The following is a 57,671-nucleotide window of genomic DNA, read 5'->3' as shown; positions in this document are numbered from 1 at the left end:
CCGCCCAAGAGTTCATATCGACGGCGGTGTTTGGCACCTCGATGTCGGCTCATCACATCCTGGGGCTGAAGCCGGTCCCAAGGGTATGGCTGTTCGCCATTTAAAGTGGTACGCGAGCTGGGTTTAGAACGTCGTGAGACAGTTCGGTCCCTATCTGCCGTGGACGTTTGAGATTTGAGAGGGGCTGCTCCTAGTACGAGAGGACCGGAGTGGACGAACCTCTGGTGTTCCGGTTGTCACGCCAGTGGCATTGCCGGGTAGCTATGTTCGGAATAGATAACCGCTGAAAGCATCTAAGCGGGAAACTAGCCTCAAGATGAGATCTCACTGGAACCTTGAGTTCCCTGAAGGGCCGTCGAAGACTACGACGTTGATAGGTTGGGTGTGTAAGCGCTGTGAGGCGTTGAGCTAACCAATACTAATTGCCCGTGAGGCTTGACCATATAACACCCAAGCAATTTGTATGCTCCAAGCTGAAAGGCGAAAGAGACCAGATTGCGGTGTGTGAAGACGAAACGAACCGAAAGTTCGAAAGACTCACAAAACACCGAAGCTATCACATACCCAATTTGCTGAAGCGAGGCCAACTGGCCACGACTCAGTACCCGAATTTCTTGACGACCATAGAGCATTGGAACCACCTGATCCCATCCCGAACTCAGCAGTGAAACGATGCATCGCCGATGGTAGTGTGGGGTTTCCCCATGTGAGAGTAGGTCATCGTCAAGATTAAATTCCGAAACCCCTGATTGCTAACGCAATCAGGGGTTTTGTTTATGTAGAAGTCCATGATTTTCACCGGCACGTTGCTAGCGCAACGGTCTGGTACACAGAATTTCTTGACGACCATAGAGCATTGGAACCACCTGATCCCATCCCGAACTCAGCAGTGAAACGATGCATCGCCGATGGTAGTGTGGGGTTTCCCCATGTGAGAGTAGGTCATCGTCAAGATTGAATTCCGAAACCCCTGTCTGCTAACGCAGACAGGGGTTTTGTCGTTTAGGGGCCAAGTAAACTACAAACCATACCTGCTCACCCCTTACGTGCCTTACCGCTTCGTCTGGCCAATAGCTTGCGCCACCAGATGTAGATCCCGGTAGCAGACAACATCGCGATCACAACCCCCAGTAGCGCAATCAACACCTGCCCCGTCAGCCCGATGATCCTGCCCCCATGGATCGGTAGTTGCAGCCTATAAAAGCGCTCTCCCAACGTGCCTTGCCCTGCTATTTCCTTTCCTAATAAATGCCCATCCGTCCCATGGAAAAACAGCCAGGATTTCCCATGGGCCTCCGTATCATGTCGCCCAAAACCAGCCCCATAAAAGTTGTACTCAAAGCTGTAATACAGCTCTCCAATCGTCGCCGTCAGCCCCAGCCGCTTGCCTTCCTCCAGCGCCCGCTCATAGGCCTGTTGATAACTCAGTTGGGTCACGCCCAATTGTTCGGCCGGTAACCTGCCACGGGCCTCATAGACGCTGGCCTCGACCGGTGAGAACAGCGACACCGCAGGCTTGAACACCTGACTCGGCAAATTCATCGCCACGCTGCTGACTGCAATCGGAAACAACAACAGCCAAAGCCACAACCCACCTGCCCGATGCAGATCGAAGTTCAACCGGTAAGCATGACCGCCCTTGATCTTCCAAGCCGTGGACCACTTCTTCCAGAAAGGTTTGCCTCTCGGCAGGGTCAACCAAAGCGCGATAAAACAATCGAACACCCACGCAATCGCCACCAACCCCATCAGCCACAAACCCCAATTACCCGGCAGTGTCAGGTTGTAGTGAAACTCCAGAATGAACGGGATGAGATTTTCACGCTGAAAGCAGCACGCGCCCCAAAAGCGCCGCCCCATTTCTTCCCCACTGACCGGATCGAGATAGAAAACCTGGTTAGGTTCATCAAAGGGTTTGCCCGTCGCCGGATCGTTTCTGGCAACTGCCGCCAACATAGCCGTATGGCCGCTCTCTTGCGGATACTCCATGTACCAGACTTGCAGCTTGGGATGCTGCCCCTGCAACGTATCCACCAGTTCACCTGGCGGCAATGCACGGCCCTTGGCCGTTGCTGCATAGAACCCTGGATTGAGCCATTCATCCAGCTCGTGGTTGAACGCCAGCAGGCTTCCCGTAATCCCCGCCATCATCAGAAACAACGCCGTCGCCAACCCGATGTAGCGATGAAATAAAACCAGCAATGCACGCATAAAGTTTTCCTGCAAAGACGACAAAGCCAGCGCCTGGAATCAGGAACTGGCTTTGGATGAATCGAGAGAAATTAGAACTGGTAGCTCACCGTCGCACTGACGTTGCGCTCTTCACCCAAGTAGCAGAAGTTCAGGCTGGCACACGACGCTACGTAAGACTCGTTCGTCAGGTTGTTGGCATTCAGGCGCACATCCACACCCTTCAAGCCCACCTTGCCAAGGTCATAACCCATCGAGGCATCAAACAGCGTGTAGGCAGGTACCTTCATGGTGTTCTCCGCATCCGCCCAGCTGTAGCCGACATACCGAACGCCACCGCCGAGTCGCAGGCCATCCAGCGCGCCGCTGTCGAATTTGTAGTCGGCCCACACCGAGGCCATATGACGCGGCGCCTGGGTCGGCGAATTTCCCTTGTTCTCGATCACGTTGTCCGCCGTACTCAACGTGCTGACCATGGACTTTGAATATTCGATGTCAGTGAAGGTATAGCTGCCCAGCAACTTAAGATTGTCAGTCAGCTGCATATGCGCCTCCAACTCCAAGCCCTGGGAGCGCACAGCTCCTACCGCGCGATAGAAGTTTTCCTGTGGCAGTTTGGTCGCCAGGTTTTCCTGATCGATACGGAACAGCGAAGCGGTGAACAGGTTGTCGGTACCCGGCGGCTGATATTTCAAGCCGATTTCCCATTGAGTTCCGTCGGTTGGCGCCAGGGGATTGCCGGCACTGTCCGAATAGGAATTCGGATTGAAGGACTCGGAATAGCTGACGTAGGGCGCGAGACCGTTATCAAACAGGTAAAGCGCTCCTGCACGCCCAGTCAGCTTGGTACGTTTATCACTGATCTCCGTGCCCAGCGGCCGTCCCGCTTCAGCAATGCGGTTTTCATCGGAGGTCTCAACCCAGTCCTGACGCAGCCCAAGGGAGAACCGCCACTTGTCCATCTCAATCAGGTCCTGCAGGTAAACACCAGTCTGCTCAAGCCGACGCAGATAACTGGTTGGACTGTAATAGCTGATCTCGGAGTTGCCATACACTGGATTAAACGCGTTGATCGGCGCAAGAGAGCCGCTGCTCCAGTCCACAACGGTTTTGCGCCGTTGATAGTCTGCTCCCATCAACACCGTGTGCTTCGTCGCACCGGTAAAAAATTCAGCCTGCAGCATGTTGTCGATGATGAACGCATGCAGCTTTTCGTCACCGCCTGAATAGTAGCGATTCAGCTCATTACTGGTGGGCGTGGTCCAGCCATAGGCATACACCTGGTCCAGCCGGACCTTGGAATCCAGATACCGAAAGTTCTGCCGCGCGGTGAAAACATCATTGAAGCGATGCTCAAATTGGTAGCCGAACGACTGTTGATCCCGCTTGTACCCATCAATGTCCGGCTCGCCCTCGAAGAAGTGATTGGAGATCCGCTGGCCATTGCGCTGATGCAACGCGCCATCTGCCGGCATACCGCCGTGGTAGCCACCGTCGGGATCATGCTGCAGATAAGCCTGAAGTGTGAGGGACGTGTCATCGGTAAAGTCGATGCTCAAGGTGGGTGCCAGTGCGTAGCGTTTTTCCTTGGCATGATCGAATTGTGTGTCGGACTTGTCCGCAAGCCCGGTCAGTCGATAGGCAATACGCTTGTCGTCATCCACCGGGCCGCTGAAGTCGAACCCCATGCCTCGCTGGCCTTGGGAACCCACCGTGGCCTGTACCTGATGGTAGGGCTCAAACAACGGCTTCTTGCTGGTCAATGCCACCAGCCCACCCGGCGAGCTGCGTCCGTAGAGTACCGATGACGGGCCTTTGAGAATGTCCACGCGCTCAAGGAAATACGGATCCACCTGCATGGTGCTGTAGGTGCCGCTGTCACCCATGGATTTCAAACCGTCGAGGTAGATGTTATCCACCGAACCGTCGTTGAAGCCACGCATCGCCACATAGTCATAGCGGTGAGTCGCGCCATATGGGTTGGTCAGCACGCCAGGGGTGTAACGCATGGCCTGGGCAACAGTTTGCGAGCCTTGGTCGTCCATCTGCTCGCGGGTCACTACTGAGACCGTCTGGGACGTTTCCAGCAACGCGGTACTGGTCTTGGTGGCGATCTGGCTGTGAGTTGCGTTGTAGCCCTCCATGCTGCCCAAGGCATTACCCAGAGCGAAGCCTTTGACGTCAGTGGTCGGCAAAGTCAGCGCCTCGCTCTCGGGCCGGGCCTGCAACACGAAGCTCACGTCGTCCTGGGCCTGCGCCTGTAATCCTGACCCGTTGAGCAACTGGTTCAAACCCTGTTCGGCAGAGTACTCCCCGTGCAGTCCGGGAGACTGGCGGCCCTGAGTCTGCACAGGCGTGCTGGAAAGGGTGATGCCTGCCTGACGGGCAAACTGATTGAGGACATCGCTCAGCGCGCCTGCAGGGATGTCATAGCGCTGGCTGATACGCTCGACTCCGCTATTAGCCGCGACACCGGCAACCGGCAACAAGCCGATGCCTATCGTGGTCGACAGCAACGCTGCACGTACGGCTTTACCGAGCAAAGGGTAGGAAGAGGGTGAGTTACTGAAAAAACGCACAGTCATTATCGAGATCCGTAGAGGTCGCTGAAGGCAGATTGAATTGCTTACTGTCTAAGCCGGACTCACGGAAAAAAGCCGCCAAAAATAAATCAGGCGCGACAAAAATAATCAGGCCTGACGTTCCAGGCTCACCCACCAGCGTGTGCGATAGCGCAGACGCACGGGCAGCGTCTGCGGAAGGATTGCCAACAGCTTCTTAGTGTCTTCCAGGCGAAAAACACCCGACAAGCGCAAGTCTGCGATATCACTTGAACAGCCCAGATAACCTTGGCGATAGCGCGCCACCTCCGCCAGGAAATCGGCAAGACGCATGTTGCGGGTGACGATCAAACCATCCGCCCAAGCCCCGGCATCCATATCCGAAGGCGGTGCGAGAACGGCCTCGTTCTGACGCACCAGGTAGCTTTCTCCTGCATGCACTTGAGTGAATAGGCCGTCGGCGGTATGTGGTGAATGAATCGCCACGTTGCCTGACGCGACGCTCAAGCGTGTGCAATTGCTGTCCTGGCGCACCACAAACCGCCCGTCTATGCCTTCGAACAAGCCATGGCGGGTGCGAACCAGCAGCGGTGTGGTCGCCGCAGCGCCACAGGTCACCAGGATTTCCCCGCGTACCAACGTGATCAGGCGCTGCTGCGGGTTGAAGTCCAGGTCCACTGCGCTGTCGGTATTGAGCTGCAGACGTGTGCCATCCGGTAGTTGCACGCTACGACGCTCGCCGGTGGTGGTAGCCAGGTCCGAGGTCCAGCGCTGCCAGCCGGTGAGGTCTCGACTGAGCCAGGCCGCCGAACCCATCAACAGAACACCGGACAACACCTTCAACGCTTGCCGACGACCAAGGCGCTGGGCACTGCTCTCCAGCGCCACATGGGCTCCGGGGATCGCCGCCAATTGGCTGCTCAATTCATGCTGCAGCGCCTGCACGCGTTGCCAGGCCAGCTCGTGTTCATGATGAGCTTCACGCCAGTGCTCGCACTGCGCCTTCAACCGGACATTCGCGCGATTGTTACGCAAGCGCAGCATCCAGCTGATGGCCTGCTTGACCACCTGCGGGTCGGGCCCGGAGCGCGCCGTGTTATCCATCGAGGTCATGCCTCATACCGCAGCACATAACAGTGATACAGGGCCTCGGCGACATACCGCTCCACCGAGCGCAACGACACGCCCATCTGCTGCGCAATCTGCTTGTATGTCAGCCCGTCGCACTGAGCCAGTAGAAACGCCTTGCGCACCTTGGGCTTGAGTCCGTCCAGAAGCCGGGCGACGGACTCCAGCAATTCCAGAATCAGCGCACGCTCTTCAGCACTCGGTGCCAAGGCGTCGGGCAAATGCGCGATGGACTCCAGATAGGCGCGCTCGATTTCTTCGCGACGCCAATGATCGATCACCAGGCCTCGGGCGATGGTGCGCAGGAAGGCCCGAGGAGCCTTGAGTTCGAAGCGTTCGGTTTTTTGCAGCAGGCGCACGAACGTGTCCTGCGCCAAGTCCGCCGCATCTGCTGCATTACCCAGGCGACTGCGCAGCCACGTGTTCAGCCAGCCATGATGGTTGCTGTAAAGCGTCTGTACTGCGTACTCGGAAGAGGGCATTCACGCGGCCTGGCAAAGCGTCACAAATGATAATTAGTCGCATTGTCGACAAGGCTGAAAAATTTTGCAACTCTCACGTCAGGGGCCTACCGCTGGTCGGCTTCTGACGCTAAAAGCAGATGCCTCTCACAAATTCCTAAGATTTATCCTGACTTGGCCGACAGCCTGACGAGCCATGCGTGCACCGAAATAGAGCAGTCGCAGAGTCTGCCTATCCCGTTACATGGAATGTTGCATCCGGCACGCTCACCCCCTTTTGGCAAAAAGAAGTCAATGAAATGAATCTCAAGTTCAGTCATAAAATTCTGTTGGCCGCGTCAGGCGTAGTGGTTCTGGCCTTCGCGTTATTCACGTTCTACAACGACTACCTGCAGCGCAACACCATCCGGCAAAACCTGGAATCGTCCATCCAGCAATCCGGTGAGCTGACCGCCAGCAGTGTGCAGAACTGGCTCAGCGGCCGGGTACTGGTGTTGGAAAGCCTGGCGCAAAACGTGGCCCACCAGGGCAGCGCTGCCGATCTTCCGGGGTTGGTCGACCAGTCGGCATTTACCTCCAACTTCCAGTTCACCTACGTCGGTTCAACCAACGGCGTGTTCACCCAACGGCCCGACGCCAAAATGCCGGATGACTACGACCCGCGTCAGCGTCCCTGGTACAAACAAGCGGTGGCCGCCGACAAGACGATGCTCACGCCGCCCTATATGGCTGCGGTAGGTGGGCTGATCGTGACCATCGCGATGCCGGTGAAAAAGAATGGCGAACTGCTAGGCGTGGTTGGCGGTGACCTGAGCCTGCAAACTCTGGTGAAGATCATCAACTCGGTGGATTTCGGCGGCATCGGCCATGCCTTCCTGGTCAGCGGTGACGGCCAGGTGATCGTCAGCCCGGACCAAGACCAGGTGATGAAGAACCTCAAGGACATCTACCCGGGCACCAACGTACGCATCGAGAAGGTCAGCCAGGAAGTGGTCCTCAATGGCCAGGAACGGATTTTGTCCTTCACCCCCATCAGCGGGTTGCCGAATGCCGACTGGTACATCGGCCTGTCGATCGACAAAGACAAAGCCTACGCACCGCTGGGCAAGTTCCGCACCTCGGCATTGATCGCCATGTTCATTGCAGTGGCTGCTATCGCGGTGTTCCTGAGCCTGCTGATTCAGGTCTTGATGCGCCCGCTGACCACCATGGGTCGCGCCATGCAGGACATTGCCCAGGGCGAGGGTGACTTGACCCGTCGCCTGACCGTGGAAAGCAAGGACGAGTTCGGTGACTTAGGCAGTGCCTTCAACCAATTCGTCGAGCGTATTCACGCGTCAATCTCCGAAGTTTCCTCGGCCACCCGTCAGGTACACGACCTGTCCCAGCGCGTAATGGCCTCGTCCAACGCATCGATCGTCGGCTCCGACGAGCAAAGCGCCCGCACCAACAGCGTGGCCGCGGCAATCAACGAACTGGGGGCTGCCACTCAGGAAATCGCGCGCAACGCCGCTGATGCTTCGCAACATGCCAGCGGTGCCAGCGAGCAGGCTGATGACGGGCGCAAGGTCGTGGAGAAAACCATCCTGGCGATGTCGGAGCTTTCGCAAAAAATCAGTCTGTCCTGCACTCAGATTGAAACCCTGAACGCCAGCACCGACAACATCGGCCACATCCTGGATGTGATCAAAGGCATCTCCCAGCAAACCAACTTGCTGGCCCTCAACGCTGCGATTGAGGCTGCGCGCGCCGGTGAAGCTGGGCGTGGGTTTGCCGTGGTGGCAGATGAAGTCCGCAACCTGGCGCACCGCACCCAGGAGTCGGCGGAGGAGATCCACAAAATGATCACCTCGCTGCAGATTGGCTCGCGTGAGGCCGTGACCACGATGAACGCCAGCCAGACCTCCAGCGAAGAAAGCGTCGAGGTCGCCAACCAGGCCGGTGAGCGCCTGGTCAGCGTGACTCAGCGGATCGTCGAGATCGACGGAATGAACCAGTCGGTAGCAGCCGCCACCGAGGAGCAGACCGCCGTGGTGGAAACTCTCAATGTCGATATCAACCAGATCAACCTGCTGAATCAGCAAGGCGTGGCCAACCTCAACGAAACCTTGAAGGATTGCGACGCGTTGTCTCAACAGGCCAACCGGCTGAAGCAGTTGGTCGACAGTTTCAAAATCTGATGATTAACCTGTAGGAGCGAGCTTGCTCGCGAAGAACGTCAACGCTAACGCAGCGCTACCAGATAGCCCGTTTCGCCTATTCGTTTTTCGCGAGCAAGCTCGCTTCTACAGGTTTAGCCAAACATCGCTCGCACATTCTCCAGCGCGCTGTCGGCGAATGCCTGTACAAACGGCGCAAACCCTTCCACACCCGGTTCAACCGGCTCGGCGATGATCGTCCAGGTCACCCGTGAACAGCCCGCTTCCAGTGGTTCGACGTCCATGGCTGCCCACAGCCGTGCCACGCCCAAAGTGTTGTAAATCGTTGTCCAGGTCATCTGCATGGCCTGCTCATCACGGCTGTTGAGTTGTTCCACCACCAGATTTCCATCGTGGAAGCATTTCTTGCGCAGCGATCCCGTGCCTGCACCGGTCATTTCGATGTGGGACAAGGCCGGGATAAATCTATCAAAGCCAGCAAAGTCACCGACTACCGCCCACGCACGGGCGGCATCACAGGCAACCGTCACTGAAGACACCACAGGCTTGCCGCAAGGGTTGCGAATCAACGTATCGGGTTTCATAGGGTTTCCTCCAGTTGAGAGCTTGATGGCAGGAAGCCGATGCGCTTGAGGTACTCGCAGCCCATGCGTAACAGCGCCGGATTTTTTTCGGGGTAGTGCGTGCCCATCTGCTCGACGCCACGTCGTGCGTTGTCATGCCGGATCATTGATGTATCGCCGATATCCTCGCCCATACCATTGAGGTAGAAACCCAGTACGCCGAACAGCGCATTGCGACTGTCCACCGTGTGCAGGTGACGTTGCCAGTGGGCGACGCTCACCAGTTCGAATGCATGGCCTGCCTGGCGAAAGGCGTCGACGTAGGATTCCCAGCTCAAGGGCTGCGGGTTGTGCAGGTTGAACACGGTCCCTCCATCACCACAGCGGCCACTGTGGAACGCAACAAACCGGGCAAGAAAATCTACGGGCATCAGGTCAAAATTCAGCTTGAGGCGAGGCATCAGGCCCAGTTGGAGTGAGCCTTTGAGCATCAACATCAGGCGATTTTTCTGTGGCTCGCAGACACCGCTGCGGCTGTTGAAACTGATGTTCCCGGGGCGATGGATATTGACCCAGGCACCTTGCTCGGCAGCGCGCCCCAGCAAGCGTTCCGCGACCCATTTGGACAGGTTGTAGCCATTCTGTATGTAGAGCGGCGGGGTGCTGGCGGCGAGCGTCTCGAGCACCTGGCCTTGGGCGTCGATGCTACTGGCCGCCGACAACGTCGAGATAAAATTGAAGACCTTCTTGCACCGGGTTTCACACAGGCGCAGGCATTCCAGCACCGGTTCGACGTTGTCCTTGGCCAGCGTGGCGTAGTCCATCACGTGATTGACGTGGGCGGCGTTGTGCACCAACACGCCGAACGCCCCGGCGAGGTACTCATACGCCTCGCTGGCCAAGCCAAGGCGCGGCTGACTGATGTCGGCGGCATACACCCGCACCCGGCTCAGGTCCAGGTGTTCCAGGCGGTACTCGCGCAGCGCCTCGGCAAACCTCTCGGTCGCTGAATGTCCGGGGTGCTCGCGCACCAGGCACGCCACTTCAAGTGCGCCCTCGGCCAGTAACGCCTCGACGATATGCACCCCGAGAAAACTGTTGGCCCCGGTCACGATCACTTTACGACGTTCGCCCGCCCGGTCCGCTGGCAGTGTCTGCCAATGCAGCTCACGCAGCGCATCCCGGGTTGCCTGGCCGGTCGGTGCTTCGGGTGGTGCATCGTCACCCATCAGCGTGGCGAGGGTGCGGACGGTGGGAGTCTCAAAAAAACGGCTAAGGGAGAGGCTGCGCCCGAATTGCTCGCGGATACGCAGCAGCATCGTCGACAGGAGGATGGAATGGCCGCCAAGATTGAAGAAGCTGTCGTCCGTCGACAGCTGCGTGACTGGCACGCCGAGCAACTCGCTCCACAGGTTGAGCAACTGCACTTGCATCGGAGTGTACGATTCGCTGTGATTGATGGCCGGCAGCGGTTGCGTCGTTAGCGCAAGCAATGCCTGGCGGTCGACCTTTCCATTGTGGGTGCATGGCATGCGCGCAAGCTCCGTGCACAGGGTCGGCCGCAGATAGTCCGGCAGTGTTTGTCGGGCATGCTGCTTCAGTGCATCCAGGGCGTCTGGTGTTTCGGGCTGAGCGACAAAGGCCAGGATTCGCCGGTCACGATCAATCACCACCGCCACTTGGCGAAACAGCTGACTGCTGCGCAGGTAATGTTCGATCTCTTGCGGTTCGACCCGGAAGCCTCGGATCTTCACTTGCTGATCTCGGCGCCCGCCCAGTTCGATGCCGCTTTCCGTCCATTTCGCCAGATCGCCGCTGCGGTAGGCCCTTAAGGTCTGGCCGTCGGGCAATTCCAGCTCTACGAAATGTTCCGCGGTCTGCGCCGGCTGGTTGAGGTAACCCAAGCTGACGCCAGGGCCGACGATGTACAGCTCGCCCATCACCTGTTCATCCACCGGTTGCAGTAGCCCATCGAGGATCAGTACCTGGCTGTTGGCGATGGGGGTGCCGAGGTTGCGGTTACTGTCGCCTGGCAGCAACGTGCGGTGGGTCGCCAGCACGGTGGCTTCGGTGGGCCCGTAGAAGTTGTGCAGGCGACACTGCCCGGACAACTGCTCGATGACATAGGGTTCGCATACGTCCCCGCCGGTGATCACATGGGCCAGACCCAAGGGTTGATCCAGCGGCAGAATGCTCAGCAGCGCCGGCGGCAGGAAGGCGTGGGTGATGCGCTCTTGGCGGAGCAACTCCACCAGTTGCAGCGGGTCGCGTCGCTGGTCCTCACTGGGCACGATCAACTCGGCGCCCGCGATCAGGCTCGGGAAAATATCAATCAGCGAAGAGTCAAAACTCAAGGGCGAGAACTGCAAAACCCGGCTGTGTTCGCTCAGTTGTACATGGCCACCGAACCACGCGGTGAAATGCGCCAGATTGTGCTGGCTGAGCAGCACGCCCTTGGGCTGGCCGGTGGTGCCCGAGGTGTAGAGCACCATGCAGGGGGCGTCCATGGATGGGCGCTGGCGCATTAGCGGCGGGTTGTCGGGGGTGTCGAGAGTACTCACATCCAATGCAGAAAAAACGTCCCGCAGTGGAGACTTGCCGTCATCCAGCAGCATCGCGACGCCGGCGGCTTCCAGCATGACTTGCTGGCGTTGCAGCGGGTGGCCTGGCTCCAGGGGCAAGTACACCGCGCCACAGGCCAGCACCGCGAGGATGCTGGCATACAGCTCTGGAGACTTGCCCAGGCAGACACCGATCACCGGAGGTGTGTCGTGGCGTCCAAGCAGAGGCCAAAGACGTTGCTGGATAGCCAGGCTCTTGCGATGCAACTGTCGATAACTCAGCACGTTGCCTGCAATATTCAGCGCCGGCCGCTCGGAGAAGGTTTGAAGACTGTTTTCCAGTCGCTCGATCATTGGCACCTGGGCGTGTTGCCGCAGCGCCACATCAGCTGTCAGATTAAAGCGATGCAGGTACGCCAGCGATGCGAGCGCTTGCAGACCGTGTTCCGGATCATCCGAGGCGACGGCCGTCTGCGAGAAATGGTCCGGGTCCCGGGAGAACCCACTCACTTGCTGGGCCACCCATTCCACCAGGTCGCTGACCGCCTGTTGACGCAATCGTTGACCATTCCCATAGGCTTCGCCGGCAACGTCCAGGGTTGCCACAAGTCGCCGTGAGCGGCCGTAACACCTGAACTGCAGGATCGGCAGCCCGTAGTCGGTCAACGCTCCCATACCCAGGCGCAGGCTCATCAAGGCTGTGCAAGTCAGGTCTGGCGGAACCTCCTCGCTACCGTCATCAATCAACAGGTCGACGTGGGTTACATCCTGTGGTCGCACCCACCCATGACCGTATTGCTCCAGAGTCTTGCTGATTTCATTCAACGCCGCACTGGAGCCCGTCAGCCCAATCTTCAGGTGCCTCATGGGTGCCCTCCTGATACCGGAAGAAAGGCATCCAACGCCTGAACCACGCTCGGCGTTTGCAGCAGGCCGCTGTGATTCAGGAACCCCATGATATTGCCCATCAGTGGGTGCTGGCGGGTAATGGGGAAGCCCATCGCCTGCACTTCAGCGCGTAGCGCGGAGCGCGTGCCGTCGCTGACATCCAGGTGCTCGATCAATTGCAGGTCGAAGATTTTCTGTAGGTCGTGGGTCAAGTAATGCTGGAGAAACACGGGCAGGATCTGGGCGATGCAGTCGCGGTCCAAAGCGTTTGCAGATTGCCAATAAATACGCACCAGACGCGTCCAGAAAACCGCATGACGGCCCTCGTCACACAAGTGATCGGCCATCAATCCACGGATGGATTGCTTGACACTGTCGTCCTTGGAAAACGCCGCCACCTCATGAGTCACCGTGTTCTCGGCGATGGCCACCGCGATCAGTTCCACGGCATCCCGCAGGTGCTCGGGAGCCAGCGCCAGCGCGGCAGGCAAGGCGCGGCTCAGCTCGATTTGCCCAGGCAGATCCAGGGCCGGGATGCCGGTCATCTCGACGGTCTGTTGCATGAAATCGAGGGCGACGAGGGCGTGGTAATCCTCATCCACCACTACGGTCATGGCGTCGTAGCGACAGGCGAGCGGGAAGGGCACTGAAAAGCGATTCTTGGCAATGCTGCGTGCGGTCTTGTCGACGATCTCGGTTTCAAAGATCACCACGTCGTTGATGAATTTGTAGAACGTCTGCAACAAGACAAAATCCCGGTGCTGTGGGCAGTGATCGACAAAGGTCGCGCTCAGCACCAAGGGTTGGCGGCTCAAGGGATAGATCAGCTTGTGGTCATTTTCCAGCAAGCGGCGCGGGCGCGTGCGGATAGTCGCGCGACGCTCCCAGTCGTCGGCAAATGAGCGGTAGTCGGCAGGGTTCATGCGCTCACCTCCAACAGAAGCAGGTACAACCCGTCCCAAAAGGCCAGGCGGCTTTCCACAGCGCCGAGCGCGCTACTGTTGGCTTGCTGCTCGCGACTCGGGTCGGCGAGGATAAGGCGTTGCAGTAATTGCGCCGCCGCCGGGCCGTGCTCTTCGGCGTCGATTTCCATGTGGCGTTTGAGGTAGTAGCAGAAGGTCGGTGCCTGGCGGTGAGCTATCTCGCAGCTCTCCAGGATGCGTTTGAACATGGTCGGGATGACGCTCTCGCGGCCGTGCAGAAAGGCTGCCGCTACGCAGTGAGTCGGCGCGTTCAGGGCAACCTGCAGCGTGCTTCTGACGAACCGGGTCACGACAGGATGAATATCGATTTTTTGCAGGGCCGTTTCTGCGTCGTTGCCGTCACGTTGCAGGCTGACGAACCGCTCTATGGTCGCCGTATTCGCGCCGACTTCACGCATGGCCTCCAGGTACAGCTCGAAGTGGCTGCCATGTCCGTGGCCGGGGTACGCGTCCGACTCTTCGCCCAGTACGATTTCATTGATCAGGCGAGCCGCTTGTGGGTCCGTTGGCGGTAACCAGGGCAGGCGCATACCCGTGAGGTCATGTTGCAGGCGCTTGGTCAGTGTCATGAAGTCCCAAACGGCGAACACGTGGTTTTCCATAAAGAACTGCAACTTTTGGAGCGTATTTATTTGTACGAATAATGGATGGCTTTGCAACTGCTGCTGCTTTCGTTTAAGCAGCTGTGAGTGTTGGAACATGGTCGATGCCTATAAGTCGTTATCTTTTCCCTGATAAAAGCGTTTTGCTTCAGCGACAAATAAACATTGGTTTTCACTCGCGCGGATGCCTTGATAGCGGACTAACCATGCTTGAGGCTGGCGCCGTTATTCAAAAAGTCGCACGCGGTGACAAAACACAAGGCTTTATTTAAAGGAACGCCACTCACAGTGACGCCCGAGCACGAGTTCACGCTATTGGTTTGGGAGATTTGGAGTTTGGGTAATAAAAAAAATAATCTGATTGAGTGTTCAGCGGTTTTTAGTTTTATAAGAGTTTGCAAGTAAATGTGTTGCTGTAGTTAGTATATTCTATGGGGTGTGGGAAGTTTCCTTGGGTATTAAATATTAAGCTGGAGTAGTTATGTTTAACTGATGTTTCGCCGGGCAAGAACTTCTCCGCCGTGATGCACTGAGCCCCCCCGACCCAAGTGACTTCGCAGCGCTATGTGGTCGAAGGGGGAGGTTCAGTTCCCTGAGGTATTCACAGCGAGGTTTTATCGTCGCTCTGCTCAAGACTCCTGAGGTAACCCGTAATCACCTCCATGCCGCGGGTGAGGTGGTTACGCAACGTCAGGATGCTTTCCTCGATCTTCTTTTTCGCCACCAAATCCAGCAGTTCCCGGTGGTCTTCCTGGGACGTCTTGCCCAGGCCCATGGCTTCGAGGTTGAAGCGCAGGAAACGCTCCTCTTCATTCAAGCCGTGCTCAACCAGCTTGAGCAGCCGCTGATTGCCTGCCTTGCTATATAGCGCCATGTGAAACAGGCGATTGAGGCGGCCGATTTCGGTGTAGTCACTTTCTCGTTCCAGCGCATCAATGAAGGCGCCAGCCTGAGCAATGTCATCGGGCGTGAGCAGGGGAATCGACAAGCGCAGCGCTTCGGACTCCAGGAGGATGCGCAGCGCATAGGTTTCTGCCGAATGGTCCTCAATCAGCGGCGCCACCACCGCACCTTTGTGGGTGACCACATGCAGCAGTGACTGGGCTTCCAGTTGACGCAGTGCCTCGCGCACCGGCATCCGGCTAACGCCGAACAAACTGGCCAGTTCCTGTTGGCGCATGGCGGTGCCGCAGGGCAAGCGGCCATCCAGGATGGCGTTGCGCAATGTTTCTTCAATCACGGAGCGAGCGAGATGGGCGGGGATGGGCCCGCTGATCTGGATGCTGCTCAAAGGGTTCGGCTTCTGCGTCACGACTACGCTATCCTCCTTTTCAGGGTAAGGTGGCTAATTGGATCCAATGCACACTAGAGTTTGTCCACAAGCTTGTCAAACAGGCAAGGTTTCGGCTTGTAAGCGACTCAACAATGCTGCTTTTTGACCCACATTTCTTGCTTGCTGCGTCTTACGATCGCGATGGAAAAGTGGGTGCTGTTGCGGTGATTGCACCGTGCCATTGTTTTTTACCATTCGAACCTTCACCATCCAACGCTACTCCGTCTTCTTCTACGGATTGAACGCTTTGGCGGTACGTTTTATTCCCCCTTGGGTCCTGCGCTGGCTTTTTTCGGTGCTGCTGCTGGCTGGCTTATTGCCTGGCGGGTTGCATGCCGATTGGGATTTCTCCCAGATCAGTCGCAAAGCGACGGCACTGTACGGCCCGTTGGGAGAAGGGCAACAGCGCATTGACGCCTGGCAACGGTTGTTGGCGACGCAGAAGCAAGTCAGCGAGCAGGAGCAGCTTAAGGTAGTCAACCTGTTCTTCAACAAGCAAATGCATTATGTGGAAGACATCGACCTGTGGCATCAGGTGGACTATTGGGAAACCCCCATCGAAGCCCTGTGGAAGGGCGCCGGGGATTGCGAAGACTATGCAATCGCCAAGTATTTCAGCTTGCGTCATCTGGGCGTCGCCAGCGACAAATTGCGCATTACCTACGTCAAGGCGTTGCGTCAGAATCGCGCCCACATGGTCTTGACCTATTACTCGACGCCGGACGCGATGCCGCTGGTGCTCGACAGCCTGACCGATGAAATCCAGCCCGCAAGCCAGCGTACCGACTTGCTGCCTGTCTATTCCTTCAATGCTGAAGGCTTATGGTTGCCGGGCGCCAAGGGCGACAAAAAAGTCGGTGACACCAAACGCTTGTCACGCTGGCAGGATGTGTTGAAAAAAATGCGTGCGGAAGGCTTTCCAGCCGAGCCTGCCAACTAGGAGTACCTGTACAGATGTCTCTGTTCAAACAGCTTTTGATCGCTATCTGTCTGTTTTTGGTGGTCGCCTTCAGCGGCAGCTTCATGGTGAGCCTGGAAAGCTCGCGCACCCAATATGTCAACCAGTTGCGCTCCCATGCGCAGGACGCCGCGACCGCATTGGCGCTGTCGCTGACCCCCAACATTGATGACCCGGCGATGGTGGAGTTGCTGGTCAGCTCGATCTTCGACAGCGGCTACTACGCCAGCATCCGCGTGGTGGACCTGAAGAATGACCAGGTCATTGTCGAACGCAACGGTACTCCCGACAGCGATGGGGTGCCCAAATGGTTCGTCAACCTGATCGGCCTGGAGCCGGCGGGTGGCGACGCCCTGGTCAACCGTGGCTGGGAGCAGGCGGCACGGGTCGAGGTGGTCAGCCATCCGATGTTCGCCCTGGCCAAGCTCTGGCGAAGCGCGCTTGGCAGCCTTGGCTGGCTGTTGCTGTGTGGCGCTGTCAGCGCTGTGCTGGGAGCCCTGTTACTGCGCCGACAATTGAAGCCCTTGGACTACATGGTCAAACAGTCCCATGCGATTGCCCGCCGGGAATTCTTGAGCTTGCCTGAACTGCCGCGCACCCCGGAGTTACGTCGTGTGGTGCAGGCGATGAACCAGATGGTGGAGAAACTCAAGGCCCTGTTTCAGGAGCAAGCCGAGCGCAGTGAAAGGCTGCGAGTCGAGTCATACCAGGACAACCTCACCGGCCTGGCTAACCGGCGCTATTTCGAGATGCAACTCAACGCCCGGGTGAGTAATCCGGAGGAGACCAACTCCGGTTATTTGCTGCTTCTGCGGGTCAAGGACCTGGCCGGGCTCAACCAGCGCCTGGGCGGCCAGCGCACCGACCAATTGCTGCAGGCGGTGGGCGAGCAATTGTTGCGTCAGTGCGAGCCGTACCCGGAAACCCACAACCTGGTCACCCGGATCCGCGGCGGTGAGTTTGCCGTGCTGGCGCCGGGGCTGGTTCGCGAAGAGGCGTTGCAGCTGGCGCAAAACCTGGAAAACGTCCTGCTTAGCCTGCAAGCCACGGGTGCCAGCGATGTCACGCCGGTCGCTTACATCGGCCTGGCACCGTTCAACCATGGCGACGCACCGCAAGCTGTGCTGACACTGGCCGACCAGGCCCTGGCCCAGGCGGAGACCCAGGGGGACACCGGTTGGGTGTGCCTGGACCATAGCGCGACGGTCAGTGTTGGCGATGACCATCATGCCTGGCATACCTTGCTCGACCGTGCGTTGACCGAGCAACGTTTTCAGCTGTATTTCCAGCCGGTGGTTGCCAGCCACGACCCGCAGATGGTGCTGCACTACAAAGTGCTGTCACGCCTGCAGGACGACCAAGGGCAGACGATTGCGGCGGGGCGCTTCCTGCCATGGCTTGAGCGCTTCGGCTGGTCGGCGCGCCTTGACCGCATGATGCTGGAGCTGGTGTTCAAGCAGATGGCCGGCCACACCGAATCCCTCGCGCTGAACCTGTCGGCCGCGACCTTTGCCGACCCTCAAGCCCTGAATCGAGTGTTCGAGTTATTGCGCCAACACTCCAATCTTGGCCCACGGCTGACCCTGGAAATCGGCGAAGAGCAACTGCCGGAACAAGCGGTGCTTGAGCAATTGACCCACCGCCTGCGCGAGCTCAATTTCTCCTTGAGCCTGCAGCGTTTCGGCGGGCGCTTCAGCATGATCGGCAACCTGGCGCGCCTGGGCCTGGCCTACCTGAAGATTGACGGCAGCTACATTCGCGACATCGACAAAGAGAGCGACAAACGCCTGTTTATCGAAGCCATCCAGCGTGCCGCACACAGCATTGACCTGCCACTGATCGCTGAGCGTGTGGAGACTGAGGGTGAGTTGGCGGTGATCAGCGCGATGGGTATTTTCGGCGTGCAGGGGCAGTTGTTTGGCGAGCCGGCGCCCTGGAAGTAATGCGAGTCGCCGCTGCTGAGGCAGCGGCTACTGTATGGGGCCTCAGATCAGCCCGGTTTCTTCATCGTTGATCAAGCTGTTCAGCCCGCCGAGTGCTTCCCGCGCCTGGTTGCGATCCAACAGTTTGGCCTGGGCCGCCGGCGGCAGGTCGGTGACGCGAATCACGCCCTTGCTGGTCAACACCTGGATCAAGTCATCCAGAACCCGAATCATCTCCAGGTCGCTTTGCTTGAGCTGATTCAGGCTGGTCTCTACGAGCGTGTTGGCATACCACGCCTGAATCTCATGGTGATCGGCCGGCAGCGTTTCCGTTGACTCGGCGAAGGCCGCGGCCTCTACGCGAATCAGCCCGCCGTGGGCATCACGTTGCACATAAAACATAACAATCCCTCAGCAATGAAGCCCGCAGCCATCAACGCAGGCTAACGGTGGGTAATGGGCGCGAGTATGCGGTGCAACCGTCCCACAGAGCCAGTGACGAGCCGTTAATGTACATCGGCCGCCGCTTGGGCGGCCGATGAACGCAGGCTTAGGCGGTGTGATCGATCTTGATGGTCGGGTCGGCACCGCTGATCAGCGAGTTGATGCTGGTGTGGGACCAGTCGTTGCCTTCCAGCTTGATGGTGACATCCGCGTTGGCCAGGCCGCCGGCCTTGTTCAGGTTACCTTCGGTACTGACTTGCAGCGTCGAGACGCCTTCCACTGTGGTGATCTTGAGGTAGTTGTCGATGGTGCTGTCGCTCTCACCTTTCAACAGATCCCGCAGGTCAATCCGGTCACCGTCCGCGGCCTTGAAGTCCTTGATCACGTCGTTGCCCAAGTCGCCAGCCTTCCACACGAACAAATCAGCACCGGCACCACCCACAAGGATGTCGTTGCCCGGACCGCCGATCAACGTGTCGTTGCCGGTGCCGCCCAGCAGGATGTCATTGCCCTTGCCACCATCGAGGTAATCGTTGCCGCCCTGACCGAACAGGATGTCGTCGCCAGCGCCGCCCAGCAGCGTGTCGTTCCCGTCCTTGGCGCCGGACACATCAAAGTCGGCGTAGTGTTCGGTCACGTACTGATGCACGTTCGACGTGGTGACGGCCGTGACGGCCATTCCGGTTTTCTGTGCGACGAAGGCCTGCAGCGCGTTGTAGCCCTCGCCGGTGATCCCGCTGAAGCTCACCAGGTCACCGAAGATGATGTCATTGCCATCGCCACCGTTGATGGTGTCAGAGCCCGGCAAGGTCGCCTCGGTGTGGCCCAGGATAGCGTTGGCCAAGTCCTTCGGATCGATGTTGCTCTGTGGCTTGCCGTCCGAGTCGTATGGCTTGAGGTCATTCAGGCTGACCCCGCTGTTGATGCCAATGGCCTCCACGCTGGACAAGCCGCTGAGCAATGCAAACCCGCTGCCGGCATTGCTGGTCGTCGCAGAGCTGGTGCTGCTACCGCTGCCGTCCAGGTACGAGACCTCATAGGTGCCGTCGCCTTGGGCATGCACGGTGCCGATGACGCCGCTGTCGTACCAGCTGCCGTTCCAGTTCTGCATCCACTTGTGAACCTGACCGGCGCTGTCGATCAGTTGCAGCTTGCTGCTGCCGACGGTGATCGAGAACGCGTTGCCCAACTGATAGTTGTTGGTGTTGATGTAGTCATCCAGCCGGCCATCGGTGGTGTTGTAGTTGTAGAAGTCGGTGACCACCGGATTGGTTTGTTCGCCGTTCTGGAAGTACGTCGGCTGGCCGTCAGTGATGAAGTAAGTCAGGTTGGTCGCGCCGGTATTGCCGGTCGCCAGGTTGCTCTGGAAGAAGTTGGCGGTGGCCTTGAACACATCTTCATAGTTGGTGCCGCCACCGGAGACCATCGAATCCAGCACGCCCTTGAGTATCGCCAGCGCGTTTGGATCGTTCAGGTTAATCGCCACCGATTTATTGACCTGGGTATCGAAGTCCGCCACGAAGATATTCACGGTGCCCGATGTGTTGGCGCCGAGGCTGTTTTTCAGTGAGCTGAACACCGAGGTCAGCGACGCCTTGGCAGCGTTGACCGAATCGGTGCTCATGCTGCCGGAGCTGTCGACCATGAACGCGATGTTGTAGTTCTTGCCTTGCACCACGTTCAGGCCACCGATGTCCGCGACCACGATGTCATTGCCATCGGTGCCGGTGATGTTGTCGCTGCCCGACGTTGCGGTGATCGAGTTGTAGTTCGCCGGGTAAATCGTGACCGGCAACTGCGCGGTGGTAACGGCCGAGCCGCCCAGGCTTTCAGTCGAGGTCGAGGTCACCGTCAGGTTGAACTGGCCGCTGTAGTAGGTCGGTGGCTTGATGGTCAGGGTGCTCAAGTCCCAGCCCGTTACGTTCACTTCACCTGTGCTCGCGCCGGCGCTATAGGTATGCCCGGCACCATCGGTGAGTACCGAGCCCGCCGGAATCCCGCTGATCTTCACGCTCAGGCTTTCCGAACCGTCGGTATCGGTCAGGCTGGTAGTGACCTTGGACAGGTGCACCGAGCCGTTCTCCAGGCCTTCGTTGAGCTTGTAGCCGGTGTAGTAACCGTCGCCGTTGCTGCCGTGCAGGTCGGACAGCGTTACGCCGGCATTGATCAGGTCGCTGACGCCGGTGTAGAGCGGTATGCCGCTGGTGTTCAGGGGCTGGACCGCACCGTTGCCGATTTGCACGTTGACGTTATAGCTGCCAGGTCCGGACTGGTTGGCGTGGTAGATCTCGATGCTGTAGTAGCCGCTGACGGTCGGGGTGATCGAGCCGCTGAACTTGCCGCTGTTGGTGCCCCACAGCGCGCTCGCTACGTCTTTGCCGCCAACGTTGACCACCAGGCTGTCATCGCCGGTGCCGCTGAAGGTGTAGCTCTTCCCGGCTTCCATGTAGATCAGGCCGGAAGTCTTGGAGCCAGAGCCCCCCGCAACGTTCGCTTCAGACACGACAGTGGTCACGGTGGTGCTGGTGTTCGGCGTGCCGGCGTTATCAATCGCGTTTTTCAGGTCTGCCGGTGCAGCGCCGTTGCCGCTGGTGCCCAGGTTCGCAATGCTGTTCCAGCTTTGCTTGGTCAGGCCCACGGAGTTCACGGCGTTGTCTGCCACCGTCAGGTTCGGTGCATCGGCCACAGGGGTGATATCGACTTTCACTGTCGCGGCAGTGCCCAGATCCTTGCCATCGGTTGGCTGGAATTTGAACTGCGCATAGTCAGCCTGTTTATTGCCGATGCCAGTACCGCCGTAACCATCGGTCCCGGACTCGTTGGCATTGGGCGTAAAGCGCAATTGGCCGGCGTCGATCTGGGCCTTGGTAAAGGTCTGGCCGCTGGTGACGTTGGACCAGGTCACCCCGTCCGCTGCCAGGAACTGCAATTTGCCAGCGACCGGCAGCTCGGTGATTTTCACCCCGAGGCTCGCTTGTGGCGAGTCGACGTCAGTCACGCCGAAGTTCGACCAGGCCAGGGCCAGCGGCGTGTCTTCGGTACCCGTGACGGCGCTGCCGGTAGCGACCGGCGCATCGTTGACGGCCACCACGTTGACAGTGGCGGTGGCAACGTTGGAGTAGTTACCGCCATCGGTCACCGTCACGGTAATGATCCGCGGCGTGGTGCTCGGGTCATGGCTGTTGTTGGTGAACGTGATGTTCTGGATCCGCGTCATGTAATCGGCCAGCGTCGCGGTGCCCGACAGCGTCAGGGTGATGGTGCCCGTCTGGTTGTTGGAGTTGATCGTGATGCCGTTGACGCTATTGCCCAGGTTCAGCGCGTCGCCCACTTGCGCGTTGGTCAGGGTGACGGTGGCGCCGGTCAGCATCGTGCTGTCCGGGTCGGTGATCTTGATGTCGGTGTCAGCAATCGACACACCCGGCCCGGTGGTGCCCTCGGTGAACGTCACCTTGTAATCCGCACCGGTGGCGCCGCTGGAATTGTTGGCGTCCAGGTCGATGACCGGCGGGGCGTCGTTATCGATGATATTGGTGCTGATGCTGCCATTGGTGCCGCTGATCGCCAGCTTCTCGAAGTTGCCACCGGAAGTCTTGTCGATGGTGATCACCAGCGTTTCGGTAGGCTCGGTCAGCTTGTCGTCAAGGGTGTTCACGTTAAAGGTTGCACTGCTGGCGCCAGCCGGGATCTTCACGGTGTAGATGCCGTTGAAGTCCGAACCGTCGGTGGCCGTGCCGCTGTATTTCAGCGTGACGGTCACGTCAGTGGCCGCCGGGTTGCTCAGCGTGAGGGTGTAGTGGGCTGTCTGGCCCTCGTTCACCGAAGCATCGCCAGTGATGCTGATCGTGGTGGTGTCGATCGAGTCAGTGATGGTGGTGACAGCGGGATGGCTGTTATCCGGAACCAGTTTCTCGAAGTTGCCGCCAGTGGCCGTGGTGATGGTCGTGCTAACGGTTGAGCCGTTGTTGTAGACGTCGTTGGGTGGGGTCTGGAAGACCACAGTGCCGGTGGTTTTGCCGGAATCAATGGTGATCACTTGGCCGTTGGACAGGGTCACGGTCACCGGGGCGTGAGCGACGTTGCTCAAGGTCGCGGTGTAAGTGATCTGGCCGCCTTCGGTAATGGCAGTGTTGGCCGTCGACAGCGCAACCGTCGTGGTGTCGATCGAATCGGTAATCGTGGTGGTCGGCGGATTGGTGTTGTCCGGGACCAGTTTCTCGAAGTTGCCGCCAGTGGCTGTGGTGATAGTCGTGCTGACGGTGGAACCGTTGTTGTAGACGTCGTTAGCCGGAGTCTGGAAGACCACGGTGCCGGTGGTTTTACCGGAATCGATAGTGATCACCTGGCCGTTGGACAAGGTCACGGTCACCGGGGCGTGAGCGACGTTGCTCAAGGTCGCGGTGTAGGTGATCTGGCCGCCTTCAGTAATGGCGGTGTCAGTGGTGCTCAACTTAACGGTCGTGGTGTCGATCGAGTCGGTGATGGTGGTGACAGCTGGGTGGCTGTTATCCGGGACTAGCTTCTCGAAGTTGCCACCAGTGGCTGTGCTGATGGTGGTGCTGACGGTTGAGCCGTTGTTGTAGACGTCGTTGGGGGGCGTCTGGAAGACCACGGTACCGGTAGTTTTACCGGAGTCGATAGTGATCACCTGGCCGTTGGACAAGGTCACGGTGACCGGGGCGTGAGCGACGTTGCTCAAGGTCGCGGTGTAGGTGATCTGGCCGCCTTCAGTGATCGCGGTGTTGGCCGTCGACAGGGTAACGGTGGTGGTGTCGATCGAATCCGAAATGACAGTGGTCGGCGGGTTGGTGTTATCCGGAACCAGTTTCTCGAAGTTGCCGCCAGTGGCTGTGGTGATAGTCGTGCTGACGGTGGAACCGTTGTTGTAGACGTCGTTAGCCGGAGTCTGGAAGACCACGGTACCGGTGGTTTTACCGGAATCGATAGTGATCACCTGGCCGTTGGACAAGGTCACGGTCACCGGGGCGTGAGCGACGTTGCTCAAAGTCGCGGTGTAGGTGATCTGGCCGCCTTCAGTAATGGCGGTGTCAGTGGTGCTCAACTTAACGGTCGTGGTGTCGATCGAGTCGGTGATGGTGGTGACAGCTGGGTGGCTGTTATCCGGAACCAGCTTCTCGAAGTTGCCGCCAGTGGCTGTGGTGATGGTTGTGCTGACGGTGGAACCGTTGTTGTAAACGTCGTTGGCTGGCGTTTGGAAAACCACAGTGCCGGTGGTTTTACCGGCATCAATGGTAATCACCTGGCCGTTGGACAAGGTCACGGTGACCGGCGCATGCGCTTCATTCGAAAGCGTGGCGGTGTAGGTGATCTGGCCGCCTTCGGTGATGGCTGTATCGGTGGTGCTCAACTTAACGGTCGTGGTGTCGATCGAGTCGGTGATGGTGGTCACCGCTGGATGGCTGTTATCCGGAACCAATTTTTCGAAGTTGCCGCCAGTGGCCGTCGTAATGGTGGTGCTGACGGTGGAACCGTTGTTGTAAACGTCGTTGGCTGGCGTTTGGAAAACCACAGTGCCGGTGGTTTTGCCGGAATCAATGGTAATCACCTGGCCGTTGGACAGGGTCACGGTAACCGGCGCATGCGCTTCATTCGAAAGCGTGGCGGTGTAGGTGATCTGGCCGCCTTCGGTGATGGCTGTATCGGTGGTGCTCAACTTAACGGTCGTGGTGTCGATCGAGTCGGTGATGGTGGTCACCGCTGGATGGCTGTTATCCGGAACCAGTTTCTCGAAGTTGCCGCCAGTGGCCGTCGTAATGGTGGTGCTGACGGTGGAACCGTTGTTGTAAACGTCGTTGGCTGGCGTCTGGAAAACCACAGTGCCGGTGGTTTTTCCGGAATCAATGGTGATCACCTGGCCGTTGGACAGGGTCACGGTGACCGGGGCGTGAGCGACGTTGGTCAACGTCGCGGTGTACGTGATCTGCCCACCTTCGGTGATCGCAGTGTCGTTTGTCGACAGCGTCACGGTGGTGGTATCGATCGAGTCGGTAATCGTGGTGGTCGGCGGATTAGTATTATCCGGGACCAGCTTCTCGAAGTTGCCACCCGTTGCGGTGGTGATGGTCGTGCTGACCGTCGAACCGTTGTTGTAAACGTCGTTGGCGGGCGTTTGGAAGACCACGGTACCGGTGGTTTTGCCCGTGTCGATGGTAATGACCTGGCCGTTGGACAGCGTCACGGTCACTGGCGCATGAGCTTCGTTGCTCAAGGTCGCGGTGTAGGTGATCTGACCGCCTTCGGTAATGGCGGTGTCGGTGGTGCTCAACTTAACGGTCGTGGTGTCGATCGAGTCGGTGATGGTGGTAACCGCTGGATGGCTGTTGTCCGGAACCAGCTTCTCGAAGTTGCCGCCAGTGGCCGTGCTGATGGTGGTGCTAACGGTGGAACCGTTGTTGTAGACGTCATTGACCGGCGTTTGGAAAACCACGGTGCCCGTGGTTTTACCTGCGTCGATGGTGATGACCTGGCCGTTGGACAGGGTCACGGTCACCGGCGCATGCGCTTCATTCGAAAGCGTTGCCGTGTAGGTGATCTGGCCGCCTTCAGTGATCGCAGTGTCGTTAGTCGACAAGGTCACAGTGGTGGTGTCGATCGAGTCCGAAATGACGGTAGTCGGCGGATTGGTGTTATCCGGAACCAACTTCTCGAAGTTGCCGCCAGTAGCGGTGGTGATCGTGGTGCTGACGGTGGAACCGTTGTTGTAAACGTCATTGACCGGCGTTTGGAAAACCACGGTGCCCGTGGTTTTACCGGCATCAATGGTAATGACCTGGCCGTTAGACAGCGTCACGGTGACCGGGGCGTGAGCTTCGTTGCTCAAGGTCGCGGTGTAAGTGATCTGACCGCCTTCGGTGATTGCGGTATCGGTGGTCGACAGCGTTACCGTGGTGGTGTCGATCGAATCCGAAATGACGGTGGTTGGCGGATTGGTGTTGTCCGGAACCAGCTTCTCGAAGTTGCCGCCAGTGGCCGTGCTGATGGTGGTGCTAACGGTGGAACCGTTGTTGTAGACGTCATTGACCGGAGTCTGGAAAACCACAGTGCCGGTGGTTTTACCGGCATCAATGGTAATGACCTGGCCGTTAGACAGCGTCACGGTGACCGGGGCGTGAGCTTCGTTGCTCAAGGTCGCGGTGTAAGTGATCTGACCGCCTTCGGTGATTGCGGTATCGGTGGTCGACAGCGTTACCGTGGTGGTGTCGATCGAATCCGAAATGACGGTGGTTGGCGGATTGGTGTTGTCCGGAACCAGCTTCTCGAAGTTGCCGCCAGTGGCCGTGCTGATGGTGGTGCTAACGGTGGAACCGTTGTTGTAGACGTCATTGACCGGAGTCTGGAAAACCACAGTGCCGGTGGTTTTACCGGCATCAATGGTAATGACCTGGCCGTTAGACAGCGTCACGGTGACCGGGGCGTGAGCTTCGTTGCTCAAGGTCGCGGTGTAAGTGATCTGACCGCCTTCGGTGATCGCAGTGTCGGTGGTCGACAGCGTCACAGTGGTGGTGTCGATCGAATCCGAAATGACGGTGGTTGGCGGATTGGTGTTATCCGGAACCAGCTTCTCGAAGTTGCCACCAGTCGCGGCTGTGATCGTGGTGCTAACGGTGGAACCGTTGTTGTAGACGTCATTGACCGGCGTTTGGAAAACCACAGTGCCGGTAGTTTTGCCGGCATCAATGGTGATGACCTGGCCGTTGGACAGGGTCACGGTGACCGGCGCGTGAGCCTCGTTGCTCAAGGTCGCGGTGTAGGTGATCTGACCGCCTTCGGTAATGGCGGTGTCGGTGGTGCTCAACTTAACGGTCGTGGTATCGATCGAGTCGGTGATGGTGGTAACCGCTGGATGGCTGTTATCCGGAACCAGTTTCTCGAAGTTGCCGCCAGTAGCGGTGCTGATGGTGGTGCTGACCGTCGACCCGTTGTTGTAAACATCGTTGGCTGGCGTTTGGAAAACCACGGTGCCCGTGGTTTTGCCTGCGTCAATGGTAATAACTTGGCCGTTGGACAGCGTCACGGTCACTGGCGCATGCGCTTCATTCGAAAGCGTGGCGGTGTAGGTGATCTGGCCGCCTTCGGTGATGGCAGTGTCGGTGGTCGACAGCGTCACAGTGGTGGTGTCGATCGAATCCGAAATGACGGTGGTTGGCGGATTGGTGTTGTCCGGAACCAGCTTCTCGAAGTTGCCGCCAGTGGCCGTGCTGATGGTGGTGCTAACGGTGGAACCGTTGTTGTAGACGTCATTGACCGGAGTCTGGAAAACCACAGTGCCAGTGGTTTTTCCCGCGTCGATAGTGATCACCTGGCCGTTGGACAGTGTCACGGTCACTGGAGCATGAGCTTCGTTGCTCAATGTCGCGGTGTAGGTGATCTGACCGCCTTCGGTGATGGCAGTGTCGGTGGTCGACAGCGTCACAGTGGTGGTGTCGATCGAATCCGAAATGACGGTGGTTGGCGGATTGGTGTTGTCCGGAACCAGCTTCTCGAAGTTGCCACCAGTGGCCGTCGTAATGGTGGTGCTAACGGTGGAACCGTTGTTGTAGACGTCATTGACCGGCGTTTGGAAAACAACGGTACCTGTGGTTTTTCCCGCGTCGATGGTAATGACCTGGCCGTTGGACAGCGTCACGGTGACCGGGGCGTGAGCTTCGTTGCTCAAGGTCGCGGTGTAGGTGATCTGACCGCCTTCGGTGATGGCAGTGTCGGTGGTGCTCAACTTAACGGTCGTGGTGTCGATCGAGTCGGTGATGGTGGTAACCGCTGGATGGCTGTTGTCCGGAACCAGCTTCTCGAAGTTGCCGCCAGTGGCCGTGCTGATGGTGGTGCTAACGGTGGAACCGTTGTTGTAGACGTCATTGACCGGCGTTTGGAAAACCACGGTGCCCGTGGTTTTACCTGCGTCGATGGTGATGACCTGGCCGTTGGACAGGGTCACGGTCACCGGCGCATGCGCTTCATTCGAAAGCGTTGCCGTGTAGGTGATCTGGCCGCCTTCAGTGATCGCAGTGTCGTTAGTCGACAAGGTCACAGTGGTGGTGTCGATCGAGTCCGAAATGACGGTAGTCGGCGGATTGGTGTTATCCGGAACCAACTTCTCGAAGTTGCCGCCAGTAGCGGTGGTGATCGTGGTGCTGACGGTGGAACCGTTGTTGTAAACGTCATTGACCGGCGTTTGGAAAACCACGGTGCCCGTGGTTTTACCGGCATCAATGGTAATGACCTGGCCGTTAGACAGCGTCACGGTGACCGGGGCGTGAGCTTCGTTGCTCAAGGTCGCGGTGTAAGTGATCTGACCGCCTTCGGTGATTGCGGTATCGGTGGTCGACAGCGTTACCGTGGTGGTGTCGATCGAATCCGAAATGACGGTGGTTGGCGGATTGGTGTTGTCCGGAACCAGCTTCTCGAAGTTGCCGCCAGTGGCCGTGCTGATGGTGGTGCTAACGGTGGAACCGTTGTTGTAGACGTCATTGACCGGAGTCTGGAAAACCACAGTGCCGGTGGTTTTACCGGCATCAATGGTAATGACCTGGCCGTTAGACAGGGTCACGGTTACCGGCGCGTGAGCCTCGTTGCTCAAGGTCGCGGTGTAGGTGATCTGACCGCCTTCAGTGATCGCAGTGTCGTTAGTCGACAAGGTCACGGTGGTGGTGTCGATCGAGTCCGAGATAACAGTGGTCGGCGGATTGGTATTGTCCGGAACCAACTTCTCAAAGTTACCGCCAGTAGCCGCAGTAATCGTGGTGCTTACGGTGGAACCGTTGTTGTAGACGTCGTTGACCGGAGTCTGGAAAACCACGGTACCGGTGGTTTTACCTGCGTCGATGGTGATGACCTGTCCGTTGGACAGGGTCACGGTCACTGGCGCATGCGCTTCATTCGAAAGCGTGGCGGTGTAAGTGATCTGACCGCCTTCGGTGATCGCAGTGTCGTTAGTCGACAAGATCACAGTGGTGGTGTCGATCGAGTCCGAAATGACGGTAGTCGGCGGATTGGTATTGTCTGGGACCAACTTCTCGAAGTTGCCACCAGTGGCCGTCGTAATGGTGGTGCTAACGGTCGAGCCGTTGTTGTAGACGTCGTTGACCGGTGTCTGGAAAACCACGGTGCCCGTGGTTTTACCCGCGTCGATGGTGATGACCTGGCCGTTGGACAGTGTCACGGTCACTGGAGCATGAGCTTCGTTGCTCAATGTCGCGGTGTAGGTGATCTGGCCGCCTTCATTGATCGCAGTGTCGGTGGTCGACAGCGTCACCGTCGTGGTGTCGATTGAATCGGAGATAACAGTGGTCGGTGGATTGGTATTGTCCGGGACCAGCTTCTCGAAGTTGCCACCGGTAGCGGTGGTGATCGTGGTGCTAACGGTGGAACCGTTGTTGTAGACGTCGTTGACTGGCGTTTGGAAAACCACGGTGCCCGTGGTTTTACCTGCGTCGATGGTGATGACCTGGCCGTTAGACAGAGTCACGGTCACCGGCGCATGCGCTTCATTCGAAAGCGTAGCGGTGTATGTGATCTGACCCCCTTCGGTGATCGCAGTGTCGTTGGTCGACAGCGTCACGGTGGTGGTGTCGATCGAATCGGAGATAACAGTGGTCGGCGGATTGGTATTGTCCGGAACCAGCTTTTCGAAGTTGCCGCCAGTGGCCGTCGTGATTGTGGTGCTGACGGTGGAACCGTTGTTGTAGACGTCGTTGACCGGAGTCTGGAAAACCACGGTGCCCGTGGTTTTGCCTGCGTCAATGGTAATAACTTGGCCGTTAGACAGAGTCACGGTCACTGGCGCATGAGCTTCGTTGCTCAAGGTCGCGGTGTAGGTGATCTGCCCACCTTCAGTGATCGCAGTGTCGTTGGTCGACAAGGTCACGGTAGTGGTGTCGATCGAATCCGAGATAACAGTGGTCGGCGGATTTGTATTGTCTGGGACAAGTTTCTCGAAGTTGCCGCCAGTGGCCGTCGTGATTGTGGTGCTAACGGTCGAACCGTTGTTGTAAACGTCATTGACCGGGGTCTGGAAAACTACGGTACCGGTGGTTTTACCGGCATCAATGGTGATCACCTGTCCGTTGGACAAGGTCACGGTCACCGGCGCATGCGCTTCATTAGAAAGCGTGGCGGTGTAAGTGATCTGACCGCCTTCAGTGATCGCAGTGTCGTTAGTCGACAAGGTCACGGTGGTGGTGTCGATCGAGTCCGAGATAACAGTGGTCGGCGGATTGGTATTGTCCGGGACCAACTTCTCGAAGTTGCCACCGGTAGCGGTGGTGATAGTGGTGTTGACGGTGGAACCGTTGTTGTAGACGTCGTTGACCGGAGTCTGGAAAACCACGGTGCCCGTGGTTTTGCCTGCGTCAATGGTAATAACTTGGCCGTTAGACAGAGTCACGGTTACCGGCGCATGCGCTTCATTCGAAAGCGTGGCGGTGTAAGTGATCTGACCGCCTTCAGTGATTGCGGTGTCGTTAGTCGACAAGGTCACGGTGGTGGTGTCGATCGAGTCGGTAATCGTGGTGGTTGGCGGATTGGTGTTATCCGGAACCAACTTCTCGAAATTACCGCCAGTAGCCGCCGTAATCGTGGTGCTAACGGTGGAACCGTTGTTGTAGACATCGTTGACGGGGGTTTGGAAAACCACAGTGCCGGTGGTTTTACCGGCATCAATGGTGATCACCTGGCCGTTGGACAGGGTCACGGTCACCGGCGCGTGAGCTTCATTCGAAAGCGTCGCGGTGTAGGTGATTTGACCGCCTTCAGTGATCGCTGTGTCGTTAGTCGACAAGGTCACGGTGGTGGTATCGATCGAATCCGAAATAACGGTGGTTGGCGGATTGGTATTGTCCGGGACCAGCTTCTCGAAGTTGCCACCCGTTGCGGTGGTGATCGTGGTGCTAACGGTCGAGCCGTTGTTGTAAACGTCGTTGACCGGAGTCTGGAAAACCACAGTGCCGGTGGTTTTACCGGCATCAATGGTGATCACCTGGCCGTTGGACAGGGTCACGGTCACCGGCGCATGCGCTTCATTAGAAAGCGTGGCGGTGTAAGTGATCTGGCCACCTTCATTGATCGCAGTGTCGGTGGTCGACAGCGTCACCGTCGTGGTGTCGATTGAATCGGAGATAACAGTGGTCGGTGGATTGGTATTGTCCGGGACCAGCTTCTCGAAGTTGCCACCGGTGGCCGTCGTGATTGTGGTGCTGACGGTGGAACCGTTGTTGTAGACGTCGTTGACCGGAGTCTGGAAAACCACGGTGCCCGTGGTTTTGCCTGCGTCAATGGTAATAACTTGGCCGTTAGACAGAGTCACGGTCACTGGCGCATGAGCTTCGTTGCTCAAGGTCGCGGTGTAGGTGATCTGCCCACCTTCAGTGATCGCAGTGTCGTTGGTCGACAAGGTCACGGTAGTGGTGTCGATCGAATCCGAGATAACAGTGGTCGGCGGATTTGTATTGTCTGGGACCAACTTCTCGAAGTTGCCACCGGTAGCGGTGGTGATCGTGGTGCTAACGGTGGAACCGTTGTTGTAGACATCGTTGACGGGGGTTTGGAAAACCACAGTGCCGGTGGTTTTACCGGCATCAATGGTGATCACCTGGCCGTTGGACAGGGTCACGGTCACCGGCGCATGCGCTTCATCCGAAAGCGTCGCGGTGTAAGTGATTTGACCGCCTTCAGTGATCGCAGTGTCGTTAGTCGACAAGGTCACGGTGGTGGTGTCGATCGAGTCCGAGATAACAGTGGTCGGCGGATTGGTATTGTCCGGGACCAACTTCTCGAAGTTGCCACCGGTAGCGGTGGTGATAGTGGTGCTGACGGTGGAACCGTTGTTGTAGACGTCGTTGACCGGAGTCTGGAAAACCACGGTGCCCGTGGTTTTGCCTGCGTCAATGGTAATAACTTGGCCGTTAGACAGAGTCACGGTTACCGGCGCATGCGCTTCATTCGAAAGCGTGGCGGTGTAAGTGATCTGTCCGCCTTCAGTGATTGCGGTGTCGTTAGTCGACAAGGTCACGGTGGTGGTATCGATCGAATCCGAAATAACGGTGGTTGGCGGATTGGTGTTATCCGGAACCAACTTCTCGAAATTACCGCCAGTAGCCGCCGTAATCGTGGTGCTAACGGTGGAACCGTTGTTGTAGACATCGTTGACGGGGGTTTGGAAAACCACAGTGCCGGTGGTTTTACCGGCATCAATGGTGATCACCTGGCCGTTGGACAGGGTCACGGTCACCGGCGCGTGAGCTTCATTCGAAAGCGTCGCGGTGTAAGTGATTTGACCGCCTTCAGTGATCGCTGTGTCGTTAGTCGACAAGGTCACGGTGGTGGTATCGATCGAATCCGAAATAACGGTGGTTGGCGGATTGGTATTGTCCGGGACCAGCTTCTCGAAGTTGCCACCCGTTGCGGTGGTGATCGTGGTGCTAACGGTCGAGCCGTTGTTGTAAACGTCGTTGACCGGAGTCTGGAAAACCACAGTGCCGGTGGTTTTACCGGCATCAATGGTGATCACCTGTCCGTTGGACAAGGTCACGGTCACCGGCGCATGCGCTTCATTAGAAAGCGTGGCGGTGTAAGTGATCTGACCCCCTTCAGTGATCGCAGTGTCGTTAGTCGACAAGGTCACGGTGGTGGTGTCGATCGAGTCCGAGATAACAGTGGTCGGCGGATTGGTATTGTCCGGGACCAACTTCTCGAAGTTGCCACCGGTAGCGGTGGTGATAGTGGTGTTGACGGTGGAACCGTTGTTGTAGACGTCGTTGACCGGAGTCTGGAAAACCACGGTGCCCGTGGTTTTGCCTGCGTCAATGGTAATAACTTGGCCGTTAGACAGAGTCACGGTCACCGGCGCATGCGCTTCATTCGAAAGCGTGGCGGTGTAAGTGATCTGACCGCCTTCAGTGATCGCTGTGTCGTTAGTCGACAGCGTTACCGTCGTGGTATCGATCGAGTCGGTGATCGTAGTCACCGCTGGCGTAGTGCTCGGCACCAGGTTCTCAAAATTACCGCCAGTCGCCGCCGTAATGGTCGTGCTAACCGTCGAGCCGTTGTTGTAAACGTCATTGGCTGGCGTATCGACGACAACCGTCCCGGTGGACTTCCCGGCTTCAATGGTAATCACCGAGCCATTGCTCAAAGTGACGGTCACCGGCGTCTGCGCTGGGTTGGTCAGGGTCGCGGTGTAAGTGATCTGACCGCCTTCGGTCACGGTATTACCGGCTGTCAGCGTGACAGTGGTGGTATCGATCGAATCGGTAATGGTGGTAACCGCTGGCGTAGTCGCCGGCACCAGGTTCTCGAAGTTACCCCCGGTAGCCCCGGTAATCGTGGTGCTGATGGTCGAGCCGTTGTTGTAAACATCATTGGCTGGCGTATCGACCACGACCGTCCCGGTGGACTTCCCGGCTTCAATGGTAATCACCGAGCCATTGCTCAAAGTGACAGTCACCGGCGTCTGCGCGGGGTTGGTCAGGGTAGCGGTGTAAGTGATCTGACCGCCTTCGGTCACGGTATTACCGGCTGTCAGCGTGACAGTGGTGGTGTCGACGGTGTCGGTGATTTGGGTCACCGCCGGCGCGGGGTCGGTGGTCAGCACCAGGTTGTTGCCACCGGTGGTGCCGGTGACGGTGACGCTGATTTGGCTTGCATCGATGTACGGGGTGTCGTTGGGTGCCAGGGGCACATTCACGGTGCCCGTCAATTGGCCGGCCGGGATGGTGATCACCGCGCCATTGGACAGGGTGATGCTCAGGTCGCTGGTGGGCGCCTGCGTCACCGTGGCGGTGTAGGTCAGCACGCCGCCCGCTTCGGTGATGGTCGGGGTCGCGCCCAGGGTCAGCGTGGAGGCTTGCAGCACCAGGCCGCCCGCGTCGCTCGCCTGTGCGCCCGCGTTCTGGGTCAGGGCCGAGGTGGTCACACCCAGGCCGGCTGTTGGGAAGCCAATGGTCGGCGCGACGCTGGCCGCCGTTGCATCCAGCACCACGAAACTATGGCCGCCACCCGCTGCGCCCGTGCCGGCCGCAGTCGGCCCTGCTGCGGTAGCTTCCAGGTCGGTGGTCGGGTCGGCGCCGGCAGCGATGGCTTGCTGCAGCTCGGCAACCGACGGCGCGGCCTGGGCAGTGGCTTGGGCCAGGTCGAGGCTGGAGTCCGGCGTATCGGCGCTCCACTGGGTTTCACGGCCCAGGTCCAGTGTGCGGCCGTCGGCCAGCTCCAGGCTAACGGCGCCCGAGAGGCCGGTGTCTACCTGATCCCCTGCGAACAGTCGGTCGCCTTCGACAAGTACACGTCTGACTCCTTCTGGAGAAATGACGAAAACTTGGCCAACAATGCTTTTGACGATGGCAACAACACTGCTCATTGAAGATTTCTCCGGCGATCCGTTCGGGTAACTTCCATAGACCTGAGCACTAGTTAGCGTCAGTTTGGAGGTGCTTGGACTTTTTGACAGGTGATTCGTCAATAATTTGGCTATATTTTTTCGGAATTAACTTTATGCCAAACTATTGACCTTATGGCCGCCATCCTAAACAATCGCCCCACTAATGTCACATTGATATTTATGCGGCGAACCGTCCTACATGTGTGAACCAGTTCCGATTTTGAACTTTCCGACGTACGGTCATTACGGTTGCCATTTTCCGACACAGCGACTCGATCTGCTGTGATTTGAGACAAGAAGTCCTGGGGAATTTTTGAAATGCGTTTGCACCTGTTTAAGGCACTGCCGTTCGTCCTCGCCGCGAGTTTCGTACACGCCCAAACATTGCCACAGGCCATGCAGCAAGCGCTCGACGTGCACCCTGAGATTCAGGCCGGCGTAAATAGTCGTATCGCCGCCGACTACCAATTACGCGCCGCCCAAGGTGGCTACCTGCCGAAGGTAGACTTGGCCGGTGGCTACGGTCGTGAAGGCGTGGACAACTCGTCCACTCGTGCCGCCAACGGTCGTGGCAGCAACCAATGGGATACGCTCAACCGCGGCGAATCGAGCCTGCGTCTGCAGCAAATGATTTTTGACGGTTTTGCCACTTCCAGCGAAGTAGGGCGTCAACAAGCCACCGTCAACTCCCGTGCTTATTCGTTGCTCGGCACCTCCGAGCGCACCGGCCTGACCGTTGCCCAGGTTTATCTGGACGTGCTGACCCGTCGTGAATTCGTACGCCTGGCTGAAGAGAACCTGCGCAACCACGAGCGCATCTACGACCAGATCAAACTGCGCACCCAGCGCGGCGTCGGTAACGGTGCTGACCAGGACCAGGCTGAAGCCCGTCTGGCTCAAGCCCGTAACAACCTGATCACCGAACAGACCAACCTGGCCGACTCCCAGACTAACTATCTGAGTGCCGTGGGCCAGATGCCTGACCAGTTGGAGCGCCCGGCACCGTTCATGGCCATGCTGCCAGCCGACCTGAACGAAGCACGTCGCCAGATGCTCGACAATAGCCCGATCCTGCGCTCGGCCGAATCCGATATCGTCGCGACCGAACAGCAATACCAAGCCGCCAAGTCGGCGTTCTACCCGCGTTTTGATGCTGAACTCGGTACCAATGCCGACAACAACGTCAACGGTGACCCGTCCCACAACAATGGCTGGGAAGCCATGTTGCGCATGCGCTTCAACCTTTACTCCGGCGGCAGCAACAAAGCTGATCTGGAATCCAAATCGGCCCTGTCCAACCAGGCCCTGGATATCCGCAATAACGCCTTGCGCCAGTTGAACGAAGAGCTGGGCCTGGCCTGGAATGCCCTGAACAACGCCAACGCCCAAGTGCCGATCGCCCAGCAATACGTCGATCACAGCACCCGAGTACGGACTTCCTACCAGCAGCAATTCAGTTTGGGCCAACGTACCCTGCTCGATTTGCTCGACAGCGAGAACGAACTGTTCACCGCTTCCCGTCGTTTGGAAGAGATCAAAAACATTCAGTTATTTACTCAATACCGAATCAAGGCGACCATGGGCGAATTGCTCAAAAGCCAGGGAGTGGTCGCGCCAATGGCCTCCGTCGTGCAAAACGACGTGAAGCCTAAAGTCCAACTGCCAGGGATGAATTGAGCCACCCCTCCAAGCCCCATCTGTTAGTCGAGAGTACCCGCGTGGAATCAGAAGTCAGTCGAGTTCATCTCAGTCATGATCCACGCACGCTGCATGACGACCCGTTACTCGACGGGTTGCTTGCGCTTTGTGCACTGCATCAGAAACCTGCCAGTGCGGCGATGCTCACCACCGGCCTGCCGTTGCCTGCGCAACGCCTGAGCGCTGAACTGCTGCCCCGCGCCGCTGCACGCGCCGGACTTCAGGGGCGTTTGTTGCAACGCAAGCTGGAACAGATTCCGACCATCGCCCTGCCGGCCTTGCTGTTGCTCAAGGACGGTCGCAGCACGGTGTTGGTCGGTTGGCATGGCGAGGACGAAGCTCGCATTTTGCTCAGCGAAAGCGATGGCGGTGAAGTCGTCGTCAAGCGCGAAGTGCTGGCCGATGATTACACCGGCAAAGTGTTCTTCGCCCAACCCCAGCACAAGTTCGATGTCAACCACGGCACCCTGATCCCCCGTGCCCGCTCCTGGTTCCGCGACACCTTGAAGCGCTCGCGCTGGCTTTACACAGACGCCATCGCTGCCAGTTTCCTGATCAACATCATCGCCATGGCCGCACCGCTGTTCGTGATGAACGTCTATGACCGTGTAGTGCCGAACCAGGCCACGGCCACCTTGTGGGTGCTGGCTATCGGCATTGGTGGCGCCTATCTGTTCGATCTGATCCTCAAGAGTCTGCGCAGTTTGTGCCTGGACCTGGCCGGGAAAAAAACCGACCTGATTATCTCGGCGACGCTGTTCGAGCGCATTGTCGGGATGTCCATGAAATACCGCCCGGCGCGGGTGGGCAGCTTCGCCCAAAATATCCACGAGTTTCAGAGCCTGCGGGATTTCCTCGCGTCACTGACCCTCACCAGCCTGATCGACCTGCCGTTCACCCTGCTGATTTTCCTGGTGATCGCTATCCTCGGCGGGCACCTGGTGTGGATTCCCGTGCTGGCGTTCCCGCTGGCCCTGGGCATCGGTTATGCCCTGCAAAAGCCCCTGGTGGCAACCATGGAGCGAACCATGGCCCTGGCCGCCGAGCGCCAGTCGAGCCTGATCGAAACCCTCGCCGGGCTGGACGCGGTCAAGGTCAATAACGCCGAAAGTGAACGCCAATACCAGTGGGAGCAAACCATTGGCACCCTCAGCCGTCTGGAACTGCGGGTGAAGTTGCTGTCGGGCCTGTCGATGAACATGACGCTGCTGATTCAGCAATTGGCGGGCGTCGTGATGATTTGCTTCGGTGTTTACCAGATCATCGACGGCAACCTGAGCATGGGCGGCCTGATTGCCTGCTACATGCTCAGTGGCCGTGCCTTGAGCCCGCTGGCTTCGCTGTCTGGCCTGCTGACCCGTTACCAGCAAGCCAAAGTCACCATGAAATCGGTAGACCAGATGATGGAGTTGCCCCAAGAGCGCAACTTCGAAGAGCGTCCGATGAGCCGCCGCACGCTGCAAGGTGCGATCGAATGCCGGGGCCTGAACTTCACCTACCCGGACCAGCAAAACGCCGCGCTGAAAAACCTCAACCTGGTGATCAAGCCCGGGGAAAAAATCGGCATTATCGGGCGCAGTGGTTCGGGTAAAAGCTCACTCGCCAAATTGATTGTCGGCCTCTACCAGCCTGACTCCGGCGCCTTGCTGGTGGACGGCGTGGACGTTCGCCAGATCGACGTCAGCGAGTTGCGCCACAACATCGGCTACGTGCCCCAGGACATCCAACTGCTCGCCGGCACCCTGCGGGACAACCTGGTATCCGGTGCCCGCTATGTCGAAGACGAAATGGTCCTGCAAGCCGCGGAATTGGCCGGTGTCCACGAGTTCGCCCGCCTGCACCCCCAAGGTTACGAACTGCAAGTCGGCGAGCGCGGGCAGAACCTGTCCGGCGGCCAGCGGCAGAACGTCGCGCTGGCCCGTGCCTTATTGCTCAACCCGCCTATTCTGCTGCTCGATGAACCGACCAGCGCCATGGACAACACCGGTGAAGAACGCTTGAAACAACGCCTGCAAGCTGTGGTGCAAAACAAGACGGTCGTGCTGGTCACGCACCGCGCCTCGCTGCTGTCCCTGGTGGACCGCCTGTTGGTGGTCGATCGTGGTCAGATTCTCGCCGATGGCCCGAAAGCCGCCGTCATGGAAGCGTTGAAAAAGGGGCAAATCAGTGTCGCTTAAGTCCTTCAAAAACGCGGTTGGCCGCTACTTCAAAGGCTCCGAATCCCTGCAAGACCAGCCGCTGCCCGAGGTCAACAAAGCACTGATCGAAGATGCGCCGCGGGTCATCCGCCTGACCATCTGGGCGATCATCGCGTTTTTCCTGTTTCTGGTGGGCTGGGCGTATTTCTCCAGTATCGACGAAGTGACGCGCGGCGACGGTAAGGCGATTCCGTCCTCCAAACTGCAGAAAATCCAAAACCTTGAAGGCGGTATCGTCGCAGAGCTGTACGTCAAGGAAGGCCAGATCGTCGAAGCCGGGGCGCCGTTGATTCGTCTGGATGACACGCGCTTTGTGTCCAACGCCGGCGAAACCGAAGCCTTGCGGTTGTCGATGTTGCTGCGGGTCGAACGCTTGAGCGCGCAGGTGGATGACCGTCCGCTGAATATTCCGGACGACGTGCTCAAGGCCGCGCCGAGCCAGGCCGCCAGTGAGCGCTCGCTCTACGAGAGCCGTCGTCAGCAGCTCAAGGACGAAGTCGGCGGGTTGCAGGAGCAACTGGTGCAGCGTCAACAGGAACTGCGCGAGTTCTCCTCCAAGCAAGGCCAATACCGCAACCAGCTGTCGTTGCAGCGCCAGGAAATCAACATGTCCGAGCCGTTGGTGGCCCAGGGCGCGGTCTCGCCGGTTGAAGTGCTGCGGCTCAAGCGTGCGGAAATGGAAACCCGTGGCCAACTCGATGCAACTACCCTGGCGATTCCCCGTGCCGAATCGGCGATCAAGGAAGTGCAGCGCAAGATCGACGAAACCCGCGGAAAATTCCGCAGTGAGGCCCTGACGCAACTCAACGAAGCCCGTACCGAACTGAACAAGGCTGCGTCTACCGGCAAGGCCCTGGAAGATCGGGTAAGCCGCACCCTGGTGACCTCGCCGGTGCGTGGCATCGTCAAGCAGCTGCTGGTGAATACCGTCGGCGGCGTGATCCAGCCAGGCAGCGACATGGTGGAAATCGTGCCGCTGAATGACACCTTGCTGGTGGAAGCCAAGATACGTCCGCAAGACATCGCCTTCCTGCACCCGGGACAAGAGGCGGTGGTCAAGTTCACCGCCTATGACTACACCATCTACGGCGGCCTCAAGGCCAAGCTCGAGCGCATCGGTGCCGACACCATCACCGACGAAGACAAGAAAACCACCTACTACATGATCACCCTGCGCACTGACCGCAGCCACCTGGGCACCGATGAGAAGCCGCTGATCATCATCCCCGGCATGGTGGCTTCGGTCGACATCATCACCGGCCAGAAAAGCATCCTCAGCTACCTGCTCAAGCCGATCCTTCGGGCGCGGGCAGAGGCCTTGCACGAGCGCTGATCCCGATTGCACGCCCAGGCAAGTCCGGCCCCACGGGGATGAATGTTTCCCTGTGGGAGCCGGGCTTGCCCGCGATGAGGCCCTCCAAAACGCCCAAGTGCCATGGCCTGTACAAAAGCCATATCGATATTCATTAACGGTATTTAAAATGCCGTTCTTATGACTATAAAGTCACTCTCCTGACTGTCCGGGAGTGAACTCATGTCTGCCACCTCTACTGTTCCAACAGCGAACGACACTGCACAAACCTTTGAGATCCGTCCATTTCCCGGCAGCGTCGGCGCCGAGATCATTGGCCTGGACCTGACCCGCCCGGTCAGCGACCAGGACTTCGCCCGCATCCATCGCGCGCACCTGGACCACCATGTCGTCGTCTTCCGCGACCAACGCATCACTCCCGAGCAACAGATCGCCTTCAGCCGCCGCTTCGGTGTGCTGCAAATCCACGTGCTCAAACAATTCCTGCTGGCCAACCACCCGGAAATCCTGATCGTCTCCAACATCATCGAAAATGGCCAATCCATCGGCCTGGGGGACGCCGGCAAGTTCTGGCACTCGGACCTCTCCTATAAGGAACTGCCGAGCCTCGGCTCGATGCTCCACGCCCAAGAGCTGCCGTCCGAAGGCGGCGACACCTTGTTCGCCGACATGCACAAGGCCTGGGACCACCTGCCCGAGCACCTGCGAAAGGCTGTCGAAGGTCGCAGCGCCGCACACTCCTACACGGCGCGTTACAGCGAAACCAAATTCGAAGGCAACTGGCGCCCGACCCTCACCCCTGAGCAGCTCGCTCAGGTGGCAGAAGTGGTGCACCCGATCGTACGCACCCACCCGGAAAACGGCCGCAAGGCGTTGTTTGTCAGTGAGGGTTTCACCACCCGTATCGTCGGCCTGCCGGAAGACGAAAGCCGCGACTTGCTGGCGCAGCTCTACGCCCACAGCGTGCTGCCCGAAAACATCTACCGCCATCAGTGGCAGCCCCACGACCTGGTGTTCTGGGACAACCGCTCGCTGATCCACCTGGCGGCCGGCTGCCCGAGCCACCTGCGGCGCAAGCTGTTCCGCACCACCATCCAGGGCGACGCGCCTTTCTGATCCGGAGCAAGACCATGTCCAAGAAAATCCCATTTGCGCGCCTGGCGGCCACGGTCGGCCTGGGCGTCAGCCTGCTGGCCGGCAGCCTTGTTGCACCTGCGGCCGCCCAGGCCGAAGGAGAGATTCGCATTGCCGAGCAGTTCGGCATCGTCTACCTGTTGCTCAACGTGGTGCGTGACCAGAACCTGATCGAAAAATACGGCAAGCAGGAAGGCATCGACATCAAGGTCGACTGGACCCAACTGTCCGGCGGCGCCGCCGTCAACGATGCGTTGCTCTCCGGCTCCATCGACATCGCCGGCGCTGGCGTCGGCCCGCTGCTGACCATCTGGGACCGCACCCACGGCAAGCAGAACGTGAAAGCCGTCGCCTCCCTGGGCAACTTCCCTTACTACCTGGTGAGCAACAATCCCAAGGTCAAGACCATTGCCGACTTCACCGAAAAAGACCGCATCGCCGTACCCGCAGTGGGCGTCTCCGTGCAGTCGCGCTTCCTGCAATACGCCGCGGCCAAGCAGTGGGGCGACAAGGAATTCAATCGCCTCGACAAGTACACCGTCGCCGTCCCGCACCCGGACGCCACGGCTGCGTTGATCGCCGGTGGTACCGAGCTGACCGGGCACTTCTCCAACCCGCCGTTCCAGGAGCAGGCCCTGACCAACCCGAACGTGCACGTGGTGCTCAATTCCTACGACATCCTCGGCCCCAACTCGCCGACGGTGCTGTTCGCCACCGAGAAATTCCGCAACGACAACCCGAAAACCTACAAGGCGTTCGTCGAGGCGCTGACCGAAGCGGCCCAATTCGCCCAGAACGATAAAGGCGCCGCCGCCGATACCTACATCCGCGTGACGAAGGCCAAGATCGACCGCGCCGAGCTGCTGAAAATCATCGAAAACCCGCAATTCGAATTCAGCGTCACACCGAAAAATACCTACCCGCTGGCGGAATTCCTCTACCGCGTCGGCGCGATCAAAAACAAACCCGAATCGTGGAAGGATTACTTCTTCCAGGACACCAAGCCGCTGCAAGGGAGCTGACATGAACGCGCCCTTGCAAGGCCACACGGCCAGCAACCCGACGACCACCGAAGCACTGCTTTCGGTGGATAAAGTCAGCCTTGAATACCGCACGCCGGAACGGGTCGTGCGGGCCACCCACCAGGTCAGTTTCGAGATCGACCCGGCGGACCGCTTTGTACTGCTGGGGCCTTCGGGCTGCGGCAAATCCACGCTGCTGAAATCCATCGCCGGCTTTATCAAGCCGTGTGAGGGCGAGATCCGTCTGCTTGGGCAAAAAGTCGAGCAGCCAGGGCCGGACCGCATCGTGGTGTTCCAGGAGTTCGACCAACTGCCGCCGTGGAAAACCGTCAAGCAGAACGTCATGTTCCCGCTGCTCGCCTCCAAGACCCTGAAGCGTCGCGAGGCCGAAGAGCGGGCCCTGTACTACCTGGAAAAAGTCGGCCTTACGGCCTTTGCCGATGCCTATCCACACACCCTGTCCGGCGGCATGAAGGCCCGCGTAGCCATCGCCCGGGCGTTGGCCATGCAGCCGAAAATCCTGCTGATGGACGAACCCTTCGCCGCCCTCGACGCCCTGACCCGACGCAAGATGCAGGAAGAGTTGCTGCTGCTCTGGGAAGAGGTGCGCTTCACGCTGTTGTTCGTCACCCACTCCATTGAAGAAGCGCTGGTGGTGGGCAACCGCATCCTGTTGCTGTCGCCGCACCCGGGGCGGGTGCGAGCGGAAATCCACAGCCATCAATACGACCTGCACAGCCTTGGCGGTGTGGCGTTCCAGGCTTCGGCGCGGCGCATTCATCGGCTGTTGTTTGATGAAGCGCCCGAGGCGGAAACCGAGCTGGGTTTCGCCGATATCCGCATCGCTTATTGAAGGGTTTCCACCATGCGCCAGGAATATGAAATCACCCTCGAACCGTTGCCCGGTGTTCGCGTAGAGCGCGAGTTGCCGCTGCGTCAGCGCTTGTGGCAACAAGGCTGGCTGCGTAAAAGCCTGATCCTGATCGTGCTCGCGATTCTCTGGGAAGCGGCCGCCCGTTATCAAAACAATGACCTGCTGCTGCCGAGCTTCCTGCAGACCCTGAGCGCGTTCTACGACGGCATGGCCAGTGGCGAGCTGTTGAGCAAGGTCAGCATCTCGCTGGTGGTGCTGATCAAGGGTTACCTGATCGGCATTGTGCTGGCGTTTGCCCTGACCACCCTGGCGGTGTCGACCCAGCTGGGCCGCGACCTGCTGAGCACCCTGACCTCGATGTTCAACCCGTTGCCGGCGATTGCCCTGCTGCCGCTGGCGCTGTTGTGGTTTGGCCTGGGACAGAACAGCCTGATCTTCGTGCTGGTGCATTCAGTGCTGTGGGCGCTGGCGCTCAACACCTATTCCGGGTTTCTCGGTGTCTCGGAAACCCTGCGCATGGCCGGTCGCAATTACGGCCTCAAGGGCATGCGTTTTGTGCTGTTCATCCTGATCCCGGCGGCGCTGCCTTCGATCCTCGCCGGGCTGAAAATCGGCTGGGCGTTTGCCTGGCGCACGCTGATTGCGGCCGAGCTGGTATTCGGCGCCACCAGCGGCAAGGGCGGGCTGGGCTGGTACATCTTCCAGAACCGCAACGAGCTGTACACCGACAAGGTGTTTGCCGGCTTGGCAGTGGTGATCCTGATCGGGCTGCTGGTGGAGAACCTGGTGTTTGACACCCTGGAGCGGGTCACCGTGAAGCGTTGGGGCATGCAACGCTAATCACCTGCTGCTCCCTGTAGGAGCGAGCTTGCTCGCGAAAAATGTCCAGGCAACGCGTCCCTTCAGGATGCCCGCGTTACCGTTAACGTTCTTCGCGAGCAAGCTCGCTCCTACAGAGAAGCCTGCTACGATTGCGCCAAGTTCACTCCCAACCCATCACGAGTGCTTGGCATGCAATTACCGGACATGAACCTGCTGGTCGCCCTCGACGCCTTGCTCGACGAGGGCAGTGTGGTGGGTGCCGCGCGGCGGATGAACCTGAGCCCGGCCGCCATGAGCCGCACCCTCACGCGAATCCGCGAGGCGGTGGGTGATCCGATCCTGGTGCGCGCCGGTCGCGGCCTGGTGCCAACGCCCAAGGCCCTGGAGTTGCAGGGCCAGGTGCGTACCGTGGTGGAACAGGCGGCGCTGCTGTTCCGCTCGGCGGACGAAGTGGACTTGCGCACTTTGCGCCGCCGGTTCAGCGTGCGGGCCAATGACTTTTTTGTCGGGGTGTATGGCGGTCGGCTGTTCGACACCATGGAGCGCATGGCGCCGCTGTGCGAGCTACGCTTCGTGCCCGAAGGCGACACCGACGACGAAGCCCTGCGTGAAGGCCGGCTCGATCTGCGGGTGGGTAACACCATGCCGATCACTCCGGAAGTGAAGGTGCAAAACCTGTTCACCACCACCTTCGTCGGGCTGGCGCGGGAAGGGCATCCGTTGTTCGATGGGGAAATCACCGCTGCACGGTTCGCCAGCTACTCCCACATCAGCATCTCCCGGCGCGGCATCGCCCGTGGGCCGATCGACACGGCTCTCAACGCCCAGGGCCTGGAACGTCGAGTCGCCATGATCGCCCCGGGGTTTCACGGCGCGATGTTCATGCTGCCGGACTCCGACCTGATCCTGCCGGTGCCCAAGGAGGCGCTCTACAGCGCCAATCGCCTGAAGCTGCCGTTGCGCGCCTTCACCCTGCCGATCTCCCTGCCGACCCTGGTGTTGACCCAGGCCTGGCACCCGCGTTTCGACAAAGACCCGGCCCATAAATGGCTGCGCGAAACCATGCGTGAATGCTGCGAGGCGACGTGGCAAGAAGCGCAACCCACGTGAGTCGCAAGTGAGCTCGGTCAATGTGGGAGCTGGCTTGCCTGCGATGCGGGTGACCCGGCTTTTCAGGAATAGCGAGGTGATGCCGTCGCGGGCAAGCCCGGCTCCCACTGCGATTGCCTACATTTTGATCATTGCGTCTGGTGCACTTATAAGCTTCCTATAAGTCACTTTCTGTCATGTCTAAGCCTGATTAAACTGCTCGGGTATTTCTTATTCCGAGTTGTAGTTCATGACGTCCCTCGCTGCTCCCGCACCCCTGGCCGCAGCCAAGCCGACCGCCATCACCCCGCCCGTTTTCGGCCCGCGCATCATCATCGGCCTGGTGGGCGTTTTGCTCGCGGTACTGGTGTCCGGCCTCAACGAGATGGTGACCAAAGTCGCCCTCGCCGATATTCGCGGCGCGATGTACATCGGCTTCGACGAAGGCACCTGGCTGGTGGCCGCGTACACCGCCACCTCCGTCTCGGCGATGGCCTTTGCACCCTGGTGTTCGGTGACGTTCTCTCTGCGCCGTTTCACCCTGTGCGCCATCGGCCTGTTCACCGTGCTTGGCGTGCTTTGCCCGTTCGCACCGAATTACGAAAGCCTGCTGATTTTGCGCACCGTGCAAGGCCTGGCCGGCGGCGCTTTGCCGCCGATGCTGATGACTGTGGCCCTGCGGTTCCTGCCGGCCAACGTCAAGCTGTACGGCCTGGCCGGCTACGCCCTGACCGCAACCTTCGGCCCTAGCCTCGGCACACCGCTGGCGGCCATGTGGACCGAATACGTCGGTTGGCAATGGGCGTTCTGGCAGATTGTCGGGCCGTGCCTGTTGGCCATGGCCGCCGTAGCCTACGGCTTGCCCCAGGACCCGTTGCGCCTGGAGCGCTTCAAGCAGTTCAACTGGCGGGGCCTGCTGCTGGGTTTTCCGGCGATCTGCATGCTGGTGATCGGCCTGTTGCAGGGCAACCGCCTGGACTGGTTCGAATCACCGCTGATCACCTCGTTGCTGATCGGCGGCCTGGTGTTGCTGGTGTTGTTCATGATCAACGAGTGGTCGCACCCGATGCCGTTTTTCAAGTTGCAGATGCTCGGCATCCGCAACCTGGCGTTCGCGCTGATCGTGCTCGCCGGCGTGCTGATCGTGCTGCTGGCGGTGACCATCATTCCGTCCAGCTACCTGGCTCAGGTACAAGGCTACCGCCCGCTGCAAACTGCCCCGGTGATGCTGATCATGGCGCTGCCGCAGTTGATCGCGCTGCCGTTGGTGGCGGCGCTGTGCAACCTGCGTTGGGTCGATTGCCGTTGGGTATTGGGCATCGGCTTGAGCATGCTGATCCTGTCCTGCGTGGGCGGGGCCCAACTGACGTCGGCGTGGATCCGCGATGACTTCTATGCGCTGCAATTGCTGCAAATTTTCGGGCAACCGATGGCGGTGTTGCCGCTGTTGATGCTCTCCATCGGCAGCATTACGCCGCAGGACGGGCCGTTCGCCTCGGCGTGGTTCAACACCGTCAAAGGCCTGGCCGCCGTGGTCGCCACAGGCGTGATCGACGCCCTGACCACCCACCGCCTGCATTTCCACTCGACCATGTTGGTGGACAGCCTGGGCAACTCGCCCCTGGCCGACAGCGATGCCGCCGGCCTTGCCCATCGCTTGCACCAGCAGGCCGTGGTGCTCACTTCTTCGGATCTCTACTACGTCATGGCCGGTGTCGCGGCGGTGTTGATCCTGCTGATTTTCTGGATGCCTACGCGGATTTATCCGCCCCGCGCGCCGACTTGATTGCTCACTGAGCCAAAGGGATCGTTATGAAACGCAAAGACAAAATCGCTGTAACCGTCATCACCGTGTTCGCCGTGGGTGTGCTGGTTTACCTGCTGGCGCCGGGCGTGTTCGGCAGCAAGCGCCAGACCACCAACGACGCTTTCGTCGCCGCCGACTACACCCTGGTGGCGCCACGCGTGGCCGGGTTTATCAAGGAAGTGCTGGTGGAAGACAACCAGCGGGTCAAGGCCGGCCAGTTGCTGGCGTTGATCGATGACCGTGACTTCCGCGCCGCCGCCCAGGCGGCCGACGCCGATACGTTGGTGGCCCAGGCGCAACTGAAAAACGCCACGGCAACCCTGGAGCGGCAAAGCTCGGTGATCGCCCAGGCCCAGGCCACCGTGGCGGCAGATCGCGCCGAAGTGGCATTTGCCGAACATGAACTGAACCGTTACAACCACCTCGCCGGCGTAGGTGCTGGCACCGTGCAGAACGCCCAGCAAGCCAAGACCCGTATCGACCAGGCCACTGCGCGCCTGGCGAGTGCCACGGCGGTACTGGCTGCCGAACGCAAGCAAGTGGAAATCCTCAGCGCCCAGCGGGATGCGGCCGAAGGCGGTTTGAAACGTGCCCAGGCTGCACTGGAAATGGCCAGCTTTCAGTTGTCGTACACCCGCATCGTCGCGCCGGTGGACGGCATGGTCGGTGAGCGCGCGGTGCGGGTTGGCGCCTATGTGACGCCGGGCAGCAAGATCCTCGCCGTAGTGCCGCTGGCCGAGGCTTATGTGGTGGCCAATTTCCAGGAGACCCAACTGTCCCACATGCACGCAGGCCAAGCGGTTGAAGTGCGGGTCGACAGCCTCGACGGTGACGTACTCAAGGGGCATCTCGAAAGCCTGGCGCCCGCCACCGGCGTGACGTTTGCCTCGGTCAAGCCGGACAACGCCACCGGCAACTTCACCAAGGTGGTGCAGCGCATTCCGGTGAAAATCATTCTGGAGCCCGGCCAGGCGCTGACCGAACGCCTGCGGGTCGGCATGTCGGTGGAAGCCAGCGTCGACACCCACGCCGCCGCCCAGCCACGGGAGGTCGCCCAGCAATGAGACGTCTCGCCTGGATTACCTTGAGTTTGCTCAGCCTGAGTGCTTGCACCGTCGGCCCGGACTTCCAGCGCCCGCAAAACCCGCTGGGCAAATGGACCGAGCCTCAGGGCCGACAAGCCGCCAGTCATGCGGTCAACGACCCGTTGGAAGAGCGTTGGTGGGAAGTGTTCCATGACCAGCAACTCACCGCGCTGACGCGTCGTGCACTGACCGACAACCTCGACCTGAAACTCGCCAGCAGTCGCCTGCAACAAAGCCGCGCAGCGCGCCAGGTGATCACTGCCGAGCGCTACCCGACCGTCAACGCCACCGGCGACTACCTGCGCCAACGCAACAGCGCCGATGGCTTGAGCGATCCCTCCGGCAAGAATGGCCGCTCGGCCTTTAACCAGTGGGACATGGGTTTCTCCGCCGCCTGGGAACTGGACTTCTGGGGCCGGGTAAAGCGCGAAACCGAAGCCGCCGACGCCACCCTGCAAGTCGCCGAAAACGACCGCCGTGCCGTGCTGTTGTCAGTGCTGGCGGAAACCGCCCAGGACTACATCCAACTGCGCGGCGTGCAGAACACCCGGGCCGTCACCGAGCAAAACCTCGACGTCGCCCGCCACAGCCTCAAGCTGTCGCAACTGCGTTTGGCCGACGGGGTTGCCACTGACCTGGACGTCGCCGAAGCCGCCGCTCAAGTCGCCGCCATCGAGGCGCGCCTGCCGGACTTGCAGCAACGCCAGGATCAACTGATCAACGCCCTGAGCTTGTTGATGGGCGAACCGCCACAAGCTCTGTATGCCGAACTGTCCAAGGACGCCGCCGTGCCGCAAACCCAACGTCAGGTTGCTATTGGCTTGCCGTCGCAACTGGCCGAACGGCGCCCCGATATCCGCCAGGCCGAAGCGCGCTTGCATGCCGCCACCGCTTCCATCGGCGTGGCCAAGGGCGACTTCTACCCGCGCATCACCCTGTCTGGCAGCGTGGGCTCCCAGGCGTTGCAGCTGGCGGATCTCGGCTCGTGGAGTTCTCGTGCATTCGCCTTTGGCCCGCAACTGAGCTTGCCGATTTTCAACGGTGGCCGGCTGCAAGGCATGCTCGATTTGCGCGAAGCCCAGCAACAGGAAGCGGCTTTGGCCTACCAGCAAACTGTGCTGCGGGCCTGGCATGAAATCGACGACCAGCTGACTCGCTACAACGCCAGCCAACTGCGCCGCGACAGCCTCGCCGAAGCCGTCCGGCAGAACCAGATCGCCCTTGCCACGGCGCAGCATCAATACGTCGAAGGCGTGGTGGATTTCGTTAACGTGCTGACGGTGCAAAGCGCGTTGCTGGCGACGCAAGAGCAGTGGGTGGAAAGCTCCACCGGCGTGTCTCTGGCCATGGTCGGGTTGTACAAGGCGTTGGGCGGTGGCTGGGAATCGGTGTATCCGTTGCAGACCGCCGGGCGCTGAATGACAAAGAACTTTGCCAGCCGTGCAACATGGTGTAATGATAATTGCTCTCAATAACGTATCTGAGCTTTTCATGGACACCGCGACTGACGGCCGGCAACAGCTTCATCTCCTGTATCGCGACCATCACGGCTGGCTGCAAAGCTGGCTGCGCAAACGCCTGGGGGATCGCGAACACGCCGCCGATGTGGCGCAGGACACCTTCCTGCGCTTGCTGGTATCGGGGCGCTTTCCCGGTGACAAGGAAAGCCGCAGCTACCTGACACAGATCGCTCGCAACTTGGTGATTGATCAATGGCGGCGCCTGCGCATCGAGCGCGCCTACCTGGAAAGCATCGCCCACTTGCCGGAGCCCGAGTCGCCGTCCCTGGAAACTCGCGCATTGATCCTTGAAACCCTGATGCAGATCGACGCCATGCTCGATCGCATGCCCGACAATGTGCGCCGAGCGTTCCTGTTGTCGCAGTTCGAAGGGCTGAGTTACGCACAGATCGCCGAGCGCCTGGAGGTGACTGTCAGCTCGGTGCAGAAGTACATGACCCGGGCGATTCTCGCCTGCTATCAGGTCGCCTACGAAGAATGAGAACCCGGCACGAAGCGCCGATTGCCCCGGCCATTGTCGAGCAGGCCAGCGAGTGGTTGATGCTGCAATGGGGCGGCGAGATGGACGGCGATCAGCGCCAGGCCTTTGCGCGCTGGCAGGAGGCCGACCCGGAACACCGGCGCGCCTGGAAGCGCTTGCAGCAGTTACAGCAAACCCTCGGCGGTGTGCCTGTCGACAGTGCCCGCGCGGTGTTACGCGAGACACCGGACACCCAACGCCGCGCCGCCTTGAAACTGCTCGGGCTGTTGCTGGTGGCCGGTGGCAGCGGCTATCTGGTGCAAAGCAGCCAGCCTTGGCAGGCGGCGTTTGCCGAATACCGCACCGCCACCGGCGAGATTCGTCACCTGACCTTGAGCGATGGCACACGCCTGGACCTCAACAGCAACAGCGCGGTTGACCTGCGGTTCAGCGCCAGTGAGCGGCGTATCCGCCTGATACGTGGCGAGATCCTGCTGACCAGCGGCCACGACCCGTCCCGGCCATTGATCGTCGAAACTCCGGCCGGAGATGTGCAGGCCTTGGGCACCCGGTTTGCCGTGCGTGAAGTGGACGATGGTAGCCGCGTCGACCTGTATGAAGGGCGTGTGCAGGTGCGTCCGGTGCGCGGCGCGGCGGTGCAGATGAATGCAGGGGATAGCCTGTGGTTCAGCGCCAGCCAGACTTCGACGCTGGCGCCGGTGGATGCCAATGCCAGCAGCTGGACCCAGAACCGTTTGATTGCCGAGCGCCAGCCGCTGGGGCAGTTCGTTGCCGAGTTGAGCCGTTATCGCCCGGGGCTGTTGCGCTGCGATGCGGCAGTGGCCGGCTTACTGTTGACCGGCGTGTTTCCGCTGAATGACACCGACGCGATTCTCCACGCGCTTGAGCGTTCGTTGCCGGTGCAGGTACAGGCGGTGACGCGCTATTGGGTCACGATCAAGGCGCGGGTCTAAAAAAATTTTTTGCCTACGGCTTGTCGGTTTTCCTACCCCGTCCGGGATACCTCTTGAAAGCCAATCAAGAAGCGTTCTCACGGGGAGCCCTGCAATGTCGCACCACCCAATCCAACCTCTGGCCCGCGCCCTGCGCCGTGGCCTGTTTGTCAGTTTGCTGGCGACGGCGCCTGTGGTGCCGAGCGTGGTCCAGGCTCAGGAGAGCGCTGAAGCCCTGCGCCAATACAACATTCCCGCAGGCAACCTCGACCAGGCCTTGAACCAGTTCGCCAGCGCCTCGGGAATCCTGTTGTCGGTGGACGCCTCGCTGACCCAAGGCAAGCGCAGCGCCGGCTTGCAGGGCCGCTACGCCACCGGGCCAGGGTTGGAACGGTTGTTGGCCGGCAGCGGGTTGGTCGCGGTGCAATCCCAGGGCGGCTGGTCGTTGCAGGCGCTGCCGGCGAACGGCGCGCTGCAACTCGGTGCGACGCAGATCAGTGGCCAACAGGATCAGGAAACGGCCTGGGGCGCGGTCGACGGCATCGTTGCCAAGCGCAGCGCCACCGGCAGCAAGACCGATTCGGCGCTGGTGGAAATCCCCCAGACCATCAACGTCATTACCGCCGCCGAGATCAAGGCCCGCGGCGCCCAAAGCGTCACCCAGGCGCTGCTCTATACGCCGGGCATGACCTCCGGCGGCTTTTCCGACCGGGTCAAACTGTTCGATGAACCTACTTCCCGTGGCTTCTCGCCGACGCCGCTGTACCTCGACGGTTTGCACTTGCCTTACGGCGGCGGCAGCACCGGCGGGGCATTGCAGATCGAGCCGTACTCTCTGGAACGCATCGAAGTGCTCAAGGGCCCGGCCTCGGTGCTATACGGGCAGAACCAGCCGGGCGGCATCGTCAATATGGTCAGCAAGCGCCCCAGCGAAACCCCGGTGCATCAAGTGGTGCTGGAAGCCGGCACCTACGAACACAAAAGCGCCGCCATCGACCTCAGTGGCCCGCTGGATGAACAGGGCCAGTTTCTCTATCGCCTCACCGGCCTGGCCAAGGACGAGCAGGGCGAGATCAACTACGTCGAGAACAAACGCCAATTCATCGCCCCCAGCCTGACCTGGCAGCCCAACGACGACACGCGCCTGACCGTGTTCGCCCAGTACCAGAAAGACAAAGGCGTGCCCGAGGCCCAGGGTTTGCCTGCGTCCGGGACGATCTGGGACAACCCCAACGGCAAGATCAAGCGTGATGTGTTTATCGGCGAGCCTGACGTCAACCAGTACAACCGCGAGCAGTACGTGTTGGGCTATGAGGTGTCCCATCGCCTGAACGACACCTGGACCCTCAAGCAAAATGCCCGCTACGCCGAGGTGGACGACCGTTACACCGCACCGCTGCACGGCTACAGATTTGTACCCAACCCGGCAACTGGCGTGCAAGACCAACGCTACCTGCAGCGCTTCGGCGTGGACTGGTCGCAGAACAACAAAGTGTTTGGCGTGGATAGCATCGCCCAGGCGGAATTCGACACCGGGGCACTGTCCCATACGCTGATCGTCGGCCTCGATTACTACCACTTCAACTCGCAATTCCACGGGCTGTACGACCGTAATCCACCGGTGATCGACCTGTTCAAGCCGGTCTACGGCCAGCGGATGAATTTCGGCCAGCCTTACCGCTGGGACCGCACCGTGACCCAGACCGGCCTGTATGTGCAGGACCAGATCAAACTGGATAAGTGGGCGCTGGTCCTTGGCGGGCGCTACGACTGGGCCAACGTGGTCAACAAGGAGCCGTTGGCCGACACCCGCACCAGCAGCAAAGACCAGGCGTTCACTGGCCGGGCCGGTTTGGTGTACCTGTTCGATAACGGCCTGGCGCCGTTTATCAGCTACTCCGAATCCTTCCTGCCGCTGTCGGGCACCGATATCAGCGGCAAACCGTTTGATCCCTCTACCGGCAACCAGTACGAAGTCGGCCTGAAATATCAGCCGCCGGGCCAGAAGAGTTTTGTGCAGGTCTCGGTCTACCAACTCGACCAGGAAAACGTGCTGACCACCAACCCGGTAGACACCACCTTCAGCACCCAGAGCGGTGCCATGCGCTCACGGGGTGTGGAGCTGGAAGCCAAGGCCTCCCTCAGCGATGCCTGGGACGTGGTCGCCTCGGCAGCGCGCAACGACATCAAATACACCAAGGACAACGACGGCCGCCAAGGCCGACACCCGGCAGGCATCTCACCGCTTACCGCTTCGGTGTGGGTCAATTACACCGTCCTCGGCGACACGCCCCTGGCGGGCCTTGGGGCAGGCGTGGGTACGCGCTATGTTCGCAGCAGCTTCGGTGATTACTACGCAGGAGCGTTCAGCATCCCGTCCTATACCGTCTACGACGCCAGCCTGAGCTACGACCTGGGTGCCTCGCCGTTCAAGCTCAAAGGCGTGAAGCTGGCGATGAATGTGCAGAACCTGACCAACAAAACCTACGTGTCGCAATGCACCAGCGACCTGGATTGTTACTACGGGGAAGGGCGTACGGTGGTGTCGAGTTTGACCTATGACTGGTAAAACACCGGGCATTCGCGGGCGTTAGTCTTTAAGCCATCAGTGCCCGCAGTCCACGGACTGCGGCACTCAAGGATTCTGCAAAAACACCACATACCCACGAAACCACTCATTTCCCTTCAAATATCCCGGCTCCTCCCACGCCCCACCCTGAATCAACCCAATCTTGAATGGCACTCCCAGCCGGTTCATGCGTGGCAGGTACGCCGCGTAATCCGGGATGCTGTGGCGGCCCTGGTAGGTCTGCACCACCACTTCATCAATCACGCCTTTGAGTTGGGCGATGGCGGCCGGGTCAGCGTTGCTGCTCCAGTCCATCAGCCCGGTGATGCTCAGGCGCAAATCCTTGGGCAGGCGCTGGCGCAAGTCGCGCAGGAAGTCGGCGTATTCGTTGAGGTATTGCGTGCGTGCGTCGAAGTCGATCTGGATGCCAACCACCGGGTTGCCCGCGTCTCGCCAACGTTGTACCTGGCCGAGCATCTGGCTGTAGACCGACTCGGGCCAGTGCAGGGTGTGGGCGCGGTACACCACCCAGATTTCACCTTGGGTGAGGCGCGGCACACTCATGCCCTGGGCGATGAACTGCACGCCACGCTGGGGTGCGCGGCGGGTTGAGTTGATCTGGCCCTGGAGGATGTACAGGGTTTTGGCCTGCTTGAGCACCGGCTGCGGCGCGACGCCGCTCCACAGCCAGAACGCATCATGGTCGCGGGCGTCCACCGCACCGAAAGCCGGGCTTGCCAGCAGGAGCAGGGCCAGCCAGAAACGCTTCACGGCTTACCAGTAGTACTGCAGCGACTTGCCCCACTGGGTATCGGCAAACCCGGTCTTCAACTGGCGGAACCAACCTTTGCGCACGGCCTTGTCGACGTCTTCCCCACCGCAGCTGTTGTAGCCCGAAGGCCCATAGCAGTTGATGGCGCGAAACAGTGCGTAGGCCTTGTCGTTGTGAGGGGCCTTGGGATTGCCGATCACCCGTTTATAGCCTTCGAGCCGCGAGAAGGTTTCGCCCTTGAAGGGCGAGGCGGTACTGCCCAGGCTGCCGGCGGAGCGCGCTTGTTCCAGGGGCATGCCGTCCAGGCCGTTACGCAGGATGAATTCACCCAGGCAGTTCAGGCCTTGCGGGTTTTTCGGATCGGCCTGCAGGGTGCTGGCGATTTGCGCGATGCTCGGGCAGGTGTAGCCGGATTCGGCCTTGTCACCCTTCCATTGGAACAGTTTCAACGACTGGCCGCCGCCGTAGACGTAGCCCAGGCTGGTGCCCAGCTTGTCATCGGGAACCTGGGCGGGCAGTTGCTTCAGGTCCTCGGCAAAGGTCTCGAACTGGCCGCGCAGCAGGTCTTTATAAAGCAGCGTGAATTGCGCGGTCTGGCGCTCTACCGGGTCGCTGGAATCGGCAAGCTGTTGGCGCAGCAGATCGGGACCGGCGACGTTGCGCAGCAGGATATAGCGCACCTGTTTGGCACTGATCGGCGAGTCGGCGGCGAATACCTTGGCCAGTTGGCCGCTGCGTTCGTAGTTCATCGCCAAGGCCAGCTCCAGCTGGTCACGTTGCAACGGTCGCTTGGCCAACGGCAGCAGTTGCAGCCACAGTGCTTCGGCGGTTTTCCAGTCTTCCTTGGCTTCCAATGCCAGGCCGCGCAGGGTCTGCTGGCTGAAGGCGAAGTAATCGAGGTTCGACGGCACGTCTTGCGGCAACAACTTCAAGGCGCGATCGGGTTGGTGCTCGACGTACACGGCAAACGCCGCCTGTACGTAGGCATATAGCGCCGGTTCCTGGGCGAATGTCGACTTCTGCCCATCGAGGGCTTCACGGGTGAGCTTCGGCGGGTCACCGGCGCGCATCCACATCAGGTCGTTGAGGGCCAGGATCAACGGATTGCCTACGGGTGCCGTGGTGCTGGTCAGCAATTTGGTGTCGGCTTCCTGCACCAGTTCATCCAGCGATACGTTGCGCTGGGCCTCGGTGGCCTGGGTCAGTTGCCAGGCGAAGTCGTCCGCCAGTTTGTCGGGGTTGGGCGCCAGCCAGTGCACCCGGCGCAGCAGGCCGCGGGCGGAGGCGGCGTATTCGCCCTGTGGATAAGTTTTCAGGTAATCATCGAATCCAGTCTCGGCCTGTTGCAGCGCGGACTTATCCACATGCTCAAGCGAGGGCGTGCCGTATTCGTCGAAGGCATTTTGCTGGGCGTCGTTCAGCGCGGTGCGCGCCGTCATATATAACGCTGTTTCCTTGAGCCAAGGCAGCGAACTGCTCGTCAGCCCGGCAAAGCCTTTTTGCGCATCGCCGAAGCGCCCGCTGTAAAAGTCCCCGGCGGCTTTCAGGTAGGCGAGCAATGCCTGGCCGTCTGCGGATTTAATTGAGTCGGCCTCGCCTGCCGCTACGCCGTCCGAGGAACAACTGCCGAGCATCTGCAACCGCAGTTTGGCCAGTAGTTGGCGCTCGGCTTGCGGTACATCGGCCTTCACCACCTGGCTGATAAACGCGGCGGCGCTGTCATCGGCGTTGCTGCGGCAACGGCTGCCTTCGCCGGAAAGGAAGGCTTCACCGGCGGCCTTGTAGTCATCGCGCTTGATGCCGAGTGGGCTGAGCAGTTCATCCAGTTCGGCGGTACGCGAGTCGTCGGGTTTGTTGTCGGGCTCATCCGCTGCGGGCGTGAGCCGATACACCGGGAATGGCACCGGGCCAAAGCCTTCGGAAAAGTCCTGCTCGCCCAGGGCATTCGGTGCCAGCGGCATGACGTTTTTGTCCGCCAGCAGCAGCCGCAGGTTGACCCGGCTGTCATTGCCCGGGCTCAAAAACGGCAGGTTGCTGCACACGTCCAGGCTGTTACGCGACACCCGCCAATCCGGGTAGCACGAGTCATCGCCGCTGGCGTGGGCCTGAAGGGGCAGGGAGGCGAGCAATGCCAGTGCCAGGGGTGACAGAAGACCGATGCGCATGAAGTGTCCTTGATCCTGAATCCATGGAAGGCAGCAATCATAGCCTGATCCGACCAAAGCGTCGGAGACACCCTGCGCAAAATTCAGATTTGTCCGATTGGCGGATGACGGCTCAAAACGAGCAAAACAGCGGGCGAATCAAGGCCTTTTCACCTAGAGTGGCGGGTGTTCGCGCAAGCGCAGGTTCAGTAGTGGGTGAGGAAGTAGAGGTGCGACGCTCTGTGGCGGAACAAGACAACAAGGCCGGGGCATTTCCCGTGGTCAATCCTGGTCTTTGGGAGAATGCCGGCTGGCTGGCTCGATTGTGGTGGGTGCCGCTGGTGGCGTTGGCCATGGCCGTGCGCTTCTATGGCCTGACCGCCTCCGCAATCTGGGGCGATGAAGGTTCAAGCCTGCTGCTCGCTGAGTATTCCCTGGAGGACCTGTGGTTTCACGCCGCCCATGACGTTCACCCGCCGCTGTATTTCTTCATGCTGCGCGGCTGGATCGAGGTGTTTGGCGACAGTATTTTCTCCCTGCGCAGCATGAGTGCGATCCCCGGTGTGGTTGCGGTCGGCCTGGGGGTCTGGCTGACGCGGCTGATCGCGACCCGCCGCGCGGCGGTACTGGCGGGGATTCTGCTGGCGTTGCTGCCCACGGCGGTGCGCTACAGCCAGGAAGTGCGAATGTATTCGCTGCTGGGCGTGTGGCTGCTGGCCGCCACCCTGGCATTGGTGTATTGGGTCCGCCAGCCTGAACGCAAGCGCTATCTGGTGGCCTATGCGCTGTTGATGACGGCGGCTTTCTACACCCACTACTTCACTGCCTTGTGCGTACTGGTGCATTGGTCATGGCTGCTGTTGCTGCGCCAGCCACGGACCGGCGGCCTGCGCCTTGTCACACGTCCGGGCTGGTGGTTGGCCAACGTTGCCATTGTCTTGCTGTACCTGCCCTGGCTCCCGAATTTGCTGGGCCTGGTGCAGCACACCGAAGAACTCAAGGTGGGCGGTGATATTGGCTGGGAGGATCCGGTCAACCTGTATTCCGTGCCATCGATGGTGTGGCAGTTCCTCATTCAGGACCCGGGCGACCATTTGTGGCGCCCCCTCTTCATTGCGTTTCCTTTACTACTGATAGCACTGGTAGGCGTGACCGCCTGGCGCGATCAAAGCCGCTATCGCTTCGGCTGGCTGCTGGCGCTGTTTTTCATCCTGCCGGTGCTGCTGGTCTATGGGGTGTCGTTTATTTCCCCGGTGTTTATCGAGCGTTATCTCACCGCCTACGCGATGAGTTTGCCGATCATCGTGGCGGTGGCTGTCGACCGTCTGTCGCCACGCCTGCCGCTCGCGGGGGCAGCACTGCTAGTGCTGTTTGTCGGGGTCGAGTGGGTGGGCGTGAAGACCAACGCCACCGTCGATGAACATGATCAATTCAACGTGGTGGTGGAGTTCGTCAATCGCAACTACCAGGAAGATGACCGCATCGTCATCAGCGACATGCTGTGGTACCTGCCCTACGTCTATTACGATGAGACCGACGCCCAGTTGCAGCTCTTCACACCGCCGACCGCCTCCGGCAAGTCCACACGGCCGAACGCCTATGGTTTTGGCACCTTGGTGGACCAGGACGGCGGGCGTATTTACCTTGATCGCTTGTCGGCGTTACCCGCCGAGACCCAGCGTGTATGGCTGATCAGCGGCACGGAGCCGCCGGATGAGTTTGCTCCGTTACCGACAGGGTGGCGCCAGCTCAGCCAGCAGGATGGCGGTGGCGCACGAGCCCGGCTGTTCGTGCTGTGTAACGCGCCAGCGGGCGTGCACCGCGAGGGTTGCGATTAATCTGCGCAACACCGGAGAGGTTTATGTTCGCCTGGGGGGCTAGACTCAGGTGAACCATTTCTCCAGGAACGCCTCATGGAATCCCCAGTCCACAACTTGCCATCGTTGTTCAAACAGCTCGGTTTGCCCGATGACCCGGTCAGCATTGAGCGGTTCATCGCGGTCCACTCCCCACTCAAGCCCGAACTGCACCTGGCGGAAGCGTTTTTCTGGACGCCAGGCCAGCGGGCGTT

At 59.6% G+C, this 57,671-nt stretch carries 32 protein-coding genes and 3 rRNA genes (2 of these 35 only partly in view); 22 read left to right on the top strand and 13 right to left on the bottom strand.

Annotated features, from left to right (window positions below; all coding sequences use genetic code 11):
• The 3 genes from BLU46_RS15450 to rrf (BLU46_RS15440) form a co-directional block, all read left to right on the top strand.
• Window positions 1–443 (top strand): 23S ribosomal RNA (locus tag BLU46_RS15450) (it extends 2,451 nt beyond the left edge of the window).
• A 170-nt stretch (window positions 444–613) separates the two neighbouring features.
• A 5S ribosomal RNA gene (gene rrf / locus BLU46_RS15445) occupies window positions 614–729 on the top strand.
• A 109-nt stretch (window positions 730–838) separates the two neighbouring features.
• Window positions 839–954: ribosomal RNA gene (rrf, locus tag BLU46_RS15440) — 5S ribosomal RNA — on the top strand.
• 81 nt (window positions 955–1,035) lie between these two features.
• Here rrf (BLU46_RS15440) and BLU46_RS15435 read toward each other — a convergent pair.
• The 4 genes from BLU46_RS15435 to BLU46_RS15420 all read right to left on the bottom strand — a co-directional run bounded on the left by BLU46_RS15435 (window position 1,036) and on the right by BLU46_RS15420 (window position 6,361).
• Window positions 1,036–2,211 carry a PepSY-associated TM helix domain-containing protein gene (locus BLU46_RS15435; protein WP_093203208.1) on the bottom strand — a complete coding sequence of 392 codons (1,176 nt, stop codon included), beginning with the start codon at window positions 2,209–2,211 and terminating at the stop codon, window positions 1,036–1,038.
• A gap of 71 nt (window positions 2,212–2,282) precedes the next feature.
• Window positions 2,283–4,775, bottom strand: coding sequence for a TonB-dependent siderophore receptor (locus tag BLU46_RS15430; RefSeq protein ID WP_093203204.1), 2,493 nt, complete (start codon window positions 4,773–4,775; stop codon window positions 2,283–2,285).
• A gap of 105 nt (window positions 4,776–4,880) precedes the next feature.
• Window positions 4,881–5,864: a FecR domain-containing protein gene (locus BLU46_RS15425; protein ID WP_093203199.1), complete on the bottom strand. Its 984-nt coding sequence runs from the start codon at window positions 5,862–5,864 to the stop codon at window positions 4,881–4,883.
• Complete coding sequence (locus tag BLU46_RS15420) at window positions 5,861–6,361, bottom strand: sigma-70 family RNA polymerase sigma factor (protein ID WP_093203194.1); 501 nt, start codon at window positions 6,359–6,361, stop codon at window positions 5,861–5,863. The genes BLU46_RS15425 and BLU46_RS15420 overlap by 4 nt, the downstream gene beginning before the upstream one ends.
• A gap of 278 nt (window positions 6,362–6,639) precedes the next feature.
• Here BLU46_RS15420 and BLU46_RS15415 point away from each other — a divergent pair, with 278 nt between their 5' ends.
• Window positions 6,640–8,520 (top strand): methyl-accepting chemotaxis protein, encoded by a 1,881-nt coding sequence (locus tag BLU46_RS15415; protein ID WP_063033679.1) that lies wholly within the window; start codon window positions 6,640–6,642, stop codon window positions 8,518–8,520.
• A gap of 113 nt (window positions 8,521–8,633) precedes the next feature.
• On the opposite strand, the gene BLU46_RS15410 is transcribed toward BLU46_RS15415, so the two are convergent.
• The 5 genes from BLU46_RS15410 to BLU46_RS15390 all read right to left on the bottom strand — a co-directional run bounded on the left by BLU46_RS15410 (window position 8,634) and on the right by BLU46_RS15390 (window position 15,408).
• On the bottom strand, window positions 8,634–9,083 hold the full coding sequence (locus tag BLU46_RS15410; protein ID WP_093203190.1) for an SRPBCC family protein: 450 nt from the start codon (window positions 9,081–9,083) through the stop codon (window positions 8,634–8,636).
• Window positions 9,080–12,490, bottom strand: coding sequence for an amino acid adenylation domain-containing protein (locus BLU46_RS15405; RefSeq protein WP_093203185.1), 3,411 nt, complete (start codon window positions 12,488–12,490; stop codon window positions 9,080–9,082). The genes BLU46_RS15410 and BLU46_RS15405 overlap by 4 nt, the downstream gene beginning before the upstream one ends.
• The gene (locus BLU46_RS15400) at window positions 12,487–13,434 is read right to left on the bottom strand and encodes a diiron oxygenase (RefSeq protein WP_093203180.1); all 948 of its coding nucleotides are present in this window, start codon (window positions 13,432–13,434) and stop codon (window positions 12,487–12,489) included. Before BLU46_RS15400 ends, BLU46_RS15405 begins: the two co-directional genes overlap by 4 nt.
• Window positions 13,431–14,195, bottom strand: coding sequence for a DUF3050 domain-containing protein (locus BLU46_RS15395; RefSeq protein ID WP_093203176.1), 765 nt, complete (start codon window positions 14,193–14,195; stop codon window positions 13,431–13,433). Before BLU46_RS15395 ends, BLU46_RS15400 begins: the two co-directional genes overlap by 4 nt.
• 502 nt (window positions 14,196–14,697) lie before the next feature.
• Window positions 14,698–15,408 (bottom strand): GntR family transcriptional regulator, encoded by a 711-nt coding sequence (locus BLU46_RS15390; RefSeq protein WP_093203172.1) that lies wholly within the window; start codon window positions 15,406–15,408, stop codon window positions 14,698–14,700.
• A 268-nt stretch (window positions 15,409–15,676) separates the two neighbouring features.
• Here BLU46_RS15390 and lapG point away from each other — a divergent pair, with 268 nt between their 5' ends.
• The gene (gene lapG, locus BLU46_RS15385) at window positions 15,677–16,369 is read left to right on the top strand and encodes a cysteine protease LapG (protein WP_026078039.1); all 693 of its coding nucleotides are present in this window, start codon (window positions 15,677–15,679) and stop codon (window positions 16,367–16,369) included.
• 14 nt (window positions 16,370–16,383) lie between these two features.
• Complete coding sequence (lapD, locus tag BLU46_RS15380; RefSeq protein ID WP_063033674.1) at window positions 16,384–18,330, top strand: cyclic di-GMP receptor LapD; 1,947 nt, start codon at window positions 16,384–16,386, stop codon at window positions 18,328–18,330.
• A gap of 42 nt (window positions 18,331–18,372) precedes the next feature.
• Here the strand turns inward: lapD and BLU46_RS15375 are convergent, their stop codons facing one another.
• Together BLU46_RS15375 and BLU46_RS15370 are read right to left on the bottom strand one after the other, a co-directional pair.
• A complete protein-coding gene (locus BLU46_RS15375; RefSeq protein WP_017478018.1) occupies window positions 18,373–18,711 on the bottom strand; it encodes a hypothetical protein in 339 nt (112 codons plus the stop codon).
• A gap of 148 nt (window positions 18,712–18,859) precedes the next feature.
• Window positions 18,860–34,120, bottom strand: coding sequence for a retention module-containing protein (locus tag BLU46_RS15370; protein WP_093203167.1), 15,261 nt, complete (start codon window positions 34,118–34,120; stop codon window positions 18,860–18,862).
• Between the two features lie 339 nt (window positions 34,121–34,459).
• Here BLU46_RS15370 and BLU46_RS15365 point away from each other — a divergent pair, with 339 nt between their 5' ends.
• The 14 genes from BLU46_RS15365 to BLU46_RS15300 all read left to right on the top strand — a co-directional run bounded on the left by BLU46_RS15365 (window position 34,460) and on the right by BLU46_RS15300 (window position 52,684).
• Window positions 34,460–35,818 carry a TolC family outer membrane protein gene (locus BLU46_RS15365; protein ID WP_063033672.1) on the top strand — a complete coding sequence of 453 codons (1,359 nt, stop codon included), beginning with the start codon at window positions 34,460–34,462 and terminating at the stop codon, window positions 35,816–35,818.
• 41 nt (window positions 35,819–35,859) lie between these two features.
• Window positions 35,860–38,016: a type I secretion system permease/ATPase gene (locus BLU46_RS15360; protein ID WP_093203162.1), complete on the top strand. Its 2,157-nt coding sequence runs from the start codon at window positions 35,860–35,862 to the stop codon at window positions 38,014–38,016.
• Complete coding sequence (locus tag BLU46_RS15355) at window positions 38,006–39,370, top strand: HlyD family type I secretion periplasmic adaptor subunit (protein ID WP_093203157.1); 1,365 nt, start codon at window positions 38,006–38,008, stop codon at window positions 39,368–39,370. Before BLU46_RS15360 ends, BLU46_RS15355 begins: the two co-directional genes overlap by 11 nt.
• 201 nt (window positions 39,371–39,571) lie before the next feature.
• Window positions 39,572–40,465 (top strand): TauD/TfdA dioxygenase family protein, encoded by an 894-nt coding sequence (locus tag BLU46_RS15350; RefSeq protein WP_063033670.1) that lies wholly within the window; start codon window positions 39,572–39,574, stop codon window positions 40,463–40,465.
• Window positions 40,466–40,479: 14 nt separating this feature from the next.
• A complete protein-coding gene (locus BLU46_RS15345) occupies window positions 40,480–41,505 on the top strand; it encodes an ABC transporter substrate-binding protein (protein ID WP_093203152.1) in 1,026 nt (341 codons plus the stop codon).
• A gap of 1 nt (window position 41,506) precedes the next feature.
• The gene (locus BLU46_RS15340; protein WP_093203148.1) at window positions 41,507–42,358 is read left to right on the top strand and encodes an ABC transporter ATP-binding protein; all 852 of its coding nucleotides are present in this window, start codon (window positions 41,507–41,509) and stop codon (window positions 42,356–42,358) included.
• A gap of 12 nt (window positions 42,359–42,370) precedes the next feature.
• Entirely contained in the window at window positions 42,371–43,219 is an 849-nt protein-coding gene (locus tag BLU46_RS15335) for an ABC transporter permease (RefSeq protein ID WP_017478025.1), read from the top strand.
• A gap of 171 nt (window positions 43,220–43,390) precedes the next feature.
• Window positions 43,391–44,311 carry a LysR family transcriptional regulator gene (locus tag BLU46_RS15330; protein WP_093203144.1) on the top strand — a complete coding sequence of 307 codons (921 nt, stop codon included), beginning with the start codon at window positions 43,391–43,393 and terminating at the stop codon, window positions 44,309–44,311.
• 229 nt (window positions 44,312–44,540) lie between these two features.
• Window positions 44,541–46,076 carry an MFS transporter gene (locus BLU46_RS15325; protein WP_093203141.1) on the top strand — a complete coding sequence of 512 codons (1,536 nt, stop codon included), beginning with the start codon at window positions 44,541–44,543 and terminating at the stop codon, window positions 46,074–46,076.
• Window positions 46,077–46,102: 26 nt separating this feature from the next.
• Window positions 46,103–47,161 carry an HlyD family secretion protein gene (locus tag BLU46_RS15320; RefSeq protein WP_093203138.1) on the top strand — a complete coding sequence of 353 codons (1,059 nt, stop codon included), beginning with the start codon at window positions 46,103–46,105 and terminating at the stop codon, window positions 47,159–47,161.
• Window positions 47,158–48,600, top strand: coding sequence for an efflux transporter outer membrane subunit (locus BLU46_RS15315; protein ID WP_093203133.1), 1,443 nt, complete (start codon window positions 47,158–47,160; stop codon window positions 48,598–48,600). The genes BLU46_RS15320 and BLU46_RS15315 overlap by 4 nt, the downstream gene beginning before the upstream one ends.
• A 73-nt stretch (window positions 48,601–48,673) precedes the next feature.
• Complete coding sequence (locus BLU46_RS15310) at window positions 48,674–49,183, top strand: sigma-70 family RNA polymerase sigma factor (RefSeq protein WP_093203129.1); 510 nt, start codon at window positions 48,674–48,676, stop codon at window positions 49,181–49,183.
• Window positions 49,180–50,136, top strand: a complete 957-nt coding sequence (locus tag BLU46_RS15305; protein WP_093203125.1) for a FecR domain-containing protein — start codon at window positions 49,180–49,182, stop codon at window positions 50,134–50,136. The genes BLU46_RS15310 and BLU46_RS15305 overlap by 4 nt, the downstream gene beginning before the upstream one ends.
• Before the next feature lie 94 nt (window positions 50,137–50,230).
• Window positions 50,231–52,684 carry a TonB-dependent siderophore receptor gene (locus BLU46_RS15300; RefSeq protein ID WP_093203120.1) on the top strand — a complete coding sequence of 818 codons (2,454 nt, stop codon included), beginning with the start codon at window positions 50,231–50,233 and terminating at the stop codon, window positions 52,682–52,684.
• Window positions 52,685–52,750: 66 nt separating this feature from the next.
• Here BLU46_RS15300 and BLU46_RS15295 read toward each other — a convergent pair whose 3' ends face one another.
• Together BLU46_RS15295 and BLU46_RS15290 are read right to left on the bottom strand one after the other, a co-directional pair.
• A complete protein-coding gene (locus BLU46_RS15295; protein ID WP_063033663.1) occupies window positions 52,751–53,455 on the bottom strand; it encodes a DUF3142 domain-containing protein in 705 nt (234 codons plus the stop codon).
• 3 nt (window positions 53,456–53,458) lie between these two features.
• The gene (locus tag BLU46_RS15290; protein WP_093203116.1) at window positions 53,459–55,621 is read right to left on the bottom strand and encodes an outer membrane assembly lipoprotein YfiO; all 2,163 of its coding nucleotides are present in this window, start codon (window positions 55,619–55,621) and stop codon (window positions 53,459–53,461) included.
• Between the two features lie 209 nt (window positions 55,622–55,830).
• Here BLU46_RS15290 and BLU46_RS15285 point away from each other — a divergent pair, with 209 nt between their 5' ends.
• Both BLU46_RS15285 and BLU46_RS15280 read left to right on the top strand, forming a co-directional pair.
• Complete coding sequence (locus BLU46_RS15285; RefSeq protein ID WP_374106754.1) at window positions 55,831–57,438, top strand: glycosyltransferase family 39 protein; 1,608 nt, start codon at window positions 55,831–55,833, stop codon at window positions 57,436–57,438.
• 75 nt (window positions 57,439–57,513) lie between these two features.
• Window positions 57,514–57,671 carry the 5' portion of a DUF2789 domain-containing protein gene (locus BLU46_RS15280; RefSeq protein WP_063033660.1) on the top strand. The gene runs 88 nt beyond the window's last position, so 158 of the gene's 246 nt are visible here — the first part of the coding sequence; the start codon lies at window positions 57,514–57,516; its stop codon lies beyond the right edge, outside the window.

This window comes from Pseudomonas yamanorum, from assembly GCF_900105735.1.
Taxonomy (GTDB): domain Bacteria; phylum Pseudomonadota; class Gammaproteobacteria; order Pseudomonadales; family Pseudomonadaceae; genus Aquipseudomonas; species Aquipseudomonas yamanorum.
Note: the sequence above shows the minus strand (reverse complement) of the source record. Positions and strands in the feature narration are given on the sequence as shown.

Coding starts and splice junctions, on each gene's coding strand:
- BLU46_RS15340 (WP_093203148.1), top strand. CDS start 41,507: ATGAACGCGCCCTTGCAAGGCCACACGGCCAGCAACCCGACGACCACC.
- BLU46_RS15410 (WP_093203190.1), bottom strand. CDS start 9,083: ATGAAACCCGATACGTTGATTCGCAACCCTTGCGGCAAGCCTGTGGTG.
- BLU46_RS15400 (WP_093203180.1), bottom strand. CDS start 13,434: ATGAACCCTGCCGACTACCGCTCATTTGCCGACGACTGGGAGCGTCGC.
- BLU46_RS15395 (WP_093203176.1), bottom strand. CDS start 14,195: ATGTTCCAACACTCACAGCTGCTTAAACGAAAGCAGCAGCAGTTGCAA.
- lapD (WP_063033674.1), top strand. CDS start 16,384: ATGTCTCTGTTCAAACAGCTTTTGATCGCTATCTGTCTGTTTTTGGTG.
- BLU46_RS15405 (WP_093203185.1), bottom strand. CDS start 12,490: ATGAGGCACCTGAAGATTGGGCTGACGGGCTCCAGTGCGGCGTTGAAT.
- BLU46_RS15425 (WP_093203199.1), bottom strand. CDS start 5,864: ATGACCTCGATGGATAACACGGCGCGCTCCGGGCCCGACCCGCAGGTG.
- BLU46_RS15335 (WP_017478025.1), top strand. CDS start 42,371: ATGCGCCAGGAATATGAAATCACCCTCGAACCGTTGCCCGGTGTTCGC.
- BLU46_RS15320 (WP_093203138.1), top strand. CDS start 46,103: ATGAAACGCAAAGACAAAATCGCTGTAACCGTCATCACCGTGTTCGCC.
- BLU46_RS15310 (WP_093203129.1), top strand. CDS start 48,674: ATGGACACCGCGACTGACGGCCGGCAACAGCTTCATCTCCTGTATCGC.
- BLU46_RS15435 (WP_093203208.1), bottom strand. CDS start 2,211: ATGCGTGCATTGCTGGTTTTATTTCATCGCTACATCGGGTTGGCGACG.
- BLU46_RS15305 (WP_093203125.1), top strand. CDS start 49,180: ATGAGAACCCGGCACGAAGCGCCGATTGCCCCGGCCATTGTCGAGCAG.
- BLU46_RS15290 (WP_093203116.1), bottom strand. CDS start 55,621: ATGCGCATCGGTCTTCTGTCACCCCTGGCACTGGCATTGCTCGCCTCC.
- BLU46_RS15345 (WP_093203152.1), top strand. CDS start 40,480: ATGTCCAAGAAAATCCCATTTGCGCGCCTGGCGGCCACGGTCGGCCTG.
- BLU46_RS15330 (WP_093203144.1), top strand. CDS start 43,391: ATGCAATTACCGGACATGAACCTGCTGGTCGCCCTCGACGCCTTGCTC.
- BLU46_RS15300 (WP_093203120.1), top strand. CDS start 50,231: ATGTCGCACCACCCAATCCAACCTCTGGCCCGCGCCCTGCGCCGTGGC.
- BLU46_RS15375 (WP_017478018.1), bottom strand. CDS start 18,711: ATGTTTTATGTGCAACGTGATGCCCACGGCGGGCTGATTCGCGTAGAG.
- BLU46_RS15365 (WP_063033672.1), top strand. CDS start 34,460: ATGCGTTTGCACCTGTTTAAGGCACTGCCGTTCGTCCTCGCCGCGAGT.
- BLU46_RS15430 (WP_093203204.1), bottom strand. CDS start 4,775: ATGACTGTGCGTTTTTTCAGTAACTCACCCTCTTCCTACCCTTTGCTC.
- BLU46_RS15350 (WP_063033670.1), top strand. CDS start 39,572: ATGTCTGCCACCTCTACTGTTCCAACAGCGAACGACACTGCACAAACC.
- BLU46_RS15420 (WP_093203194.1), bottom strand. CDS start 6,361: ATGCCCTCTTCCGAGTACGCAGTACAGACGCTTTACAGCAACCATCAT.
- BLU46_RS15315 (WP_093203133.1), top strand. CDS start 47,158: ATGAGACGTCTCGCCTGGATTACCTTGAGTTTGCTCAGCCTGAGTGCT.
- BLU46_RS15370 (WP_093203167.1), bottom strand. CDS start 34,120: ATGAGCAGTGTTGTTGCCATCGTCAAAAGCATTGTTGGCCAAGTTTTC.
- BLU46_RS15325 (WP_093203141.1), top strand. CDS start 44,541: ATGACGTCCCTCGCTGCTCCCGCACCCCTGGCCGCAGCCAAGCCGACC.
- BLU46_RS15415 (WP_063033679.1), top strand. CDS start 6,640: ATGAATCTCAAGTTCAGTCATAAAATTCTGTTGGCCGCGTCAGGCGTA.